General features: G+C 39.6%; 68 protein-coding genes (2 of these 68 running past the window's edge). 62 read left to right on the plus strand and 6 right to left on the minus strand.

The features are described 5' to 3' along the window. Positions 1-501, minus strand: partial view of a ribose-5-phosphate isomerase RpiA gene (gene rpiA / locus IGK53_RS00255; RefSeq protein ID WP_002290438.1) — the 5' portion only. It extends 183 nt beyond the left edge of the window; the window shows 501 of its 684 coding nt (coding positions 1-501); its start codon is at positions 499-501; its stop codon lies off the left edge, out of view. A gap of 318 nt (positions 502-819) precedes the next feature. Here rpiA and rpsL point away from each other — a divergent pair, with 318 nt between their 5' ends. From rpsL to truA, 37 genes are all read left to right on the plus strand, one after another. Further along, entirely contained in the window at positions 820-1,233 is a 414-nt protein-coding gene (gene rpsL, locus IGK53_RS00260; protein ID WP_002294318.1) for a 30S ribosomal protein S12, read from the plus strand. Positions 1,234-1,316: 83 nt separating this feature from the next. Then, on the plus strand, positions 1,317-1,787 hold the full coding sequence (gene rpsG, locus IGK53_RS00265; RefSeq protein ID WP_002290440.1) for a 30S ribosomal protein S7: 471 nt from the start codon (positions 1,317-1,319) through the stop codon (positions 1,785-1,787). 93 nt (positions 1,788-1,880) lie between these two features. Beyond that, complete coding sequence (fusA, locus tag IGK53_RS00270) at positions 1,881-3,968, plus strand: elongation factor G (RefSeq protein ID WP_002290441.1); 2,088 nt, start codon at positions 1,881-1,883, stop codon at positions 3,966-3,968. A 171-nt stretch (positions 3,969-4,139) separates the two neighbouring features. Next, positions 4,140-5,327: an elongation factor Tu gene (gene tuf / locus IGK53_RS00275; RefSeq protein WP_002290442.1), complete on the plus strand. Its 1,188-nt coding sequence runs from the start codon at positions 4,140-4,142 to the stop codon at positions 5,325-5,327. 404 nt (positions 5,328-5,731) lie between these two features. Next, the gene (gene rpsJ / locus IGK53_RS00280) at positions 5,732-6,040 is read left to right on the plus strand and encodes a 30S ribosomal protein S10 (RefSeq protein WP_002290443.1); all 309 of its coding nucleotides are present in this window, start codon (positions 5,732-5,734) and stop codon (positions 6,038-6,040) included. Between the two features lie 30 nt (positions 6,041-6,070). Continuing rightward, positions 6,071-6,700, plus strand: coding sequence for a 50S ribosomal protein L3 (gene rplC, locus IGK53_RS00285; protein ID WP_002290445.1), 630 nt, complete (start codon positions 6,071-6,073; stop codon positions 6,698-6,700). Between the two features lie 27 nt (positions 6,701-6,727). Beyond that, positions 6,728-7,351: a 50S ribosomal protein L4 gene (gene rplD, locus IGK53_RS00290; protein ID WP_002290446.1), complete on the plus strand. Its 624-nt coding sequence runs from the start codon at positions 6,728-6,730 to the stop codon at positions 7,349-7,351. Beyond that, positions 7,351-7,641, plus strand: coding sequence for a 50S ribosomal protein L23 (gene rplW, locus IGK53_RS00295; protein WP_002290449.1), 291 nt, complete (start codon positions 7,351-7,353; stop codon positions 7,639-7,641). Before rplD ends, rplW begins: the two co-directional genes overlap by 1 nt. A gap of 38 nt (positions 7,642-7,679) precedes the next feature. Next, on the plus strand, positions 7,680-8,513 hold the full coding sequence (rplB, locus tag IGK53_RS00300; protein WP_002290451.1) for a 50S ribosomal protein L2: 834 nt from the start codon (positions 7,680-7,682) through the stop codon (positions 8,511-8,513). Positions 8,514-8,555: 42 nt separating this feature from the next. After that, positions 8,556-8,834, plus strand: a complete 279-nt coding sequence (gene rpsS / locus IGK53_RS00305) for a 30S ribosomal protein S19 (RefSeq protein ID WP_002288655.1) — start codon at positions 8,556-8,558, stop codon at positions 8,832-8,834. Positions 8,835-8,856: 22 nt separating this feature from the next. Beyond that, positions 8,857-9,204, plus strand: a complete 348-nt coding sequence (gene rplV, locus IGK53_RS00310; RefSeq protein WP_002290452.1) for a 50S ribosomal protein L22 — start codon at positions 8,857-8,859, stop codon at positions 9,202-9,204. 13 nt (positions 9,205-9,217) lie between these two features. Then, positions 9,218-9,874, plus strand: a complete 657-nt coding sequence (rpsC, locus tag IGK53_RS00315; RefSeq protein WP_002288659.1) for a 30S ribosomal protein S3 — start codon at positions 9,218-9,220, stop codon at positions 9,872-9,874. 2 nt (positions 9,875-9,876) lie between these two features. Further along, the gene (gene rplP, locus IGK53_RS00320; protein WP_002288661.1) at positions 9,877-10,311 is read left to right on the plus strand and encodes a 50S ribosomal protein L16; all 435 of its coding nucleotides are present in this window, start codon (positions 9,877-9,879) and stop codon (positions 10,309-10,311) included. Continuing rightward, positions 10,301-10,489 carry a 50S ribosomal protein L29 gene (gene rpmC, locus IGK53_RS00325; RefSeq protein ID WP_002288664.1) on the plus strand — a complete coding sequence of 63 codons (189 nt, stop codon included), beginning with the start codon at positions 10,301-10,303 and terminating at the stop codon, positions 10,487-10,489. Before rplP ends, rpmC begins: the two co-directional genes overlap by 11 nt. Before the next feature lie 24 nt (positions 10,490-10,513). After that, positions 10,514-10,780 (plus strand): 30S ribosomal protein S17, encoded by a 267-nt coding sequence (gene rpsQ, locus IGK53_RS00330; protein WP_002288668.1) that lies wholly within the window; start codon positions 10,514-10,516, stop codon positions 10,778-10,780. Between the two features lie 57 nt (positions 10,781-10,837). Next, complete coding sequence (gene rplN, locus IGK53_RS00335) at positions 10,838-11,206, plus strand: 50S ribosomal protein L14 (protein WP_002288669.1); 369 nt, start codon at positions 10,838-10,840, stop codon at positions 11,204-11,206. A 36-nt stretch (positions 11,207-11,242) separates the two neighbouring features. After that, complete coding sequence (gene rplX / locus IGK53_RS00340; RefSeq protein WP_002288670.1) at positions 11,243-11,551, plus strand: 50S ribosomal protein L24; 309 nt, start codon at positions 11,243-11,245, stop codon at positions 11,549-11,551. A gap of 27 nt (positions 11,552-11,578) precedes the next feature. Next, complete coding sequence (gene rplE / locus IGK53_RS00345) at positions 11,579-12,118, plus strand: 50S ribosomal protein L5 (protein WP_002288671.1); 540 nt, start codon at positions 11,579-11,581, stop codon at positions 12,116-12,118. 18 nt (positions 12,119-12,136) lie between these two features. Continuing rightward, entirely contained in the window at positions 12,137-12,322 is a 186-nt protein-coding gene (locus IGK53_RS00350) for a type Z 30S ribosomal protein S14 (protein WP_002288673.1), read from the plus strand. A gap of 35 nt (positions 12,323-12,357) precedes the next feature. Next, on the plus strand, positions 12,358-12,756 hold the full coding sequence (gene rpsH, locus IGK53_RS00355; protein ID WP_002288675.1) for a 30S ribosomal protein S8: 399 nt from the start codon (positions 12,358-12,360) through the stop codon (positions 12,754-12,756). A 31-nt stretch (positions 12,757-12,787) separates the two neighbouring features. Beyond that, on the plus strand, positions 12,788-13,324 hold the full coding sequence (gene rplF / locus IGK53_RS00360; protein WP_002309839.1) for a 50S ribosomal protein L6: 537 nt from the start codon (positions 12,788-12,790) through the stop codon (positions 13,322-13,324). A 160-nt stretch (positions 13,325-13,484) separates the two neighbouring features. Beyond that, entirely contained in the window at positions 13,485-13,841 is a 357-nt protein-coding gene (gene rplR, locus IGK53_RS00365; RefSeq protein ID WP_002288679.1) for a 50S ribosomal protein L18, read from the plus strand. Between the two features lie 20 nt (positions 13,842-13,861). Then, entirely contained in the window at positions 13,862-14,362 is a 501-nt protein-coding gene (gene rpsE, locus IGK53_RS00370; protein WP_002288681.1) for a 30S ribosomal protein S5, read from the plus strand. 14 nt (positions 14,363-14,376) lie between these two features. Beyond that, a complete protein-coding gene (gene rpmD / locus IGK53_RS00375) occupies positions 14,377-14,556 on the plus strand; it encodes a 50S ribosomal protein L30 (RefSeq protein ID WP_002290455.1) in 180 nt (59 codons plus the stop codon). 43 nt (positions 14,557-14,599) lie between these two features. Beyond that, positions 14,600-15,040, plus strand: coding sequence for a 50S ribosomal protein L15 (gene rplO, locus IGK53_RS00380; protein WP_002288687.1), 441 nt, complete (start codon positions 14,600-14,602; stop codon positions 15,038-15,040). Then, positions 15,040-16,335, plus strand: coding sequence for a preprotein translocase subunit SecY (secY, locus tag IGK53_RS00385; RefSeq protein WP_002288688.1), 1,296 nt, complete (start codon positions 15,040-15,042; stop codon positions 16,333-16,335). Before rplO ends, secY begins: the two co-directional genes overlap by 1 nt. 61 nt (positions 16,336-16,396) lie before the next feature. Continuing rightward, positions 16,397-17,044, plus strand: coding sequence for an adenylate kinase (locus tag IGK53_RS00390; RefSeq protein ID WP_002288690.1), 648 nt, complete (start codon positions 16,397-16,399; stop codon positions 17,042-17,044). Positions 17,045-17,234: 190 nt separating this feature from the next. Next, complete coding sequence (gene infA, locus IGK53_RS00395) at positions 17,235-17,453, plus strand: translation initiation factor IF-1 (RefSeq protein WP_002288695.1); 219 nt, start codon at positions 17,235-17,237, stop codon at positions 17,451-17,453. 32 nt (positions 17,454-17,485) lie between these two features. Further along, positions 17,486-17,602 carry a 50S ribosomal protein L36 gene (rpmJ, locus tag IGK53_RS00400; protein WP_002288710.1) on the plus strand — a complete coding sequence of 39 codons (117 nt, stop codon included), beginning with the start codon at positions 17,486-17,488 and terminating at the stop codon, positions 17,600-17,602. Positions 17,603-17,619: 17 nt separating this feature from the next. After that, positions 17,620-17,985 (plus strand): 30S ribosomal protein S13, encoded by a 366-nt coding sequence (gene rpsM / locus IGK53_RS00405; protein ID WP_002288713.1) that lies wholly within the window; start codon positions 17,620-17,622, stop codon positions 17,983-17,985. Positions 17,986-18,012: 27 nt separating this feature from the next. Beyond that, a complete protein-coding gene (gene rpsK / locus IGK53_RS00410; RefSeq protein ID WP_002288714.1) occupies positions 18,013-18,402 on the plus strand; it encodes a 30S ribosomal protein S11 in 390 nt (129 codons plus the stop codon). Between the two features lie 79 nt (positions 18,403-18,481). Then, entirely contained in the window at positions 18,482-19,420 is a 939-nt protein-coding gene (locus IGK53_RS00415) for a DNA-directed RNA polymerase subunit alpha (protein WP_002288715.1), read from the plus strand. 27 nt (positions 19,421-19,447) lie between these two features. Further along, entirely contained in the window at positions 19,448-19,828 is a 381-nt protein-coding gene (rplQ, locus tag IGK53_RS00420; RefSeq protein ID WP_002288716.1) for a 50S ribosomal protein L17, read from the plus strand. A 271-nt stretch (positions 19,829-20,099) separates the two neighbouring features. Beyond that, positions 20,100-20,939, plus strand: coding sequence for an energy-coupling factor ABC transporter ATP-binding protein (locus tag IGK53_RS00425; RefSeq protein WP_002290456.1), 840 nt, complete (start codon positions 20,100-20,102; stop codon positions 20,937-20,939). Further along, the gene (locus IGK53_RS00430; protein WP_002329760.1) at positions 20,915-21,784 is read left to right on the plus strand and encodes an energy-coupling factor ABC transporter ATP-binding protein; all 870 of its coding nucleotides are present in this window, start codon (positions 20,915-20,917) and stop codon (positions 21,782-21,784) included. Before IGK53_RS00425 ends, IGK53_RS00430 begins: the two co-directional genes overlap by 25 nt. Further along, entirely contained in the window at positions 21,774-22,571 is a 798-nt protein-coding gene (locus IGK53_RS00435; protein ID WP_002315505.1) for an energy-coupling factor transporter transmembrane component T family protein, read from the plus strand. Before IGK53_RS00430 ends, IGK53_RS00435 begins: the two co-directional genes overlap by 11 nt. 203 nt (positions 22,572-22,774) lie before the next feature. Beyond that, on the plus strand, positions 22,775-23,521 hold the full coding sequence (gene truA / locus IGK53_RS00440) for a tRNA pseudouridine(38-40) synthase TruA (RefSeq protein ID WP_002329759.1): 747 nt from the start codon (positions 22,775-22,777) through the stop codon (positions 23,519-23,521). Positions 23,522-23,853: 332 nt separating this feature from the next. On the opposite strand, the gene IGK53_RS00445 is transcribed toward truA, so the two are convergent. Together IGK53_RS00445 and rpmB are read right to left on the minus strand one after the other, a co-directional pair. After that, positions 23,854-26,523 carry a YfhO family protein gene (locus tag IGK53_RS00445; RefSeq protein ID WP_002329758.1) on the minus strand — a complete coding sequence of 890 codons (2,670 nt, stop codon included), beginning with the start codon at positions 26,521-26,523 and terminating at the stop codon, positions 23,854-23,856. Positions 26,524-26,761: 238 nt separating this feature from the next. Continuing rightward, positions 26,762-26,950 carry a 50S ribosomal protein L28 gene (gene rpmB, locus IGK53_RS00450; RefSeq protein ID WP_002290463.1) on the minus strand — a complete coding sequence of 63 codons (189 nt, stop codon included), beginning with the start codon at positions 26,948-26,950 and terminating at the stop codon, positions 26,762-26,764. A 269-nt stretch (positions 26,951-27,219) separates the two neighbouring features. Between rpmB and IGK53_RS00455 the strand changes: the two genes are divergently transcribed. The 16 genes from IGK53_RS00455 (at position 27,220) to gshAB (ending at position 48,929) form a co-directional block, all read left to right on the plus strand. Next, entirely contained in the window at positions 27,220-27,582 is a 363-nt protein-coding gene (locus IGK53_RS00455; RefSeq protein ID WP_002290464.1) for an Asp23/Gls24 family envelope stress response protein, read from the plus strand. Positions 27,583-27,633: 51 nt separating this feature from the next. Then, positions 27,634-29,316 carry a DAK2 domain-containing protein gene (locus IGK53_RS00460; protein WP_002290465.1) on the plus strand — a complete coding sequence of 561 codons (1,683 nt, stop codon included), beginning with the start codon at positions 27,634-27,636 and terminating at the stop codon, positions 29,314-29,316. A gap of 117 nt (positions 29,317-29,433) precedes the next feature. After that, positions 29,434-31,470, plus strand: a complete 2,037-nt coding sequence (gene recG, locus IGK53_RS00465; protein ID WP_002329757.1) for an ATP-dependent DNA helicase RecG — start codon at positions 29,434-29,436, stop codon at positions 31,468-31,470. A 48-nt stretch (positions 31,471-31,518) separates the two neighbouring features. Further along, on the plus strand, positions 31,519-32,520 hold the full coding sequence (gene plsX / locus IGK53_RS00470; protein WP_002290467.1) for a phosphate acyltransferase PlsX: 1,002 nt from the start codon (positions 31,519-31,521) through the stop codon (positions 32,518-32,520). A gap of 120 nt (positions 32,521-32,640) precedes the next feature. Further along, a complete protein-coding gene (gene acpP / locus IGK53_RS00475) occupies positions 32,641-32,883 on the plus strand; it encodes an acyl carrier protein (RefSeq protein ID WP_002290470.1) in 243 nt (80 codons plus the stop codon). Positions 32,884-33,150: 267 nt separating this feature from the next. Continuing rightward, positions 33,151-34,155 carry an ABC transporter ATP-binding protein gene (locus IGK53_RS00480; RefSeq protein ID WP_002290472.1) on the plus strand — a complete coding sequence of 335 codons (1,005 nt, stop codon included), beginning with the start codon at positions 33,151-33,153 and terminating at the stop codon, positions 34,153-34,155. Next, complete coding sequence (locus IGK53_RS00485) at positions 34,156-35,100, plus strand: ABC transporter ATP-binding protein (RefSeq protein ID WP_002309831.1); 945 nt, start codon at positions 34,156-34,158, stop codon at positions 35,098-35,100. It begins immediately after the preceding gene. Beyond that, positions 35,100-36,062, plus strand: a complete 963-nt coding sequence (gene opp4B / locus IGK53_RS00490) for an oligopeptide ABC transporter permease (RefSeq protein WP_002290474.1) — start codon at positions 35,100-35,102, stop codon at positions 36,060-36,062. Before IGK53_RS00485 ends, opp4B begins: the two co-directional genes overlap by 1 nt. Positions 36,063-36,088: 26 nt before the next feature. Further along, a complete protein-coding gene (locus IGK53_RS00495) occupies positions 36,089-37,003 on the plus strand; it encodes an ABC transporter permease (RefSeq protein WP_002290475.1) in 915 nt (304 codons plus the stop codon). A 26-nt stretch (positions 37,004-37,029) separates the two neighbouring features. Continuing rightward, positions 37,030-38,811, plus strand: coding sequence for an oligopeptide ABC transporter substrate-binding protein (locus tag IGK53_RS00500; protein ID WP_002290476.1), 1,782 nt, complete (start codon positions 37,030-37,032; stop codon positions 38,809-38,811). 646 nt (positions 38,812-39,457) lie between these two features. Further along, on the plus strand, positions 39,458-39,826 hold the full coding sequence (locus IGK53_RS00505; RefSeq protein ID WP_002290478.1) for an ATP-binding cassette domain-containing protein: 369 nt from the start codon (positions 39,458-39,460) through the stop codon (positions 39,824-39,826). Positions 39,827-40,360: 534 nt separating this feature from the next. Then, positions 40,361-41,047 carry a ribonuclease III gene (gene rnc / locus IGK53_RS00510; protein ID WP_002287896.1) on the plus strand — a complete coding sequence of 229 codons (687 nt, stop codon included), beginning with the start codon at positions 40,361-40,363 and terminating at the stop codon, positions 41,045-41,047. A gap of 19 nt (positions 41,048-41,066) precedes the next feature. Further along, positions 41,067-44,648: a chromosome segregation protein SMC gene (gene smc / locus IGK53_RS00515; RefSeq protein WP_002312355.1), complete on the plus strand. Its 3,582-nt coding sequence runs from the start codon at positions 41,067-41,069 to the stop codon at positions 44,646-44,648. 7 nt (positions 44,649-44,655) lie between these two features. Then, positions 44,656-45,465, plus strand: a complete 810-nt coding sequence (locus IGK53_RS00520; protein ID WP_002329755.1) for a Cof-type HAD-IIB family hydrolase — start codon at positions 44,656-44,658, stop codon at positions 45,463-45,465. Between the two features lie 11 nt (positions 45,466-45,476). Further along, positions 45,477-46,475 carry a signal recognition particle-docking protein FtsY gene (ftsY, locus tag IGK53_RS00525; protein ID WP_002329754.1) on the plus strand — a complete coding sequence of 333 codons (999 nt, stop codon included), beginning with the start codon at positions 45,477-45,479 and terminating at the stop codon, positions 46,473-46,475. 186 nt (positions 46,476-46,661) lie between these two features. After that, the gene (gshAB, locus tag IGK53_RS00530) at positions 46,662-48,929 is read left to right on the plus strand and encodes a bifunctional glutamate--cysteine ligase GshA/glutathione synthetase GshB (protein ID WP_002329753.1); all 2,268 of its coding nucleotides are present in this window, start codon (positions 46,662-46,664) and stop codon (positions 48,927-48,929) included. Between the two features lie 87 nt (positions 48,930-49,016). Here the strand turns inward: gshAB and IGK53_RS00535 are convergent, their stop codons facing one another. Continuing rightward, positions 49,017-49,469, minus strand: coding sequence for a YueI family protein (locus IGK53_RS00535; protein ID WP_002316567.1), 453 nt, complete (start codon positions 49,467-49,469; stop codon positions 49,017-49,019). A gap of 149 nt (positions 49,470-49,618) precedes the next feature. Here IGK53_RS00535 and IGK53_RS00540 point away from each other — a divergent pair, with 149 nt between their 5' ends. The 4 genes from IGK53_RS00540 to IGK53_RS00555 are packed head-to-tail and all read left to right on the plus strand — an operon-like array spanning position 49,619 to position 53,246. After that, complete coding sequence (locus tag IGK53_RS00540) at positions 49,619-50,569, plus strand: ABC transporter permease (protein WP_002309823.1); 951 nt, start codon at positions 49,619-49,621, stop codon at positions 50,567-50,569. Beyond that, positions 50,562-51,521 (plus strand): iron chelate uptake ABC transporter family permease subunit, encoded by a 960-nt coding sequence (locus IGK53_RS00545; protein WP_002329752.1) that lies wholly within the window; start codon positions 50,562-50,564, stop codon positions 51,519-51,521. The genes IGK53_RS00540 and IGK53_RS00545 overlap by 8 nt, the downstream gene beginning before the upstream one ends. Next, on the plus strand, positions 51,518-52,273 hold the full coding sequence (locus IGK53_RS00550) for an ABC transporter ATP-binding protein (protein WP_002312363.1): 756 nt from the start codon (positions 51,518-51,520) through the stop codon (positions 52,271-52,273). Before IGK53_RS00545 ends, IGK53_RS00550 begins: the two co-directional genes overlap by 4 nt. Positions 52,274-52,295: 22 nt before the next feature. Continuing rightward, positions 52,296-53,246, plus strand: coding sequence for a siderophore ABC transporter substrate-binding protein (locus tag IGK53_RS00555; RefSeq protein ID WP_002329751.1), 951 nt, complete (start codon positions 52,296-52,298; stop codon positions 53,244-53,246). Between the two features lie 139 nt (positions 53,247-53,385). Here IGK53_RS00555 and IGK53_RS00560 read toward each other — a convergent pair whose 3' ends face one another. Continuing rightward, a complete protein-coding gene (locus IGK53_RS00560) occupies positions 53,386-53,682 on the minus strand; it encodes a hypothetical protein (protein WP_002290488.1) in 297 nt (98 codons plus the stop codon). Positions 53,683-53,911: 229 nt separating this feature from the next. Here IGK53_RS00560 and IGK53_RS00565 point away from each other — a divergent pair, with 229 nt between their 5' ends. From IGK53_RS00565 to IGK53_RS00575, 3 genes are all read left to right on the plus strand, one after another. Further along, positions 53,912-54,493, plus strand: a complete 582-nt coding sequence (locus IGK53_RS00565) for a GNAT family N-acetyltransferase (protein WP_002312367.1) — start codon at positions 53,912-53,914, stop codon at positions 54,491-54,493. 63 nt (positions 54,494-54,556) lie between these two features. Continuing rightward, positions 54,557-54,913, plus strand: a complete 357-nt coding sequence (locus IGK53_RS00570; RefSeq protein WP_002287910.1) for an iron-sulfur cluster biosynthesis family protein — start codon at positions 54,557-54,559, stop codon at positions 54,911-54,913. 9 nt (positions 54,914-54,922) lie between these two features. Beyond that, positions 54,923-55,822 (plus strand): metallophosphoesterase, encoded by a 900-nt coding sequence (locus tag IGK53_RS00575; protein WP_002313946.1) that lies wholly within the window; start codon positions 54,923-54,925, stop codon positions 55,820-55,822. 147 nt (positions 55,823-55,969) lie between these two features. On the opposite strand, the gene IGK53_RS00580 is transcribed toward IGK53_RS00575, so the two are convergent. After that, the gene (locus IGK53_RS00580; RefSeq protein WP_002329750.1) at positions 55,970-56,755 is read right to left on the minus strand and encodes a DeoR/GlpR family DNA-binding transcription regulator; all 786 of its coding nucleotides are present in this window, start codon (positions 56,753-56,755) and stop codon (positions 55,970-55,972) included. Between the two features lie 174 nt (positions 56,756-56,929). On the opposite strand from IGK53_RS00580, the gene IGK53_RS00585 reads away from it, so the two are divergent. Together IGK53_RS00585 and IGK53_RS00590 are read left to right on the plus strand one after the other, a co-directional pair. Beyond that, positions 56,930-57,241 (plus strand): PTS lactose/cellobiose transporter subunit IIA, encoded by a 312-nt coding sequence (locus tag IGK53_RS00585; RefSeq protein ID WP_002309816.1) that lies wholly within the window; start codon positions 56,930-56,932, stop codon positions 57,239-57,241. Between the two features lie 15 nt (positions 57,242-57,256). Beyond that, on the plus strand, positions 57,257-57,270 hold the 5' portion of the coding sequence (locus IGK53_RS00590; protein WP_002329749.1) for a lactose-specific PTS transporter subunit EIIC. Its footprint extends 1,648 nt past the window's final position; 14 of the gene's 1,662 nt are visible here — the first part of the coding sequence; it begins with the start codon at positions 57,257-57,259; its stop codon lies beyond the right edge, outside the window.

A 57,270-nucleotide genomic window follows, 5' to 3' on the forward strand; every position in this document is an offset into this window, starting at 1 on the left:
TGTGGTTAGGACTTCGCCGTTTTCGTCTGTACGCAAAACAGGTTGGAATCCTTTTTCGTCAAAAATACGAAGTAGCTGTTGGGAGCCATAAGGGATGACTTCAACTGGGAGTGGGAACTTCCCAAGTTTATGGACTAATTTAGAAGAATCAACGATCCAAATCGTTTCTTTTGAGTACGTAGCGACTATTTTCTCGAAAAGCAAAGCAGCACCGCCGCCTTTTATCCCTTGAAAATCAGCACTGATTTCATCAGCACCATCTATCGTCAGATCGACTACTGGGACTTCATCGATACTCTTTAGCGGTATTCCTAATTTTTCCGCTTGTTCTTTTGTCGCATTTGAAGTAGTGACTCCTGTGATACGTAATCCTTCTTCACGCATACGGCGACCAATCTCTTCTACCATATAATAGGCGGTTGAACCGGTCCCGAGACCAACGATCATCCCGTCCTTTACGAATTTCGCGGCTTCAATGCCAGCTAATTGTTTTAAATTCATCTTTGCATCCACCTTTTTTTAGTTTGAGCTTCGTGCTTTCCTCACTATTTTAGCGTGATTTACGGCAAAAAGATACCATTCTTTTTTATTGCAATAAAGCTTTTTCAAAAAAAATTGCATCTCTTGTTGACATGTTTTTTCATTCGTGATATTCTAACAAAGGTGCTTTATCTACAGGTTTCTGTGAAGAAACGTGCTGACTGTTTATCAAAGCATATTTGATAAGGATGCAGACATTGCATTTATTTTTTATCGCAAAAAAAGAACCACCTGGATGTGTGGAACTAGACGCAAATCGTGGGAAGGAGGAAACAAGGAATGCCTACAATTAACCAATTAGTACGTAAACCTCGTAAATCAAAGGTGGAAAAATCTAATTCACCTGCTTTGAACAAAGGATATAACAGCTTTAAGAAAACTCAAACTAACGTAAACTCACCTCAAAAACGTGGGGTAGCAACTCGTGTGGGTACAATGACACCTAAAAAACCGAACTCAGCTTTACGTAAATATGCACGTGTTCGTTTGTCAAACTTAATTGAAGTTACTGCTTATATCCCAGGGATTGGTCATAACTTACAAGAACACAGTGTTGTATTATTACGCGGTGGTCGTGTAAAAGACTTACCAGGGGTACGTTACCATATCGTTCGCGGTGCTTTAGATACTGCTGGTGTTAACGACCGTAAACAAAGCCGTTCTAAATACGGAACTAAAAAACCTAAAGCTTAATTTTAATTATTAAACAAATGAAACTTGCTTCTATTATATAGAAGTAATTACTATGAACAATATTTCGGAAGGAGGAGTTACGGATGCCACGTAAAGGTCCTGTTGCAAAACGTGATGTTTTACCAGATCCTATTTATAACTCAAAATTAGTAACTCGCTTGATCAACCGTGTAATGGTTGACGGAAAACGCGGGATTGCAGCTAACATTATCTATAATGCCTTTGATTTGATCAAAGAATCTACAGGTAACGATCCATTAGAAGTGTTTGAACAAGCAATGAAAAACGTTCAACCTGTTCTTGAAGTTAAAGCACGTCGTGTTGGGGGTTCAAACTACCAAGTACCAGTTGAAGTTCGCCCTGAACGCCGCGTTACTCTAGGTCTTCGTTGGGTAGTAAACTACGCTCGCTTGCGCGGTGAACACACAATGGAAGAACGCTTAGCAAAAGAAATCATGGATGCTGCAAACAACACAGGTGCTTCTGTTAAAAAACGTGAAGACACTCATAAAATGGCTGATGCCAACCGTGCGTTTGCTCACTATCGCTGGTAAGATTCTCTCTGTTTGGTCGACTTTTATAAGTCGACCTCAGATAGTGTCCTTATTTTTAGCAACTAGATAGTAAAGAGAGGAGAAACAAGGAGAATGACCAGAGAATTTTCTTTACAAAACACTCGTAATATCGGTATCATGGCCCACATCGATGCTGGTAAAACGACTGCTACTGAACGTATCTTGTACTATACTGGTAAAATCCACAAAATTGGTGAAACTCATGAAGGAGCTTCACAAATGGACTGGATGGAACAAGAACAAGAACGTGGTATTACGATCACTTCTGCTGCTACTACAGCACAATGGAAGGGTCATCGAATCAACATCATCGACACACCAGGACACGTAGACTTCACAGTTGAAGTTGAACGTTCATTGCGTGTACTTGATGGTGCTGTAACTGTTCTTGATGCACAATCAGGTGTTGAACCTCAAACTGAAACAGTTTGGCGTCAAGCAACAACTTACGGTGTACCTCGTATCGTATTTGCAAACAAAATGGACAAGATCGGTGCTGACTTCTTATATTCAGTATCAACTTTACATGACCGTTTGCAAGCAAACGCTCACCCAATCCAATTACCAATTGGTGCGGAAGACGACTTCACAGGAATTATCGACCTTGTAACAATGAAGGCTGAAATGTATACAAACGATCTTGGAACAGAGATCGAAGAAACAGAAATTCCTGAAGAATACCGCGAATTAGCTGAAGAATGGCGCGAAAAATTGGTTGAAGCTGTAGCTGAAACTGATGAAGAACTTACTTTGAAATACTTAGAAGGTGAAGAAATCACTGAAGCTGAGTTAAAAGAAGGTATCCGCCGCGCAACAGTTAACGTAGAATTCTACCCAGTACTATGTGGTTCAGCATTTAAGAACAAAGGGGTTCAATTACTATTGGACGCTGTTCTTGATTACTTGCCATCACCGTTAGATATCCCAGCTATCAAAGGGATTGACCCTAAAACTGATGAAGAAGTAGAACGTCCTGCAGACGATAGCGCTCCTTTCTCAGCTTTAGCATTTAAAGTTATGACTGACCCATTCGTAGGCCGTTTAACTTTCTTCCGTGTGTACTCTGGTGTTTTAAAATCAGGTTCATACGTACAAAACGCAACAAAAGGCAAACGCGAACGTGTTGGTCGTATCTTACAGATGCATGCCAACTCTCGTTCAGAAATCTCTGAAGTTTACGCTGGAGATATCGCTGCTGCTGTTGGTTTGAAAGACACAACTACTGGGGACACACTATGTGATGAAAAGAATCTAGTTATTCTTGAATCAATGGAATTCCCAGAACCAGTTATCCAAGTCGCTATTGAACCTAAATCAAAAGCTGACCAAGATAAAATGGGTGTGGCTTTACAAAAACTATCTGAAGAAGATCCTACTTTCCGTGCTGAAACAAACGTGGAAACAGGCGAAACAATCATCGCTGGTATGGGTGAACTTCACTTAGATATCATCGTTGACCGTATGCGTCGTGAATTCAAAGTTGAAGCTAACGTAGGTGCGCCTCAAGTATCTTACCGTGAAACTTTCCGTGCTGGCACTCAAGCCGAAGGTAAGTTTGTACGTCAGTCTGGTGGTAAAGGTCAATACGGTCACGTATGGATCGAATTTACACCAAACGAAGAAGGTGCTGGTTTCGAATTTGAAAATGCGATCGTCGGTGGGGTTGTTCCTCGTGAATACATTCCAGCTGTTGAAGCTGGTTTGAAAGATGCTATGGAAAATGGTGTCTTAGCTGGCTATCCATTAGTAGATATCAAAGCTAAACTTTACGATGGTTCATACCATGATGTCGATTCAAATGAAACTGCCTTCCGTGTTGCTGCTTCTATGGCATTACGTGCAGCAGCTAAGAAAGCTAATCCAGTAATCCTTGAACCAATCATGGCTGTAGAAGTTGTTATCCCTGAAGATTACTTAGGTGATGTTATGGGCCACGTAACTGCTCGTCGTGGACGTGTTGAAGGTATGGAAGCTCGCGCTGGCGGCCAACAAGTTGTTCGTGCGATGGTTCCACTTGCTGAAATGTTTGGTTATGCTACAACTCTTCGTTCTGCTACTCAAGGTCGTGGTACATTTACAATGACATTTGACCACTACGAAGATGTACCAAAATCAGTACAAGAAGAAATCATTAAGAAAAACGGCGGAAAAGCTGAATAATTTCTTAAAACCGGATAGTCCTGCAAAGAGATTATCCAAAGAGACTATATTTTTAATATAGTTTCGTGTAAAATAATTATCGATGATATGGGCATGTGGTGTACCTTGTGTACATCATATACCTATCAGACAAATAAAAAATATATTGTATTTTTAGGAGGACATTTTAAAATGGCAAAAGAAAAATTTGACCGTTCTAAACCACACGTTAACATTGGTACTATCGGACACGTTGACCATGGTAAAACTACATTAACAGCTGCAATCACAACTGTACTATCTAAGAAAAACGGCGGCCAAGCTATGGCTTACGATCAAATCGATGGTGCTCCAGAAGAACGCGAACGCGGAATTACAATCTCAACAGCTCACGTTGAGTATGAAACAGATACACGCCACTACGCTCACGTTGACTGCCCAGGACACGCGGACTACGTTAAAAACATGATCACTGGTGCTGCTCAAATGGACGGAGCTATCTTGGTAGTTTCTGCTGCTGATGGCCCAATGCCTCAAACTCGTGAACACATCCTATTGTCTCGTCAAGTTGGTGTTCCTTACATCGTTGTATTCTTGAACAAAGTAGACATGGTTGATGACGAAGAATTACTAGAATTAGTTGAAATGGAAGTTCGTGACCTATTAACAGAATACGAATTCCCTGGTGACGATGTTCCTGTAGTTGCTGGATCAGCTTTGAAAGCTTTAGAAGGCGACGCTTCATACGAAGAAAAAATTCTTGAATTGATGGCTGCAGTTGACGAATACATCCCAACTCCAGAACGTGACAACGACAAACCATTCATGATGCCAGTTGAAGACGTGTTCTCAATCACTGGACGTGGGACTGTTGCTACAGGTCGTGTTGAACGTGGACAAGTTCGCGTTGGTGACGAAGTTGAAGTTGTTGGTATTGCTGAAGAAACTTCAAAAACAACAGTTACTGGTGTTGAAATGTTCCGTAAATTGTTAGACTACGCTGAAGCTGGAGACAACATTGGTGCTTTACTACGTGGTGTTGCACGTGAAGACATCCAACGTGGACAAGTTTTAGCTAAACCAGGTACAATCACACCTCATACAAAATTCTCTGCAGAAGTATATGTGTTGACAAAAGAAGAAGGTGGACGTCATACTCCATTCTTCACTAACTACCGTCCACAATTCTACTTCCGTACAACTGACGTAACAGGTGTTGTTGAATTACCAGAAGGAACTGAAATGGTTATGCCTGGCGACAACGTAACAATGGAAGTTGAATTAATCCACCCAATCGCTATCGAAAACGGTACTAAATTCTCAATCCGTGAAGGCGGACGTACAGTTGGTGCCGGTGTCGTTACAGAAATCAAAGCTTAATTGAATTAAGCAAAACTAAGCAACATTTATTCGGACGTAATCGCTCGGAATGAAGATCTCAGGATCTTTGTTTCCGAGCTTTTTTATTTATTGCAGGATCAGGAAAGAAAAGACAGGGTATTATAATAGAAGGAACGCGAAATAAAAGAATCAGTATTTTCTAAATGAAACTTTATGAAAACAAAATGTTTTTTACAAGAAAAAGCCTTGCGTTGTGAGTTTATATATATTATAATGACAAAGGTGCGTTTACTTTAGTGAATTGCACAGACGTAATCAGAATGATTTCGTCGGCTAAGAAACGAGAGGTTGCGACACGCCCGGACGCTTTGCCACGAACGAGCGTGACGGAAATTTTCGTGGAGCTATGTCTACTTTTCAAAATAGGCGAAGGAGGGAACAAGATGGCAAAACAAAAAATTCGTATCCGTTTAAAAGCGTATGAACACCGTATTTTAGATCAATCAGCGGATAAAATCGTGGAAACTGCAAAAAGAACTGGAGCTAGCGTGTCTGGTCCAATTCCATTACCAACTGAACGCAGTCTTTACACAATCATTCGTGCGACTCATAAATACAAAGATTCACGCGAACAATTCGAAATGCGTACACACAAACGTCTTATCGACATTGTGAACCCAACACCAAAAACTGTTGATGCTTTGATGAAGCTAGACTTACCATCTGGTGTAAACATCGAAATCAAATTATAAAACTAAAACAAAAATAATGGAGGTGTACTCATGACCAAAGGAATCTTAGGGAAAAAAGTGGGAATGACACAAATCTTCACTGAATCTGGTGAATTAATTCCAGTTACTGTTGTAGAAGCTACGCCAAACGTAGTACTACAAGTGAAAACAATGGAAACGGATGGCTACGAAGCTATTCAAGTTGGTTACCAAGATATGCGTGAAGTTTTATCAAACAAACCTGCGAAAGGTCATGTTGCAAAAGCAAACACGGCTCCTAAGCGCTTCATTCGTGAATTCAAAAATGTTGAGCTAGGAGAATATGAAGTAGGAAAAGAAATTACAGTAGATGTTTTCCAAGCAGGAGACATTATTGATGTAACAGGTACTACGAAAGGTAAAGGATTCCAAGGGGTTATCAAACGCCACGGACAAAGCCGCGGACCAATGGCTCACGGTTCTCGTTACCATCGTCGTCCTGGGTCAATGGGTCCAGTTGCACCTAACCGTGTATTCAAAAACAAACGTCTTGCTGGCCGTATGGGTGGCAACCGCGTAACTATCCAAAACTTGGAAGTTGTACGTGTAGATGCAGAAAGAAATGTTATCTTGATCAAAGGTAATGTTCCTGGAGCGAAAAAATCTTTAATCACTATCAAATCAGCTGTGAAAGCTAAATAATTGTAGGAAGAAAGGAGGAACTAAGGAATGCCGAATGTAGCATTATTCAAACAAGATGGAAGCCAAAACGGTGAAATCACACTTAACGAAGAAATCTTCGGAATTGAACCTAATGAAAGTGTTGTTTACGATGCAATCGTAATGCAACGTGCGTCATTAAGACAAGGAACACACGCGGTTAAAAACCGTAGCGCTGTTCGTGGCGGTGGACGTAAACCATGGCGTCAAAAAGGAACAGGTCGTGCACGTCAAGGATCTATCCGCTCACCACAATGGCGTGGAGGTGGCGTAGTCTTTGGACCAACACCACGTTCTTACAGCTACAAACTTCCTAAAAAAGTTCGTCGTTTAGCAATGAAATCTGTATTGTCAGAAAAAGTTGCTGAAAACAACTTGGTAGCAATCGAAGGCTTGAACTTCGACGCACCAAAAACAAAAGAATTCAAACAAGTTCTTGCTAACTTATCTATCGACTCTAAAGTATTGGTTGTTCTAGAAAAAGGTAACGACTTTGCTGCTTTATCAGCACGTAACTTACCAAACGTTTCTGTAGTAACTTCTGATAATGTGAGTGTGCTAGACGTTGTATCAAATACAAAAGTGTTAGCAACACAAACTGCTCTTACTCAAATTGAGGAGGTGCTTGCATAATGAACTTACTAGACGTAATCAAACGCCCAGTGATCACTGAAAAATCAATGCTTGCCATGGATGACAAGAAATACACTTTTGAAGTGGACACTCGCGCAAACAAAACTTTAGTAAAACAAGCGGTAGAAGCTGCTTTTGACGTTAAAGTCAAAAACGTGAACATCGTGAACGTACGTGCGAAATTCAAACGTATGGGCAAATATGCAGGATATACAAAAAAACGTCGCAAAGCGATCGTTACATTGACTGAAGATTCAAAAGAAATCCAATTATTCGAAGCTGCTGAATAAGCACTAATAGATAACTCATTAAATTAGGAGGGAAAAACGTGGCGATTAAAAAGTACAAACCTACCTCAAATGGTCGTCGTAACATGACAGGTTCTGATTTTGCTGAAATCACAACATCAACACCTGAAAAATCATTGTTACAACCATTGAAAAACCATGCTGGACGTAACAACAACGGCCGCATCACTGTACGTCATCAAGGTGGCGGACACAAACGCCAATATCGCGTGATCGACTTCAAACGTAACAAAGACAACGTTGTTGCAACTGTTCAAACGATCGAATATGATCCAAACCGTTCAGCTAACATCGCGTTAGTACACTATGAAGATGGAGTGAAAGCTTACATCTTAGCACCTAAAGGACTAGAAGTGGGTATGAAACTTGTTTCAGGTCCAGAAGCAGATATCAAAGTCGGAAATGCTCTTCCATTAGAAAACATTCCAGTTGGTACTGTTATCCACAACATTGAAATGAAACCTGGTAAAGGTGGACAATTGATCCGTTCTGCTGGTACAAGTGCTCAAGTACTTGGTAAAGAAGGCAAATACGTATTGATCCGCTTGAACTCTGGTGAAGTTCGTATGATCTTAGCTGCATGCCGCGCAACAATCGGTTCTGTAGGTAACGAACAACACGAATTAATCAACATCGGTAAAGCTGGACGCTCTCGTTGGATGCGTAAACGCCCAACTGTACGTGGTAGCGTAATGAACCCTAATGATCACCCACACGGTGGTGGTGAAGGTAAAGCTCCTATTGGACGTAAAGCACCAGTTTCTCCTTGGGGTCAACCAGCTCTTGGTTACAAAACTCGTAACAAAAAAGCTAAATCAGACAAACTTATTGTTCGTCGTCGCAAAAATAAATAATTACTTTGACCATGTGTCGCACATTTTGAGAGGAGGTTCACCATGGGTCGTAGTTTAAAGAAAGGACCTTTTGTCGATGAGCATTTAATGAAAAAAGTTGAAGCTCAAGCAGGGGTTGAAAAGAAAAAAGTTATCAAAACTTGGTCACGCCGTTCAACAGTTTTCCCAAGTTTTGTTGGATATACCATCGCAGTTTATGATGGACGTAAACATGTACCAGTTTACATCCAAGAAGACATGGTAGGACACAAATTAGGTGAATTTGCACCTACAAGAACTTATCGTGGACATGCTGCTGACGATAAGAAAACGAAACGCTAATTTGAGGGGAGGATAAATCCAAATGGCAGAACAAATCACATCAGCTAAAGCAACTGCAAAAACAGTTCGCACTTCACCTCGAAAAGCCCGTTTAGTAATTGACCTTATCAGAGGTAAAAGTGTCGCAGATGCAATTTCAATCTTGAAATTCACACCAAACAAATCTGCTGGAATCATTGAAAAAGTATTGATGTCAGCAGTTGCGAATGCAGAAAATAACTTTGACTTAGATGTTGAAAACTTGGTAGTAACCGAAGCTTTTGTTAACGAAGGACCTACAATGAAACGTTTCCGTCCTCGTGCAAAAGGATCAGCTTCTCCAATCAACAAACGTACAAGTCATATCACGGTAGTCGTATCAGAAAAATAAGGAGGGATAATCAGTGGGTCAAAAAGTACATCCAATTGGAATGCGTGTAGGCATCATCCGCGACTGGGATGCTAAGTGGTATGCTGAAAAAGAGTATGCTGAGTTCTTACACGAAGATTTAAGAATCCGTAAATTTATTTCAACTAAACTTGCTGATGCTGCTGTATCAACAGTTGAAATCGAACGTGCAACAGGTCGCGTAAACATTTCAATTCACACAGCTAAACCAGGTATGGTTATTGGTAAAGGCGGTTCTGAAGTCGAAAGCCTAAGAAAAGAATTAAACAAATTAACTGGTAAAAGAATCCACATCAACATCGTGGAAATCAAAAAACCAGATCTAGATGCAAAATTAGTAGGTGAAGGAATCGCACGTCAATTAGAAAACCGTGTTGCTTTCCGTCGCGCTCAAAAACAAGCGATCCAACGCTCAATGCGTGCTGGCGCTCAAGGTATCAAAACTCAAGTATCTGGTCGTCTAAACGGAGCAGATATCGCTCGTTCAGAAGGATACTCAGAGGGAACTGTTCCTCTTCATACTTTACGTGCGGACATTGATTACGCATGGGAAGAAGCAGATACAACATACGGAAAACTAGGAGTTAAAGTGTGGATCTATCGTGGAGAAATTCTTCCAACTAAAAAAAACACTGAGAAAGGAGGGAAATAATCATGTTAGTACCTAAACGTGTAAAACACCGTCGTGAATTCCGCGGAAAAATGCGCGGGGAAGCTAAAGGCGGAAAAGAAGTAGCATTCGGTGAATACGGTTTGCAAGCTGTTGATTCACATTGGATCACAAACCGCCAAATCGAAGCTGCTCGTATCGCAATGACTCGTTACATGAAACGTGGTGGGAAAGTATGGATTAAAATTTTCCCTCACAAATCTTATACTGCCAAAGCAATTGGGGTACGTATGGGTTCTGGTAAAGGGGCACCTGAAGGATGGGTTGCACCAGTAAAACGTGGTAAAATCATGTTTGAAATCGCAGGCGTTCCTGAAGAAGTAGCTCGTGAAGCGTTACGTCTAGCTTCTCACAAATTACCAATGAAAACTAAGATCGTAAAACGTGAGGAAATGGGTGGTGAATCGAATGAAGGTTAAAGAAATCAGAGAATTAACCACTGCCGAAATGCTTGATCAAGAAAAACAATTAAAAGAAGAATTGTTTAATCTTAGATTCCAATTAGCAACAGGTCAATTAGAAAACACTGCACGTATTAAAGAAGTACGTAAATCGATTGCACGCATCAAAACTGTGTTGCGTGAACAAGCTAAGTAATTATGGAAGGAGGCCATTAAGCGTATGACTGAAGGAAGAAATCAACGCAAAGTTTATCAAGGTCGCGTGGTTTCAGACAAAATGGATAAAACAATTACCGTTGCTGTCGAAACAAAGAAAAACCACCCTATCTATGGCAAACGCATGAACTATTCTAAGAAATACAAAGTGCATGATGAAAACAACACAGCAAAAGTTGGCGACATCGTGAGAATTATGGAAACTCGTCCATTATCAGCTACAAAACGTTTCCGTTTGTTGGAAGTAGTCGAAGAAGCAGTTATTATCTAATAACACGAGATTTTCCTATATAGATTGAATGCAAAATCTGAAAGGAGGATACACAACGTGATCCAAGCAGAAAGTCGTTTAAAAGTCGCTGATAACTCAGGCGCACGTGAAATTTTGACGATCAAAGTCCTTGGTGGATCTGGTCGTAAAACTGCTAACATCGGTGATGTGATCGTTGCTACGGTTAAACAAGCAACGCCAGGTGGGGTTGTCAAAAAAGGTGACGTCGTTAAAGCCGTTATCGTTCGAACAAAATCAGGAGCTCGTCGTACAGACGGTTCATATATTAAATTTGATGAAAATGCTGCAGTGATTATTCGTGATGATAAAAGCCCTCGTGGAACACGTATCTTTGGGCCAGTTGCACGTGAACTACGTGAAAACAACTTCATGAAGATCGTTTCACTAGCACCAGAAGTTTTATAATCTTGAGACACTTATCAAAGGAGGTGCGAAACAGTTATGTTTGTTAAAAAAGGCGATAAAGTTAAAGTTATCACTGGAAAAGACAAAAACAAAGAAGGCGTTGTACTAGCAGCGTTCCCGAAAAAAGATAAAGTTATTGTCGAAGGTGTAAATGTCGTTAAAAAACACCAAAAACCTTCTCAAGCTGCTCCTCAAGGTGGAATTGTTGAGATGGAAGCGCCAATTCATGTTTCTAACGTGATGGTGGTTGACTCTACTGGTGTAGCTGGCCGAGTTGGCTACAAAGAAGTAGACGGCAAAAAAGTCCGTGTTTCTAAAAAAACCGGTGAAGTTTTAGATAAATAAAAGTTTAAGGAAGGAGGGTCTTACTGAATGAACCGCCTAAAAGAAAAATATCTTAAAGAAGTAACTCCATCATTGATGGAAAAATTTAACTATAGCTCTGTTATGCAAACACCTAAAGTTGAAAAAATCGTCATCAACATGGGTGTTGGTGATGCGGTATCAAACGCTAAAAACTTAGATAAAGCAGTTGAAGAATTAACTTTGATCACTGGTCAAAAACCAATGATTACAAAAGCTAAAAAATCAATCGCTGGATTCCGTTTACGTGAAGGAATGCCAATTGGTGCAAAAGTTACATTGCGCGGAGAAAGAATGTACGAATTCTTAGATAAATTGGTTTCAGTTTCACTACCACGTGTACGTGACTTCCATGGTGTAAGTAAAAAAGCCTTTGACGGTCGTGGAAACTATACTTTAGGTATTAAAGAACAATTGATCTTCCCAGAAGTAGATTATGATTTAGTAGATAAAGTACGTGGTATGGACATCGTTATTGTAACAACAGCAAACTCTGATGAAGAATCTCGTGAGTTGTTGACACAATTAGGCATGCCATTCCAAAAATAATTAAAGGAGGCGAACTACGTGGCTAAAAAATCAATGATTGCTAAAAACAAACGTCCTGCAAAATTTTCAACACAAGCTTATACTCGTTGCGAACGTTGCGGACGTCCACATTCAGTTTATCGTAAGTTCCATCTTTGCCGTATTTGCTTCCGCGAACTTGCCTATAAAGGTCAAATTCCCGGCGTGAAGAAAGCTAGCTGGTAAAAAGTAAATTCGCATAAGAAGGAGGTAAAAGATCAATGGTCATGACAGATCCAATTGCAGATTTTCTAACTCGTATCCGTAACGCAAACATGGTTAAACATGAGTCTTTAGAAGTACCTGCATCAAAAATTAAACGTGACATCGCTGAAATCTTGAAACGTGAAGGTTTCGTTCGTGATGTTGAATACATCGAAGATGACAAACAAGGCGTGATCCGTGTTTTCCTAAAATTTGGTAAAAACGGCGAACGTGTTATCACAAACTTAAAACGTATCTCTAAACCAGGTTTGCGTGCTTATGTCAAAGCTGACGAAGTACCAAAAGTATTGAACGGTTTAGGTATCGCAATCATTTCGACTTCTGAAGGTGTTGTCACTGATAAAGAAGCTCGTGAAAAAAATATCGGCGGCGAAGTTATCGCTTACGTATGGTAATCAAGTAGAATCTACAAGGAGGTGTCTTTAAGTGAGCCGTATCGGAAATAAAGTCGTTGTGATCCCTGAAGGAGTAACAGTTACTCAAGAAGGAAACAACGTTACAGTTAAAGGACCAAAAGGTGAATTGACTCGTACTTTCTCAGCAGATATCAAAATGAATATCGAAGGAAACGAAGTGACTTTCACTCGTCCAAACGACAGTAAAGAAATGAAAACAATTCATGGAACAACTCGTGCGAACTTCAACAACATGGTTGTAGGTGTCAGCGAAGGATTCCAAAAAGCGTTAGAACTAATCGGGGTTGGGTACCGTGCACAATTACAAGGATCAAAACTTGTATTGAACGTTGGTTACTCACATCCAGTAGAAATCACACCACCAGCTGGAGTAACTGTTGAAGTACCAGCTAACACACAAGTAATTGTTAAAGGTGCGAACAAAGAAGAAGTTGGCGAATTAGCTGCAAATATTCGCGGAACTCGTCCTCCAGAACCTTATAAAGGTAAAGGTATTCGTTATGTTGGCGAATATGTACGCCGTAAAGAAGGTAAAACTGGTAAATAATCGTTTAGAAAAATTGCATAGAAGCCAGCAGCAGGAAAAAGGTATTTGGCTGAAGTTTACCTTCAAAAAAATAAATTTCTACTTGTGCCGCAGCTTCTATTTTTCGAAACGTATTTACTGCTTGAAATAGTAGTACAATAAAAACAAAGAGGTGACAATTGTGATTACAAAACCAGATAAGAACAAAACACGTCAAAAGAGACATCGTCGTGTACGTAACAATATCTCTGGTACTGCTGAGCGCCCACGCTTGAACGTTTTTCGTTCTAACAAAAACATCTACGCTCAAATTATTGATGACGTAGCGGGTGTAACGCTAGCAAGTGCCTCTACCTTGGATAAAGAAATTTCAGGTGGAACAAAAACAGAAGCAGCACAAGCTGTCGGTAAACTAGTTGCTGAACGTGCAGCTGAAAAAGGCATTAAAGTAGTAGTCTTTGACCGTGGTGGATACCTTTACCATGGCCGTGTGCAAGCTTTAGCTGAAGCAGCTCGCGAAAATGGACTAGAATTTTAGAAGAAGGAGGAATACCATTCATGGTTTATATCGATCCAAAACATTTGGAATTAGAAGACCGCGTTGTTGCAATTAACCGTGTAACAAAAGTTGTTAAAGGTGGACGTCGTCTACGTTTTGCTGCTTTAGTTGTTGTCGGTGACAAAAACGGACACGTAGGATTTGGTACAGGTAAAGCTCAAGAAGTTCCTGAAGCAATCCGTAAAGCAATTGAAGATGCGAAGAAAAACTTAGTTGAAGTACCTATGGTTGGTTCAACAATCCCACACGAAGTAATCGGTGCTTTTAGTGGTGGTAGAATCCTAATGAAACCTGCTGTAGAAGGTTCTGGGGTTGCTGCTGGCGGACCAGTTCGTGCCGTATTAGAATTAGCTGGGGTAGCAGATATCACTTCTAAATCTTTAGGCTCAAATACACCAATCAACGTTGTTCGCGCAACAGTTGAAGGTTTGAAACAATTGAAACGTGCAGAAGAAGTTGCAGAACTTCGCGGCAAATCAGTTGAAGAATTAATCGGATAAGGAGGACAACAATAATGGCTGAATTAAAAGTTACTTTAAAACGCAGTATTATCGGACGTCCTCAAAACCAACGCGATACAGTTAAAGCGTTAGGTCTTACAAAGATTAACAGTTCAGTGGTTAAGCCTTCTAATGAAGCAATTAAAGGCATGATCAATACTGTTTCTCACCTAGTGGACGTTGAAGAAGTTTAATTAAAAAAAATCAGAACTAGAACATTAAGGAGGTGCCAAACCTATGAAACTTCATGAATTAAAACCTGCTGAAGGTTCACGCCAAGTACGTAACCGTGTTGGTCGTGGTACTTCATCTGGTAACGGAAAAACTGCCGGACGCGGACAAAAAGGACAAAAAGCCCGTTCAGGCGGTGGTGTGCGTTTAGGATTTGAAGGGGGACAAACACCATTGTTCCGTCGTTTACCAAAACGAGGATTCACAAACGTGAACCGTAAAGACTATGCAGTCATCAATCTTGATGTATTGAACCGCTTTGAAGACGGAGCTGAAGTAACTCCTGTTGCTTTAGTTGAAGCTGGAATCGTGAAAAACGAAAAAGCTGGAATCAAAGTATTAGCTAACGGGGAACTAAACAAGAAATTAACTGTGAAAGCAGCAAAATTCTCTAAAGCAGCTCAAGAAGCAATTGAAGCGGCTGGTGGATCAATCGAGGTGATCTAATGTTTAGACTATTAAAAGATGCTTTTAAAGTAAAAGACATTAGATCGAAAATCCTATTTACTGTATTTGTGTTGTTTGTATTTCGCCTAGGTGCACATATCACTGTACCAGGCGTAAATGCTGCTTCATTGCAAAACCTTTCTTCTTTGCCATTTTTCAACATGTTGAACTTGGTAAGTGGTAGTGCGATGCAAAACTTCTCCATTTTCTCAATGGGGGTTTCACCATACATTACTGCTTCTATCGTCATTCAGCTTCTTCAAATGGACATCGTGCCTCGATTTGTTGAATGGTCGAAACAAGGGGAAGTGGGTCGTAAAAAATTGAATCAAGCCACTCGATATCTGACATTAGTATTGGCATTTATCCAATCTGTCGGTATCACTGCTGGATTCAACCAATACGCTCAATTAGGTTTCGTGAATAATCCTAACGTAGCAACTTACGTAACGATCGGTTTAATTCTAACAGCCGGTACGATGTTTGTTACTTGGCTAGGAGAACAGATCACAGAAAAAGGTATCGGAAATGGCGTATCAATGATCATTTTTGCAGGTATCATTTCTAGATTGCCTGAAAGTATCAGAGAAATTTATGAAGATTACTTTATAAATATCGATCCTTCAGACATATGGAAATCTGCTATTTTTGTGGCCATTTTATTAGTAGCGGTCTTATTGATCGTGACATTCGTAACATTTTTCCAACAAGCTGAACGCAAGATCCCGATCCAATATACGAAACGTGTCGCTGGCGCGCCTACAAGCAGCTATCTGCCGTTGAAAGTAAATGCAGCTGGAGTTATTCCAGTTATCTTTGCTAGTTCGTTTATTGCTACGCCAAATGCTGTTTTACAAGCATTGAGTGGTAGATTCGGTTCTGAAAACTGGTATAAAGTGATGATGGAGATCTTTAACTATAATACAGCACCTGGTGCTACGATTTATACGATTCTGATCGTTGCCTTCACTTTCTTCTACGCCTTTGTACAAGTAAACCCTGAGAAATTAGCGGAAAACTTGCAAAAGCAAGGAAGTTATATACCAAGCGTACGCCCTGGTAAGGGGACTGAAGAGTATGTCTCAAGATTACTGATGCGTTTAAGTACAGTTGGTGCAGTCTTCCTTGGTTTAGTGGCATTACTTCCAATCATTGCTCAAATGGTTTGGGATCTTCCACAATCAATCGGATTAGGCGGTACAAGCTTACTGATCGTTATCGGTGTAGCTTTAGAAACTGCGAAACAGTTAGAAGGCTTAATGCTGAAACGTAAATATGTTGGATTCATTGAGTAAGAAAGCGTGTTGAGGTTCTTCCTCAACACACGTTCTCACACATTTATTAGGAGGGAAAACAATGAACCTCATTTTAATGGGGCTGCCAGGCGCAGGTAAAGGAACACAAGCTGAAAAAATCATTGACGCTTATGGTATTCCGCACATCTCAACAGGAGATATGTTCCGCGCAGCGATGCAAAACGAAACAGCTCTTGGCCTGGAAGCAAAGTCTTATATGGATAAAGGTGCATTAGTTCCTGATGAAGTAACAAATGGAATCGTGAAAGAGCGACTAGCTGAACCAGATACAGAGAAAGGCTTCTTATTAGACGGCTTTCCACGTACACTAGATCAAGCAAAAGCTCTGGACGCAATGCTAAAAGATTTGAATAAAAAAATTGATGCTGTCATCGATATCCATGTTGGTGAAGAAATCTTGGTCGAACGTCTAGCCGGCCGATTTATCTGCAGCAATTGTGGAGCAACTTACCATAAAATTTTCAACCCTACAAAAGTTGAAGACACATGTGATCGTTGCGGTGGGCATGAATTCTATCAAAGAGAAGATGATAAACCTGAGACGGTTAAAAATCGTCTGGCTATCAACATCAAAAATAGTGAACCAATCTTGGCTTATTATAAAGAACAAGGTTTGCTAAACACTATTGATGGTGCTCGTGAAATCGATGCTGTATTTGCAGATGTACAAAAAATCATTGAAAAATAGCACGATTGCCCGTAGCCGACTTGCATTATGCAGTTACTCTTGTCAAGTTCAATAAATTATGATAGAATATGTCAGTCCGACTTCTAGAGAATCCTCTAGATGATCCATTTTGAGAATTTTGAGGTGGGAACTGCAGTTTCCGCCATTTTATCGTGTGAAAATGCGAAACAAGTACAAGGAGGTACTGTGCGTGGCAAAAGAAGATATGATTGAAGTCGAAGGTACAGTCGTCGAAACTTTGCCGAATGCAATGTTTAAAGTTGAACTAGAAAACGGACACCAAGTTCTTGCTACTGTTTCAGGTAAAATTCGTATGCATTACATCCGTATCTTACCTGGTGACAAAGTAACGGTTGAATTGTCTCCATACGATCTTAACCGTGGCCGTATTACTTATCGCTTTAAATAATTGTACTCCGTAAAACTACAGGAGGTATTATCATGAAAGTAAGACCATCAGTAAAACCAATGTGCGAACATTGTAAAGTAATTCGTCGTAAAGGACGCGTTATGGTGATTTGCCCAGCAAATCCAAAACATAAACAACGTCAAGGATAATTGGAGGTGCTATAAATATGGCTCGTATTGCAGGAGTAGATATTCCTCGTGATAAACGTGTGGTAGTTTCACTTACTTATATCTATGGTATTGGTAACACTACTGCTAAAAAGATCTTAGCTGATGCTGGTGTATCTGAAGATGTTCGCGTTCGTGAATTAACGAATGAACAAACAGATGCTATCCGTGCAGAAGTAGATAAATTAAAAGTTGAAGGGGATCTTCGTCGTGAAGTGAACTTGAACATCAAACGTTTGATGGAAATCGGTTCTTACCGTGGAATCCGTCATCGCCGTGGATTGCCTGTTCGTGGACAAAACACGAAAAACAATGCACGTACTCGTAAAGGCCCAGCTCGCGCTATCGCTGGCAAGAAAAAATAATTCTTAAGTGAAGGAGGTTAAAACTTCATGGCAGCAAAAAAAGTGAATCGTAAACGCCGTGTGAAGAAGAATATAGAAGCAGGTATTGCACATATCCATTCTACATTCAATAACACTATCATCATGATCACTGATACTCACGGAAATGCATTAGCGTGGTCATCAGCTGGTTCATTAGGTTTCAAAGGAAGCAAAAAATCAACTCCTTTTGCCGCTCAAATGGCAGCAGAAACTGCTACAAAAGCAGCAATGGAACACGGATTAAAGACTGTTGAAGTAACAGTTAAAGGACCTGGTTCTGGACGTGAAGCAGCAATTCGTTCATTACAAGCTACAGGTTTAGAAGTGACTGCAATTCGTGACGTGACTCCAGTTCCTCATAATGGTGCCCGCCCTCCAAAACGCCGTCGTGTTTAATGAGTGCCGCTCATTTTGAGTTTTATCAGTAACGTCATTGAACAAGACACTTTTCGTTTTGAAAGGGGTAAAGATAAGAATGATTGAGTTCGAAAAACCAAGAATCGCAAAAATTGATGAAGAAAAAGATTATGGCAAGTTCATCGTTGAACCTCTTGAAAGAGGGTATGGGACTACTTTAGGGAATTCCCTACGTCGTATTTTATTATCTTCTTTGCCAGGTGCTGCCATCACTAATATTCAAATCGATGGTGTACTGCATGAATTCTCTACCATCAAAGGTGTTAGAGAAGACGTCACTCAAATCATCTTGAACATTAAAGGCTTAGCGCTGAAAATGTATGGCCAAGAAGAAAAAACCCTTGAAATCGATATTACCGGACCTGCTACAGTAACTGCTGGCGATATTATCGTTGATAGTGATGTAGAAATTCTTAACAAAGATATGTACATCTGTAGTGTCTCTGAAGGAGCTACGTTCCATGCTCGCTTAACAGTGAAACCTGGACGTGGTTATGTTCAAGCAGATGAAAATAAAAAAGAAGATATGCCAATTGGCGTTCTTCCAGTCGATTCAATCTACACACCTGTTCGTCGTGTGAACTATCAAGTTGAGAACACACGTGTTGGACACCGTGAAGATTTTGATAAATTGACGATGGAGATTTGGACAGATGGTTCAATCGAACCGTTAGAAGCAATGAGTTTATCTGCGAAAATCATGACTGAACATTTGGATATTTTTGTGAACTTAACTGATGAAGCAAAAAATGCTGAAATCATGGTCGAAAAAGAAGAAACACAAAAAGAAAAAATGTTGGAAATGACGATCGAAGAGTTAGACTTGTCTGTTCGCTCTTACAATTGTTTGAAACGTGCAGGAATCAATACTGTACAAGAACTTACAAATAAATCTGAGCCTGAAATGATCAAAGTCCGTAACTTAGGACGTAAATCATTAGAAGAAGTTAAAGCAAAATTGCACGACTTAGGTTTAGGTTTACGTAAAGAAGATTAAAACCTTTTACGAAGGAGGGAAACCAACGTGAGTTATCGTAAACTAGGACGCACATCTAGCCAACGTAAAGCGATGTTGCGTGATTTAACAACTGATTTATTAATCAACGAACGTATTGTGACTACTGAAGCTCGTGCGAAAGAAGTTCGCTCAACTGCAGAAAAAATGATCACTTTAGGTAAACGCGGAGATTTGCATGCACGTCGTCAAGCTGCGGCTTTCGTACGTAATGAAGTTGCCAGCGTGCGTGAAGAAAATGAGGACATCGTCATTGAATCAGCTTTACAAAAACTATTCAACGATATTGCACCTCGTTACGCAGAACGTCAAGGCGGATACACACGCATTTTGAAGACAGAACCAAGACGCGGTGATGGTGCACCAATGGTTGTCTTAGAACTTGTCTAAAATCACACTAATAACATCACTTTATAGATGATTCTTTTAGAGTGTTATGATGTTGGAAGATATTTTTCCGAGTCTAGCTCAGCGCTGCTCCTCAAGCGAATATCGCTTGGGGAGTAAGCACTCATCATAAAGTGTTTTTTTATACCTTCAATTAACTGTCATGACAGCTCTGCTTGAAGGCATAAAAAAACATTTTAAGCGAGAAATAATTGAAAATTTTGTCTTTTTTTGATAGTGTTAGTAGGAACTTTAGGATGAAGAAGGAGTAATCATGGAGCCAATTATTGAATTAGAGAAAATAAATTACAAATACCAGCCAGATGATCTTCGCCCCGCATTGAAAGATGTCTCCTTTACAATTGATAAAGGTGAGTGGATCGCTATTATTGGACACAATGGTTCAGGAAAATCGACACTTGCCAAAACAATCAATGGGCTACTTCTGCCAGAATCAGGGGTCGTGAAAGTCGGAAATCAAGTATTGGATGAAGAAAACATTTGGACGATCCGGCAAATGGTTGGAATGGTTTTTCAAAATCCAGACAATCAGTTCGTTGGTTCGACAGTAGAAGATGACGTTGCGTTTGGTCTTGAAAATCAAGGGATTCCCAGAGAAGAAATGCTGATACGTGTGAAAGATGCACTTGAGAAAGTTAGAATGGCTGAGTTTGCTACACGCGAGCCTGCTCGTTTATCAGGAGGACAAAAACAACGTGTTGCTATTGCCGGCGTGGTTGCCTTACGACCTGATATCATTATTTTAGATGAAGCAACAAGTATGCTAGATCCAGAAGGCCGTGAAGAAGTGATTTCTACGATCAAGAAGATCAAAGAAGAAAGTCAATTGACCGTTATATCTATCACTCATGATATTGATGAGGCAGCTAATGCTAATCGGATACTAGTGATGAGACAAGGAGAACTTGTCCGTGAAGGTACACCAAAAGAAATCTTTTCTGCGGGGCCTGAACTGATCGATTTAGGTCTAGATCTACCATTTCCTGAAAAACTGAAACGTGCACTGAAAGAACGTGGGGTAGATGTGCCAAGTGAATATATGACAGAAGAAAGGATGGTGGATTGGTTATGGACATCCGTTTTGAACAAGTAGACTTCACTTATCAGCCGAATACACCATTTGAACAACGAGCCTTATTTGACATCAATATGACGATCAAAGAAAACAGTTATACTGCATTAGTAGGGCATACCGGAAGCGGGAAATCAACTTTACTCCAACATTTGAATGCGCTTGTTAAGCCAACAAGCGGTACCGTCCATATTGGAGAACGCGACATTCAGCCAGATACGGATAATAAAAATCTAAAGCCTATCCGAAAAAAAGTCGGCATCGTCTTTCAGTTTCCAGAAGCACAGCTATTCGAAGAAACGGTGGCAAAAGATATTGCCTTCGGTCCTAAAAACTTTGGTGTCAGTGAAGAAGAAGCGCTGATACTAGCAAAAGAAACATTAGAACAAGTTGGACTGGATGAAAGCTATTTGGAACGTTCACCATTTGAACTTTCAGGAGGGCAAATGCGTAGAGTAGCAATCGCTGGTGTGCTTGCCATGAAGCCTGAAGTACTTGTATTGGATGAACCAACGGCAGGACTTGATCCTCAGGGAAGAAAAGAAATGATGGAGATGTTTTGGCGTCTTCATAAGGAACAACAGATTACTATTGTTTTAGTGACGCATTTAATGGATGATGTAGCCAATTTTGCAGACTATGTCTATGTACTGGAGAAGGGGCGAATCGTTAATAGTGGGCAGCCTCAAGAGGTTTTTCAAAACATCGAATGGCTAAAAGAAAAACAGTTAGGTGTACCTACTGCCACAGAATTTGCAGAAGAATTAATGGCTAAAGGGATGGACTTCACTACCTTACCTTTGACAGCTGAAGAATTAGCAGACGCCATCATCCATTCTGCTGGAGGAAATGCCCATGATGAATAAATTGATATTTGGTCGTTATATGCCAGGAGATTCCTTGATCCATCGATTGGATCCCCGAGCCAAATTATTAGCCAGTTTTTATTTTATTGGTATCATTTTTTTAGCAAATAATTGGGAAACATATCTTGTATTGGCAGTTTTCACATTATTTTCTGTCTTCTTATCAAAAGTAGACTTGAAATTTTTTATCCGAGGTATTCGCCCATTGATTTGGCTGATCCTCTTTACTGTAGCTTTGCAAGTCTTGTTTACTAGTGGCGGAGAAACTTATTGGAGTTGGGGTGTTTTCCATATCACTGAATTTGGTGTGATGAACGGTCTCTTTATTTTCTGCCGATTCGTGTTGATTATTTTTATGTCGACGCTACTCACGCTTACTACACCGCCTTTGGAATTATCTGATGCGATTGAGTACTTGCTTCGTCCATTGAAAGCCGTACGGTTCCCAGTCCACGAAATTTCTTTGATGCTGTCGATTGCGCTTCGTTTTGTGCCTACATTGATGGATGAAACAGAAAAGATCATGAACGCTCAGCGCGCGCGTGGTGTTGACTTTGGTGAAGGCAATCTAGTTCAGAAAATGAAAGCAGTCATTCCTTTGCTGATTCCTTTATTTGTCAGCAGTTTCAACCGAGCGGAAGATCTTGCGACCGCTATGGAAGCAAGGGGCTACAAGGGCGGGGAAGGAAGAACGAAATATCGTGTCTTGCATTGGCATAATAGAGACACGATGGTTATCATTGCTTTTATATTATTAACCGTGCTGCTGATCTTTTTAAGAGGATAAACGTTCAGTGGACCGCTGTCTATCCTTTTCTTGCTAATCTATTTGCAAGAAAGGATGCGAACAGTGTATGACAAGAAGCATTAGGGTCTGTGGCAGACTAATGTCACAGGCCTCTTTCTTTTATTTGAAAAAAAGAACAAACAACATTATCTGGAAAAACCACTATTTCTAGACAACTTTTTAGAAACAAAGGAGAGAAAACCATGGTACGTTACAAAGCAATCATTGCATACGACGGAACAAATTTCAATGGGTTCCAGAAACAGCCAAATGGACGTACTGTTCAAGAAGAAGTAGAAAAAACATTACAAAAAATGGCAAACGGGAAAGAAATCACGGTCTTTGGTTCGGGAAGGACAGATGCCGGAGTACATGCAATCGGGCAAGTGATCCATTTTGATTATCCAGAAGAACGCCCATTAGAACGAATGCGTTTTGCGTTAGATACCCAGTCACCAGAGGATATCGCTGTAAGACAAGTAGAAATCGTTTCAGAAGAATTCCATGCAAGATATTTGGTCAAAGAAAAAACTTATCAATTTCGAGTGGATATAGGCAAGCCACGCAGTCCCTTTCGACGTCATTATGCCAGTTATTATCCTTACCCACTTGATTTGGGAAAAATCCAGCGGGCGCTACCTGATTTATTGGGGACCCACGATTTCACCTCTTTTTGTGCATCAGGAAGCTCGATAGAGGATAAAGTACGTACGATCTATGAGGCTAAGATGGAGGTCAATGAAACAAAAGACGAACTGTTGTTTACTTTTAGGGGAAATGGCTTCTTGTATAAGATGATACGTATCTTAGTAGGAACGCTATTGAAAATTGGTAATGGCCGATTGCCTGAAGATAGTATCCCAGCGATTATTGCGAAAAAAGATCGTAATGCAGCAGGACCTACAGCACACCCTGAAGGACTTTATTTGTATGAAGTGAAATATGAATAAGAGGTTGTAAAAAAGCTGTCCTGCATCAAGCAATAAGAACAGCCAAACCAAAATAGCTCCTCGTATTTTTCGTTTGGTTGGGCTTATTGCCGCAGATGCAAGTTTTTGAACACCGTTTAAGAAAGAGGTCGTGAGCCTGCCGTTTAACTCTGAGTCACAAGGAGCAATTTCAAAAAACAGCTTCTCACGTTTGATGAATATCGCGACTTGTGAACGAAGCATGGATAAGTGAACCTTCTTTTTGCCACACTACTTTTTTGTAACCAAAAAACGATGGAACGTTGTTTTGATTGCCCTTGATGCGGACAGTCTGAACAGGTTCCATCGTTTCTTTATTTTCTTCGTCTTCTTCTGTGTGTATTTCGCGGTTTTTCTTCTATTGTTGGATCAATCGTGCCATAAAAGGGGCGATTGCGGTCAAGGTACCAGACATAAAGAATAAACAATGCAATACATAGTACAAAAAGGATTGCACCTATCATAAATCCTTCAGGCAAGTAGCTGAAAGTAACCGTGTGTTTACCTGCTGGAACTTTTAGCATCAAGAATGCGTTTTTGAAGTTGCTGACTTTGACTGGCTTCCCATCGATCTCGGCTTTCCATCCTTTGTCGTAAGGAATAGTTGTCACCAACATAGAATCTTCTGCGGTATCTACAGTTCCAGAAGCTTTTCTGCCAGAGGCTTCCATTTCGACACCTTTTTCTTTGATCTGATTCATTGCGGCTTGATAGGCTACAACATCTAGACCAACGACTTTCGGCTCCATGAAACTTACTTCTTTCGTCCCATAAAAACTTGCAGTAAATGTCACCGTTGTCTCTTGGGGGTAATAGCCAAGATCATAGTATTGTCCAGAAATATTGATTTGCGTTTTCCTTGATGTACCATTGACAGTGATCGTTGCACTAGAACTTTCTAATTGTGCAAAATTGGTTGGGAATAAGCTTAAGTAAGCTTGTGTATTTGCAGGTACATGGACTTCCCATGTGAGCTCTTTTGGTTGATTATCTGCCGTCTCTGAATAAGTCACACCAGTCGTTGTTTTTGTGATCGTCGTATTTAACTGATTCTTCAAAGTAGGCGTATAGAATGTAAAATACTGTTCATTTAGACCAGATAATGTATTGATCAAATTTGTCTGACTAGTTAAATTATCTGTTACGGGCTGCTCAATATCATTAACGGATAACGGTGCGGTAAATGCCAGTGGCAATGCATTGACATTCTGATACAGTGTATAGTCGCCGCTTTGACCAGCTTGGCGGAAGCCATATTTGCTGAACGTGCTTTCGTTCTTAGAAATGTTGTATTTGATTCCTGTAAAGCCATCCATCAGCAAAGTATTATTATTGTAGCGGATATTCAAATTTGTTCCTCTTGAACGGAACCCTAATGTATCCAGATAAGAGGAAGAATTACGATTTCTTATAGAAGAAAACAAGCTGATGCCGCTGTAACCGTAGTTGATCGAATCATTTGGCGATACCGGATCCAGATTTTCCAAGCGGTAAAACGAGTCAGAATCTTCTTTTGTTTCATTTACAAGAGCTTTCAAGTCAGGATAAGGATCCGTATACAAACTGCGGGAAGCATAATTCCAATCATCAAGGATACCATGGATCATGCTGTTCGTATTGACTAATGCCTCAGCGGACATGATCAATAACAACAATATACTTAGATGGTTGAAGGAAAGTTTTTTATGCTGATAAAATCCCACAGCAAAAGCATAGATCCCTAAGAAAACAACTGTCAATACAAAGGAAGTCATCGTCACATAGGTGTAGCTTCCTTCAGGTTTGATGCCCCATGCCACCGCAAAGAGAGCAGCTACGACCAAAATGATTCCTAACAACAGCCCACGATCGTCTTGTTCTATCCTTTCCCATCCTTTTCCTGCAAGCAGGAGAACTAAGAAAGAGAACAGATAGGCATAACGGAATAAAAACATATTCGGTGCATGCATACCATGCCAAAACAAATTCAATGGAACAAGATAAAAACTTGCGATAAGTATGGCGAAAAGACCACCGTACAAAAACTTATTTTTCAACGGTACTTTCCGACTGGCAAAATAAAACAAGCAAAGGACCAGCGGAAGCAGACCTGCGTAAATGAACGGAATCGAACCGTATTTTGTTGTGTCATAAACACCAATCATGTTTTTCATGATCAGATCCAGATAAGAAGTCGCTTCTGTTTTCAACGTAGTGATTTGACTCAATGCTTCGCCATTTGACCGAAGATCCAGTACTGCTGGCAATACAATGATCATTGAAGCGCCGCCTGCCAGTAAAGAAGTGATCCCATAAGGAACAATCGATTTTTTGTATTCTGACCAGTTTGTCAATAGACGGGCAATAAAATATAAGAAAGAAAAGACACCAATCATGAAGCCCATATAAAAACTGGATAGAAACAAGAGCAAATAGCTGATGAATAAAAGTTTCGGCCGTTTCAGATCCATGACACGATGAATCCCCAAAATCACTAATGGAAGATAAACAAAAGCATCCAGCCACATGATGATCTCCGAATGTGCAGTAATGAATGAGATCAATGCGTAACTGACGCTAAGTGCAACATGCCCCCAGCGAGGAATCTTGAACGTGCGTGCAAGAAACCAAAAAGCTAATCCGGCGCAGCCGACTTTAAGCAAAGTCAGAACATAAAGTGCATCTGGCATCATCTGGTTTGGAAAGAAGAAAACCAGTGGCGTGAAGATCCCGCCGAGATAATAAGAAATCAAAGACAGATAATTCAAGCCCAGAGAAGCATTCCATGTATAGAAAATACTTTGCTTTCCAAGAAGGACATTTCGGAAGCTTGCATGAAAATTAGAAAATTGTGAAAAGGCATCACTTGCCAAAATACTTCTGCTGCTCCCGGGATAGATCCCGATACTTAGATAAACAAGTGCTAAAATCAAAAACGGAATCAGGAAACTAGCTGCTGCGTAGCGTCCGTTTTCTCTAAAAAATGACTTTAAATTTTTTTTCATATTTATTTTCCACCAAATTTCTATGAAGTTGTATTTAGTTTATCATATCCTTGTTTTTCTCTGCTTAAAAAGAGTCTAGTTTTCATAAAAAAATAAAATTTGGGAATAAATAACTTCACAATTTGTTCGTATAACAAAAATAAACACAAAAAAAGGGGAGGAATCAAAAATTCCACCCGCCAAAATTTTTATTAAATAAAAAACCGTTCACTATCTGAACGGTCCAAGTATCATTCAATTAAACGCGTTCAACTTTTCCTGATTTCAAAGCACGAGTTGACACCCAAACTTTTTTAGGTTTTCCGTCGACCATAACGCGAACTTTTTGTAAGTTAGGTTTAACAGTACGTTTTGTTGAGTTCATAGCGTGTGAACGGTTGTTTCCACTTTTTGTCTTGCGACCTGTAAAGTAACAAACTTTTGCCATGGTAATTTCCTCCTTTGCCTTGATTTGGAGCAATAGAATAATTCAGCTCATACCAGACTAACATATCATATAGATTGGAAATTTGCAAGTACATTTTCATGGATACAATTGACATTTGTGAAGAATAATTGTAAATTAAACAGGGTTATACCTGAAATTTTGCAAGGTTTTTGAGTACTTTGGGTAACTGCCTTTTATTTCAAGTTGCGCTATGATAAAATATGATAGAAGAAAAATGGGAGTATTTTACCCGTTAAGGAGGCTCATTCATGGCTGTAAAAATTCAAACGTCAGCTGGAACCATTGAAATTACCAATGATGTAATTGCAACAGTTGTTGGTGGCGCCGCGACAGATGTGTTCGGTGTTGTAGGAATGGCCAGCAAAAATCAAATTAAAGATAATATTACTGAGATTTTGCGTAAAGAAAATTACTCAAGAGGAGTAGTTGTCCGCCAAGAAGATAATGGTATTGCTGTAGATGTTTATACGATTATCAGCTATGGTACGAAAATCTCTGAAGTTTCTCGCAACGTCCAAGAAAAAGTGAAATACAATCTAGAGGCATTATTAGGTGTAGCTGCCAATTCGGTTAATGTCTTTGTACAAGGTGTTCGTGTACTGCCAGACTAGGCAGGAGACTGGCTGATAACTCAGCAGTCGATCTGAAGGAGGATTATCTAGGTGAGTGTAACAGAAATAAGTGCAAGCCAGTTCCAGGAAATGGTGCAGGCTGGTGCGAATCGTCTGCAAGTAAATGCAGAATACGTCAATTCATTAAATGTATTCCCTGTGCCAGATGGTGATACGGGAACAAATATGAATCTATCTATGACTAGTGGAGCGAAGGCAGTAGTAGATTCAACCTCAGAAAAAGTAGGAGAATTAGCAGCAATGCTTTCAAAAGGATTGTTGATGGGTGCGCGCGGAAATTCCGGCGTTATTTTGTCTCAATTGTTCCGAGGATTTTCTAAGCAAATTCCAGATGTTGTCTCATTAAATGCTTCTGATCTTGCTGCAGCATTCACTCATGGTGTTGAAACTGCGTATAAAGCAGTAATGAAACCAGTAGAAGGAACGATTTTGACAGTAGCTAGAGAAGCAGCAAAAGCTGGAGAAAAGAAAGCGAAGAGTACAGACGATGTCGTTGAAGTGATGACAGCTGTTGTAAAAGGAGCAAAACGTGCTTTAGCTAAAACCCCAGACTTGCTTCCAGTCCTAAAAGAAGTCGGTGTTGTAGACAGTGGAGGACAAGGATTGCTGTTTGTTTATGAGGGCTTTTTAAGCGCATTGAATGGAGAATTCCAAGCGGATGAAACATATGAACCTTCTCCAGCAGAAATGGATGATATGGTCAATGCAGAGCACCATCGCAGTGTCCAAGGACAAATGGCGACAGAAGATATCCATTTTGGTTATTGTACAGAAATCATGGTGAAAATCGGTGAAGGACCTACTGTTGATAGCACGTTCGACTACGAAGAATTCCGTAACTATTTAGATGGTATTGGAGATTCTTTACTTGTGGTCAATGATGACGAGATCATCAAAGTTCACGTGCATACAGAAAACCCAGGAGAAGTCTTGAACTATGGACAAAAATTCGGTTCATTAGTCAAAATCAAAGTCGACAACATGCGCTTGCAGCATGAGACGATTTTGGAACATGATGAAGAAGTGAACGAGTTTGCGAAAAAAGAAACACCACGTATCCCGTATGGTATCGTAGCAATCGCTGCTGGTAAAGGCGTCCAAGAGCTGTTTGAAAGTTTAGGCGCTAATTATGTTATCAGTGGTGGGCAAACAATGAACCCAAGTACGGAAGACATCGTTAAAGCGATCCAAGAAGTGAACGCAGATAAAGTGATTGTCTTACCGAACAACAAAAACATCTTCATGGCAGCTGATCAAGCGGCAGAAGTAGCAGATATCCCAGTAGCAGTCGTTCCTTCAAGAACGATTTCTCAAGGATTGACGGCTATGCTTTCATTCAATGATCAAGCTTCTTTAGAAGAAAACAAAGAAACGATGACAGAAATGTTGTCTAGCGTCGTAAGTGGTCAAGTCACTCACGCAATCAGAGATACCTCAATCGACGGTGTAGAGATCAAAGAAGGCGACTTTTTAGGCATGATTGATGGAAAAATCATGATCTCTAACCCAGATATCACAGCAACAGCGTTAAGTACACTAGAACAAATGATCAATGAGGACACAGAGATCGTAACGATCTTAGCAGGTGATGAAGGAACAGTTGAACAAGCAAATGAATTTGCTGAGAAACTAACAGAAAAACATCCTGATTTGGAAATCGAGATCCACCAAGGAGATCAGCCTGTCTATCCTTATCTATTTTCTGCTGAATAATTCCTGTGACAGAATATCTTTCTAACACAGTATTCATTCATAAAAGGCCTTCGGTTAGTGATCAGGTATGATCACTGACCAAGTCCTTTTTTTGTTAAAGGAGGGAGGAAAAAATATATGCGTTCTTTAGATGATCCAATCACTATGCTGGCAGGAGTCGGAGAAAAAAGAGCAGCTAGTCTTGCCAGCTTGGGTATCCGAACGATTGAAGACTTACTGGCTTATTATCCTTTTCGCTACGAAGATATTCAGGAAAGAAATCTAAACGAGATCCAAGATCAAGAAAAGGTTACTTTGAAAGGAATCGTAGTCTCTCCTCCTGTGATGAATCGATTTGGTTATAAAAAAAGCCGATTGCAATTTCGTATGATGCAAGAACATGATGTGTTCAACGTTTCTTTTTTTAATCAACCTTATCTAAAAGAAAAAGTCATTTTATCGGAGGAAATCGCCGTATACGGTAAATGGGATGCAAAGCGTAAAGCCTTGAACGGGATGAAGATTTTAGGTTCTCAAACAATGGATGACTTTTCGCCGATATATCACGTCAATAAATCGATTCGTCAAACGACATTAGTTGATCTAATCAAAAAAGGGTTCCAAGAATACGGCACATTGATCGAAGAAAACCTGCCGAACAACCTTGTGGAGAAATATCGACTACTTGACCGAGCTTCCGCTGTAAGAAGTATGCACTTTCCGAAAAACCACGAAGAAAATCACCAAGCCAAACGACGTGTCGTTTTTGAAGAATTCTTTTTATTTCAAATGCGTCTTCAAGGATTGAAAAAAGCAGAAAAAGCAGAAACAAATGGCTTGGAGATCCTTTATGATGTCCAAAAATTAAAAGAATTTACTCAAAAGCTACCTTTTGAACTGACAAATGCCCAAAAACGAGTAACGAATGAAATCTGTCGGGATCTTCGCAGTCCTCAACATATGCAGCGACTTTTGCAGGGAGATGTAGGTAGCGGAAAAACAGTGGTTGCCGCAATCGCATTATATGCCACCGTTACAGCGGGTTTCCAAGGTGCGTTGATGGTGCCTACCGAAATCTTGGCACAACAGCACATGGAAAGTTTGCAACAGCTGTTTGATCCCAATGAAGTAACGGTCGCATTGCTTACAGGGTCAACGAAAACAAAAGAACGACGTGAACTCCTTGAAAAACTAGAACGAGGAGAAATCAACGTCGTGATCGGTACACATGCATTGATCCAAGATGGAGTTGAATTTCAGAATTTAGGTCTAGTTATTACGGATGAACAGCACCGTTTTGGTGTGAATCAGCGGAAAGTCCTTCGTGAAAAAGGCTGGCGACCTGATGTCTTGTTTATGACAGCCACTCCGATCCCTAGAACGCTAGCTATCACAGCGTACGGTGAAATGGATGTATCGATCATTGATGAACTTCCAGCTGGGCGTATCCCTATTGAAACACGCTGGGTAAGAACACCTCAATTAGACAGTGTACTGGATTGGACAAGGAAAGAACTGGCAAGAGGACATCAAATGTATGTCATCTGTCCACTGATCGAAGAATCAGAAGCATTAGACGTAAAAAACGCAGTGGAAATCTATGAAAAACTTCGTGAACTATTTGCGCCAAAATATGAAGTTGGCTTGTTACATGGTAAAATGAAGAATCAGGAAAAAGAAGTGATCATGGAAGCTTTCAAAGATAACCAGATGCAGATATTAGTTTCTACTACGGTAATAGAAGTAGGGGTAAACGTGCCAAACGCAACCGTCATGCTGATTATGGATGCGGATCGATTTGGTTTGGCACAGCTGCATCAGCTTCGTGGACGTGTTGGACGCGGAAGTGATGCTTCCTACTGTATCTTAGTTGCTAATCCCAAAAATGAACTAGGCGTGGAACGGATGAAAATCATGACAGAGACCACCAATGGTTTTGTACTAAGTGAAAAAGATCTGGAATTACGCGGTCCCGGTGAAGTATTCGGCTTCCGACAATCTGGTTTACCTCAATTTGCGATTGCTGACTTGGTGACGGATGGAAATGTTTTGGAGGTAGCCAGAGAAGAGGCTGCAGCTCTTTGGCAGATAAAGAATTGGCAGATGCTGCCTGAGTATCAGCCTCTAGCACAAAGCCTCCAGATAGAAAATCAGGATAATCGTTATTTCGATTAGCAGACTATGCTATACTTTATAATGATGATGGAAAAAGGAGTGGGAACAATGAAAATTGCCGTAGATGCAATGGGCGGAGATCACGCACCTCAAGCAATTGTAGAAGGCGTGGCTTTAGCTCAGCAAGATTTTCCAGAAGTAGAATTCTTACTTTACGGAAAAGAAGCAGAAATCAAGAAATACTTAACAAATGAAAAAAACATTACGATTATCCATACAGACGAAAAAATCAATAGTGATGATGAGCCAGTAAAAGCGATCCGACGGAAAAAGACTGCTTCAATGGTCCTTGCTGCACAAGCAGTGAAAAACGGCGAAGCGGATGCTATATTTTCAGCAGGGAATACAGGTGCGCTGCTAGCAGCGGGTTTGTTCATCGTAGGACGTATCAAAAATATCGAACGCCCTGGCTTGATGTCTACCTTGCCAGTAGTAGGAAAAGAAGGTGCCGGTTTCGATATGCTGGATCTTGGCGCTAACGCAGAAAATAAACCAGAACATTTGTTGCAATACGGTATTTTAGGTTCTTTCTATGCACGTAAAGTCCGAGGGATCGGACGTCCCCGCGTTGCTCTTTTAAACAACGGAACAGAAGCCACAAAAGGTAGTGAAGTGACGAAAAAAGCCTATGAACTTCTTCAGAATGAAACCAGTTTGAATTTCATTGGAAATGTAGAAGCGCGCGAGTTGCTCAATGGGGTGGCTGACGTAGTAGTCACAGATGGATTTACAGGCAATGCTGTTTTGAAATCCATTGAAGGAACGGCAATGAATATGATGGATCTATTAAAATCCGCTATTCTAAACGAAGGGATCAAAGGGAAAATGGGCGCCATGCTTTTAAAAGACGGCTTGCGTTCTTTAAAATCTGAAATGGATTATTCCAAACATGGCGGAGCTGTTTTGTTTGGCTTGAAAGCACCAGTCATTAAAACCCACGGAGCAACAGGTCCTGATGCTGTCCGCTATACGATCCGCCAAATCCACACGATGCTTGAAACAAATGTAGTAGGGCAGTTAGTCGAACAATTTGAAAAAAGCGAAGAATAATATTCAGATAGCTGAGGCAATCCGGTTCGTTAAAAAAAGGTGGACAATCCTGAAAAATGTCAGTAAAATTAGCCATGGTGTAGGTAATTGACAAGTGTATGATTCTTGGAGGTGAAAAAGTTGACTCGCGAAGAAGTATTTAACAAAGTAGCGAAAATTATTTCAAATCATTTTGAGATAGATACCGATAAAGTGTCGGATGAATTGAACATCAAAGATGATTTAAAAGCTGATTCAATTAGTATTATGGAGTTCGTTTTAGAACTTGAAGATGAATTCGGTACAGAAATTTCAGATGAAGACGCTGAACAAATTGAAACAGTTGGCGGTGCAGTAGATTATATCAGCAGCCATCTCAAATAATTTCAATAAAAGCAAAGAAGGATAAAAAGTTATATGCAACTTTTTATCCTTCTTTTTTTAATCTTTCTGACACGGAAAAGACATTTTTCTGATAATTCTGGCGATAATTAGAAATTATGTTGCAAAGTAAAGCGGTTTTCTATATAATTATTAATAATTCATTACACAAATATAAGAATAACCTTTGTTATAAAACGCTTTATTCTGTGTAATGTTCTTTCTTTACTAAGAAAAACTTCCGTTTAGGAAGCAGAGAGGGGTATTCGATTGTCAGATAATCAATTATTAGAAGTTCAGAACCTACATACAGGCTTCCGACTCAAAGATGACTATTATGATGCAGTAGATGATGTTTCATTTACTTTAGACAAAAACGAGATCTTAGCAATCGTTGGGGAATCTGGGTGCGGGAAAAGTACATTAGCTACTACGATTATGGGATTACTTGATCCTAATAACACAAAAATTACAGGTGAAATTTTATATAACGATCTGAATTTAATCGAACTGAACGAAACGCTTTATAATAAAATCCGCGGAAATGATATCGGAATGATTTTCCAAGATCCGTTGTCTGCATTAAATCCTCTCATGAGAATCGAAGACCAGATCAAAGAAGGACTTTCCTATCACACAAAGATGAATGCAGAACAGCGTCAAGCTCGCGCACTGGAATTACTAGAACAAGTAGGGATTCCTAATCCAGCAAGAGTTGGACGTCAATATCCCCATGAATTATCAGGCGGTATGAGACAACGTGTCATCATCGCGATCGCAATCGCCTGCAAACCTCCAATCGTCATTGCAGATGAACCGACAACAGCCCTAGATGTAACCATCCAAGCACAGATTCTTGATTTACTGAAAGATCTTCAGGAAGAAACAAAAACAGGAATCATCCTGATCACTCATGACTTAGGAGTCGTAGCAGAAATGGCTGATCGAGTGGCAGTGATGTACGGCGGACAGTTTGTTGAAGTAGCGGGTGTAAAAGAACTGTTTGATCATCCGAAACATCCTTATACGCGCTCTTTATTGAACTCTATACCTCAAGAAGGAAATCATGATGCAGAACTCCATGTGATCGAAGGTGTGGTTCCTTCTCTGAAAAACATGCCTCGTAAAGGGTGCCGATTTGCTCCACGTATTCCGTGGATACCAGCAAGTGACCACGAAGAAGAACCTATCCTTCATGAAGTCGCTCCGAACCATTTGGTACGTTGCTCTTGCTACAAGCATTTCCACTTTAGAGACGAAAAAGGAGAGGTGTAGATGACAGAATTAATCACAATCAAAGACCTGAAAGTTCATTATCCTATTCGCAGTGGATTCTTCAATCGAGTAACGGATCATGTATATGCTGTAGATGGTGTGGATTTTATTATCGAAAAAGGAAAGACGTATGGTTTGGTGGGAGAGTCCGGTTCCGGAAAATCCACTACAGGAAAAGCAGTCGTTGGTTTAGAAAAGACGACAGCTGGACAAATCATGTATGAAGGAAAAGATGTAACGAAGCGAAGCAACCGAAAAAAAATGGGTTATAACAAAGACGTACAAATGATTTTCCAAGATTCAATGTCTAGTTTGAATCCTAAAAAACGAGTATTGGATATCATTGCAGAACCTATCCGAAATTTTGAACGGTTAAGCGATCAAGAAGAAAAGAAGAAGGTAAAAGGATTGCTAGATATCGTTGGGATGCCGGAAGATGCACTTTACAAATATCCTCATGAATTTTCAGGGGGACAACGCCAACGTCTAGGAGTAGCCCGCGCTGTTGCTACTAATCCAAAATTAATCGTGGCCGATGAACCGGTATCTGCTCTGGATCTATCTGTTCAAGCACAAGTATTGAATTTCATGAAACGGATCCAGCAAGAATACGGTCTCAGCTATTTATTTATTTCTCATGATTTAGGTGTAGTAAAACATATGTGCGACAACATCGCAATTATGTACAAAGGTCGATTTGTAGAAATCGGTACAAGAGAGGACATTTATAATGACCCGCGCCACATCTATACGAAACGTCTGCTTTCAGCAATTCCGCAAATCGATGTAGAAAATCGGGAAAGCCACAAAGAAAATCGCCGAAAAGTAGAACAAGAGTATATCCAAAACCAAAGAGAATACTATGATGCGACTGGCCGAGTCTACGATTTGCGTACGATCACAACTACACATAAAGTGGCGTTGAAAGATGGAGGTGCGAGCTAATGTGGAAAACGATTCTGCGACGTGTTTTATTGATGATCCCGCAAGTTATTATTTTAAGTGTTCTGATCTTCTTATTAGCCCAAGCGATGCCAGGGGATCCATTTACTGGTTTGATCAACCCAAACCAAGATCCGGCAGTGATCGAACAAATGCGACAATCAGCTGGATTGAATGACCCATGGTATGTCCAGTACTTCCGTTGGATCGGAAATGCTTTGCAAGGCGATTTTGGTCAAAGTTTCTTATACAAACGCTCTGTTGCTGACCTAATCGGTGAACGGATCATCAACACGTTATATCTATCGATCTTGACAGTTGTCCTTACTTATTTGATTGCTGTGCCTCTAGGGATGCTAGCAGGCCGGTATCAAAATTCGATCTTGGATAAGATCGTCGTGATTTATAACTTCTTTAGTTTTGCTGTTCCGTTATTCATCTTCGGCTTGATCATGCTGTTTGTTTTTGGTTATCGTTTAGGCTGGTTCCCAACAAGCGGTTCTCAAACACTAGGTTTGCAAGGGGGATTTATCACTCAGTGGATAGATCGCTTGAAATATATTCTGCTACCATCGATTACCCAAGCATTTCTGGCGACTGCCGTTACGATCCAATATCTGCGAAGCGAAGTAATCGATTCGAAGTCGCTTGATTTTGTCAGAACAGCCCGTTCCAAAGGGGTACCGACGAATAAAGTATTCAGTAGACATATCTTCCGGAATGCAGCGTTGCCGATGGCTTCGCAAATGGGGTATGAAATCACTTCGTTGATTGCTGGTTCTGTAGTTATCGAAAAGATTTTTGGCTATCCAGGAGTCGGGAAACTATTTATTGACTCTATTGGTCAACGAGACTACACCGTGATCACATCCTTAGTATTGATTTTAGGAATCGCGACGCTAGTGGGGACGTTACTGTCAGATATTATTATGAGTATCGTTGACCCGCGTATTCGGATTCAATAAAACCAATCAGAAAGGAGAATGGATCGATGAGTGAAAAAAACAATACAGCAGTTCAAGAAAGTATCCCTCCTATGGGGATACGAATGATTGCTCGAGAATTTAAAAAAGATAAAATCGCTATTTTTTCATTAGGTTTGCTAGTGGTTTTATTATTAGTGATTTTTATCGGTGCGATGCTGACCGATCAAGATAAAGTGATGTATGTTAGTATTTTTGACAAATATGCTGCCCCAGGAGCAGTTTCGACACAAGGACAAAAGTTCATTCTGGGAGCAGATGAAGGCGGACGTGATGTATTAGGTCAATTGATCATAGGTGCTAGAAACTCTGTCACGATCGGATTTGCGATCACGATCCTTACTTCGATCATCGGGGTTGGATTAGGGATCATCTCTGGCTACTACGGAGGGATCATTGACAACATCTTGATGCGAATTGTTGATTTTATCATGATTCTACCGATTATGTTGATCATCATCGTCTTCGTTTCGATTATTTCCAGATACAATGTCTGGTCCTTTATTTTCATCATGAGTGCATTTTATTGGGTAGCTAAAGCCCGATTATTCCGAAGCAAGACATTATCTGAAGCAAGAAGAGATTATGTCAGTGCCTCAAAAACAATGGGAACAAGTGATTTTAAAATCATGTTCCGCGAAATTATGCCGAATCTAAGTTCATTGATCATTACGAACTTGACAATGAACTTTGCGGCAAACATCGGTATCGAGACAACTTTGACTTTCTTAGGTTTCGGTTTGCCGGCAAATGTACCTAGTTTAGGTACACTGATCGGTTATGCAAGTAATGGAGAAGTCTTAGTGAATCGGCAATGGATCTGGTTACCCGCATCAATCCTCATTTTAGTTTTGATGTTGAGTATCAATTATGTTGGACAGGCATTCAAGCGTTCTGCAGATGCACGCCAACGGTTAGGCTAGTTATAGAAGCGAAGGGGGAAATAGGAATGAAGAAAACGATTTTTGGATTTGCAACGCTGATGTCTGCTGTTGTTCTTGCAGCATGCGGGGGCGGAGGTACAGATACTTCTGGAAATAACTCTGGAGGCAACAGCAATAACAAAGAGGAATTAACTTTTCCAATCGCAACAAAAAACAATGATGATGCAATCGAAGACGGTGAATTAGAAGCTGCGGTCGCAACGGACAGTCAGTTCAAAGGATTGTTCCAGTGGGAGTTTTATCAAGATTCTTTTGATGCAGCTTTCATGGCTCCTTCTCATGAAGCGTTATTTGCAAGTAACGATGATTTCCGAATCACCGATGATGGAGCAGCTACGCTTGACCTAGATCAAGATACGAAGAAAGCAACAATCAAAATAAAAGACAATGTCAAATGGTCAGATGGTGAAGACGTAACAGCTGATGACGTGATTTTCCCATATGAGATCATCGGTCATAAAGATTACACTGGTATCCGATACGACGATACGTTCCGTAATATCGTAGGGATGGAAGAGTATCATGATGGAAGTGCCGATACGATCTCTGGTATCAAAAAAGTGGATGACAAAACAGTTGAGATCGAATATAAAGATGTAAACCCAAGCATGCTGCAAGCTGGTGGCGGGATTTGGTCTTATGCAGCACCGAAACATACATTGGAAGGTATAGCAATCAAAGATATGGAATCTAGCGATCAAGTACGTAAAAACCCAGTAACTTTCGGACCGTACTACATGAGCAACATCGTAGCTGGAGAATCTGTGGAATACTTGCCAAATGAGCATTACTGGAATGGTACGCCTAAACTGAAAAAAATCACGATGAAATCTGTACCAACAGCCAGTGCAACTGAAGCATTGAACTCTAAATTATACGATATGATTTTCCAAATGCCAACAGACACATATGATACGTATAAAGAAATTTCCGGCTATACAAATTTAGGTCGTGAACAAACATCTTATACTTATCTAGGATTTAAACTAGGTAAATGGAACGCGGAAACAAAGAGTGTAGAATACAACCCGGATTCAAAAATGGCAGATAAATCATTACGTCAAGCAATGGGCTATGCTTTAGACAATGATGCAGTAGGCGAACGTTTCTATGCAGGATTAAGAAGCAATGCCACTTCATTGATCCCTCCAGTATTCCAATCTTATCATGATGATGAATTGAAAGGATTCACGCAAGATTTAGACAAAGCGAAAAAACTATTGGATGATGCCGGCTACAAAGATGTGGACGACGATGGGTTAAGAGAAGACAAAGATGGAAACAAATTAACCATCAACTTTGCTTCGATGTCTGGTGGAGAAACAGCGCAACCATTGGCAGATTACTATATCCAACAATGGAAAGAAATCGGTTTGGATGTCCAATACACAACAGGTCGTCTGATTGAATTCAACTCTTTCTACGATAAATTAGAAAACGATGATCCTGAAATCGATGTTTACCAAGCTGCTTGGAATACAGGAACTGATCCAAATCCAAGTGGACTATGGGGACCGAATGCAGCATTCAACTACACTCGTTATGAATCAGAAGAAAATACAAAATTGATCAACGATATCAGTTCAAGCCAAGCATTTGATGAAGACTATTTGAAAGAAGCCTATCAAAAATGGCAACAGTATGCGTTTGAAGAAGCATTTGCGATTCCAACGTTGTTCCGTAACGAAGTATTGCCAGTGAACGACCGCGTCAAAGACTGGGATTGGTCTTATGATGTACCAAACCCATGGGCAAATGTTTCTGTTACAGCAGATTCACGTTCATAATCAATAAAAATGACCGAAAAAGGGCGATGTCCTTTTTCGGTTTTTTTAATTATCGTTATTTTTGATAGCAAATAAAAATAAATGTAGTTTTTTAAAACTTTATTTTAAAAACACGTTGATCATAAATGTGTTATTATATATAATTTAAATAGATTTTAAAGAAGGAAAATGTATAAAATCTGCGTTATTTAATTTAAGTTGAATAAAAATTATTGTTATTTTAAATTGATGGGAATTTTTCGTGTAGTTAATAAAAGAGAAGGTTCACACTTATCTCTTTTTAAAATAAAAAAAGGGGGACCGAACGACTGTCGCCTTTGCTTGTTCAAGTATGTTTCAATAGTCACTCGTGAGACACTTTAGGCACTCAAAAAAGGGAGCGGATACAAATGAAGAGAAATGTGAAAAAGATGATAGCAAGTTCATGTACACTTATTGCCTTGAGCAGCTGGATCGCACCAATCAATGCCGTTAGTGCGGCTGATCCAGCCGCTTCTTTCTTCTAAACGATGAAAAAAATCTATCGCTTCTTTTTTCTATTCACAGTCACCAGTTTTTTTATATGCTATTTCTTTTGCTGGAACCGAAATGATCAAATCAGCGATTCCAGAAATCCATTCATCGATCATCATCGAAGCAGCGAGTGGTGAAGAAAATCAGCAGGAAATGTACCAGACGATTACTTGACCTTGGTCTCAAAAGAGGAGCAGAAAATCAAAGAATCCCTCGAAAAATTTCAGGTAGACCATTTGATAGACAAAAAATATTTCTCTTAAGCGGAGGAGAACAGCAGCGAGTTGCTCTTGCTCGTTTATTTTTGAAAGAACCAAAGATCATCTTTGCAGATGAGCCAACAGCCTCTCTTGATCAAAAGAACAAAGGAATCGTCCTTCAAGCATTACAAGAACTGAATGCAAAAGGAGCTACGGTCCTTGTGGTCACCCATGATCCAACATTGGCAGCAGAATTCGATTATGTGTTGGACATGAATGAATGGAAGAAATCAATCCAATAAACCTTATTTATGTGTTCATTCTGTTGGTTTTATCTGATAGTTTACCAGTGATTGGACTGTTTTTTTCAATCGTTTTATTGAAAAGTCATCAGCCAAAGATTCACCCACGATGGATAAAATGGTGTGTGTTCATTTCGCTCCTTTTTCAAGTGTTACTAACGGTGTTTCTTCTATTGAGCATTCATGTTTCAGAGGTTCAGCTAGGACCCGTCCAAGAAGTCATTGAAAACATACGAGAATAAGGGATTGTACAAAAAAAGGAATGTGACAATAGTCGTGTCACATCCTTTTTTTGTATGAACAGTGTTCAATCAGCTATTCCACGGTATTCGTTCAAGAAACGGCAAAATATGAGAAGCTGTCTTTTTGTTTATTTCTCTAATACTCCGAACTAAACGGCTTTTTCACAACCTCTCGTCAATCACTAGGATTATTAAAGCTTTACTTACCTTTTACCCGAACCATTTCAAATTTAACAAAAAACCAGTATAATAAGGAAGTATCGAAAAAATATCCATAAAAGGAATGTGGAAAATGGACAACCAGCTGACAAAAGAACTAAAAGAAAATTATAACATCGTTTTTCACGATCTAAATTTGCTTGAACAAGCTTTTACCCATTCATCCTATGTGAATGAGCATCGCAATCTGCAATTATCGGATAATGAACGACTTGAATTTTTGGGAGATGCCGTTTTAGAATTGATGGTTTCTCAGTATTTATTCCGTTTATATCCTCATTTGCCAGAAGGAAAATTGACAAAAACACGAGCAGCGATCGTTCGCGAAGACAGCTTATCGAAATTTGCCAAAGAATGTCACTTTGATCAATATGTTCTGTTGGGCAAGGGAGAAGAGAATTCAGGAGGACGTACGCGACCAGCATTGCTTTGCGACCTATTCGAAGCTTTTTTAGGCGCGTTATATCTTGACCAAGGATTCGACACGACCCATGCGTTCATCGAAAAAGTGATTTTTCCTAAAGTCAAAGCAGGTGCTTTTTCACATGAGATGGATCATAAAACAAAATTGCAAGAAGTCTTACAAAAATCAGGTGATGTATCGATCGAATACCGATTGATCAATGAAGAAGGTCCAGCTCATGAACGAGTATTTTGGATCGAAGTTTATGTAGACGATCAATTGATTGGCACTGGACAAGGAAAATCGAAAAAATTAGCAGAACAAGCTGCGGCGGAAAATGCATTAGCAGCACTGTAAAAGTAAGTGAGGGAAAGCTTTGTATTTGAAACGAATTGAAATAGCCGGTTTTAAATCATTTGCAGACAAGACAGTCATTGATTTTGAAAACAGCGTCACAGCAGTGGTTGGACCAAATGGCAGCGGAAAAAGCAATATTACAGAAGCTATCCGCTGGGTATTAGGAGAACAATCTGCTAAAAGTTTGCGAGGCGGAAAAATGCCGGATATCATCTTTGCCGGTTCCGATACCCGAAAGCAGCTGAATATTGCAGAAGTCACAGTGATTTTAGACAATAGTGATCATTATCTGCCATTGGAGTACAATGAGATCAGTGTAACCCGCCGTTATCGACGGACTGGGGAAAGCGAGTTTTTCATCAATAAACAAAGCTGCAGATTAAAAGATATCCAAGAATTGTTCTTAGATTCTGGATTAGGAAAAGAATCATTCTCAATCATTTCTCAAGGAAAAGTAGAAGCGATTTTCAGTAGTAAACCGGAAGACCGTCGTGGGATCTTTGAAGAAGCAGCTGGTGTGTTGAAATACAAGCAGCGGAAAAAGAAAGCAGAACAAAAGCTTTTTGAAACAGAAGACAACCTCAGCCGCGTCCAAGACATCATCCATGAATTGGAAGAACAGTTAACTCCTTTGGCCGCCCAGAGTGAGGCAGCAAAGGAGTTTTTACAGCTAAAAGAAACACTGACTCAAACCGATGTTTCTTTGATGGTTGCTGAAATCAAGACAGCAAAAAAAGATTGGGACAACAAACAAGCACAGCTTGCGAAATTCAATCTAGAATTAGGTAAACTATCTGAGTCGATCCAAGAACAAGAATCCATTTTGGCGAAGCAGCGTAAAGAAAATGCGCAAGCCGACCGTCTGATCGAAAAAAATCAGCAAGTATTATTAGATCTTTCGGAAAAACTGAAGCAGACAGAAGGACAAAAAGATGTTTTGCAGGAGCGGACAAAGCATACACAAAAAAGCTCGCAAGAATATCAAACTTCATTAGCAGAAGCACAAAAAAAGGTTAAACATTTTGAAAAGCTTCAAGAAAGCTTGATGAAAGAAGCAGCAGAAAAAGAAACAGAGATCCAAAAAGCTGAAGCAAATCTCATAAAAACACAGCAAGAATTAGAAAAATACCAAAAATCAACGAAAGAATTATTGGCAGAATTAAGAGATCAATATGTTGATTTAATGCAAGAACAAGCAGCTGTAGGAAACGAACTGAAGTATCTGGAACGTCAATATGTACAAGAAACAGCAAAAAGCAAGCAGACGTTAGCCAAGCAATCGGAAGTAGAAGCATCAGTAGACCGATTGATTTTACAAAAAGAAGAATTGATACAAAAGCAGGCGCAGCTAAAATCATCTTTAACTGAAACAAAAGAGAAGTTAGAAATGATCCAACGAAACGGGAAAAAGTTCCAAGAAGCATTAGCAAAAGAACAGCCTAAAATGTATCAATTGATGAATCAAGTCCAGCAGCTGCGTGCTCGTCAGAAAAGCCTTCAAGAGATCCAAGAAAACTATTTTGGTTTTTACCAAGGCGTTCGATTGGTCTTGCAGCATAAACAGCAGCTTTCCGGTATTGTGGGAGCAGTAGCTGAACTGATAGACGTCCCTGCAGATTTCACGTTAGCCATCGAAACAGCTTTAGGTGGAGCAGCTCAACATGTTATCGTTGAAAATGAAAAAGATGCTCGGCAAGCCATCACGTATTTGAAACAGCAAAGAGGAGGAAGAGCAACATTCCTTCCGCTGACGACAATCAAACCAAGACAGTTACCAGCTCATATATTGACACAAGCGGCAGCTATAGAAGGGTTTATAGGGATTGCCAGTGAACAAGTTGCTTATCCTGATCAAATCCAAACAGTGGTTCAAAACCTGTTAGGAACGATCCTTTTAGCAAAAGACTTAACTAGTGCCAATGCGATCGCACAAACGATCCGCTATCAATACCGAGTGGTTTCCTTAGAAGGTGACGTGATGAATGCCGGAGGATCCATGACAGGTGGAGCGAACAAACGAGGAAACCAAGGCAGTTTGTTTGTACAAAACCAAGAATTGAAACAGTTGACTAGTGAATTCGAAGAAGCAGATAAACAACTTCAAGTGCAAGAAAAGAAAGTTCAGGAGCTGCAACAAGAAACAGCTCGTTTAGCCGAAGAACAAGAAGTTTTGCGTACACGAGGCGAACAATTACGTTTTGAAGAACAAGAAGCGACAAATCAGCTGCAAAACATCATAAACGAACTTGAACGTTTTGAAAAAGAAAAGCAAATCTCAACTTTTGAGACACGTGAGCTACAGCAGTTTATCGAAGATTACGAAAAACAAACGAACGAGTTGAAAGACAAACAAACAGATCTTGAAACGCAACGTCAACAAATCGACGAAGAAATCAAATCTTTAAGTCAAGAAAGTGACCAGATGGAAGCCAGAAGAGCACAAGTGCAAAGTCAAAAAGCACAAGAACAAGCAGATCTTGCTGTCTTGAAAGAGCAGTTTAATCATCTGCAGATCCAGCTCCGCGGTGCCCGAGTCCAAAAAGCAGAGGCAATCGAACGCCAAGAAGCGATAGAAAAACAGTTGGCGACATTGACAGCAGACTTTTCTGATCATGAAGTCACAGAAGAAAGTTTGGAAAAACAAATTAACGAATTATCTGCTCAGCGAGAAACATTAAAAGCCGAGTTGGCAAAAGCCAAAGAGCAGCGAGATAGAAGGCAAAGGGAGATCGATGAGCTTGAAGCAGTCTTGGCAGAGCGTAATCGTGAGCAAAAAGCACGACTGTCGGAACAATCCAAATTAGAAGTCCAAAAAGACCGAGCTGAAATGATTTTAGATAATCATTTGACCTATCTGCAGTCAGAATATCAGCTGACATTTGAGAAAGCTTCCCACGACTATCAAGAAACAACCAATATTGAAGACAGCAGAATAAAGGTTGCCTCCTTAAAAGAACAAATTGAAAAACTGGGGCCAGTAAACTTAAATTCAATCGAACAATACGAACAAGTCAGTGAAAGACATACCTTCTTAGCGACACAGCGAGATGATCTGTTAGCAGCGAAAAACCAGTTGTTTGAAACGATGGATGAGATGGATGATGAAGTGCGGACAAGATTCAAAGAAGTATTTGAAGCTATCCGTCAAGAATTCAAAATTGTCTTTCCCAATATGTTTGGCGGCGGTAAAGCTGAATTAGTACTGACAGAACCAACTGATCTGCTGAAAACAGGTATTGAGATTGAAGTACAACCTCCTGGCAAGAAACTGCAAAGTTTAAGTTTGCTTTCCGGAGGAGAACGAGCACTTACAGCCATTGCGCTGCTCTTTTCTATTATCCGTGTCTGTCCTGTTCCGTTTTGTATCTTAGATGAGGTAGAAGCAGCGTTAGATGAAGCAAATGTAAAACGTTTTGGTCGTTACTTAAGCGACTTCCAAGATGACACACAATTTATCGTAGTCACACACCGCAAAGGAACGATGGTCGCAGCAGATGTACTGTACGGAGTGACGATGCAAGAATCCGGTGTATCAAAAATCGTTTCTGTACGGATGGAAGATATCAATGAAGAGGCGAAAATCAACGAAACGAAAGTGTAGGAACGAAATGATCAAATTAGTAGCAATCGATTTGGATGGTACATTATTAAATGAACAAAAGCTGATTTCAGATGAGAATAAACAAGCATTAGCACAAGCAAAACAGCAAGGGGTCAAGATCGTTCTATGTACAGGACGCCCCTTAGCGGCGATGGCGCATTATCTGCAAGAATTAGGGCTGGTAGATGAGGGTGATTACAGCATCACTTTCAACGGCGGTTTAGTACAAAAAAACGATACTGGTGAAATCATGGAAAAGAAAGTGATGGAAGCATCAGATATCCAACGCTTATACAAATTGGCTCAGCAATTGGATCTGCCACTAGATGTTTTGTCTGACAATGTGGTTTTACAGCTGCCTAGTGCCCCAAGAAAGCAATCCTTGTACAATGTGTTGAATAAGCTGCTGCAATTCCAACCAGCGGATATAAGCGATATTACAGATGAATTTGTGCTTAATAAGGCAGTAATCGCTTATGACCAAGAAGAATTAGATCCTAAAATCAAAGAAATACCAGTAGAATTCCATGAAATGTATGAGATCATCAAAACGAGAAGTATGCTTTTGGAATTTATGCCAAAAGGTGTCACAAAAGCTTATGGTATTTCTTTATTGGCAAAAGATCTTGGTTTGAAACAAGAAGAAATCATGGCAATCGGTGATGAAGAAAATGATTTACCGATGATCCAATACGCTGGTCTAGGCGTAGCGATGGAGAATGCTGTGCCTTTCGTCAAAGAAGCAGCAGATTTTGTGACAGTCAGCAATGAAGAAAATGGCGTAGCCAAAGTGATCCAAAAATTTGTATTAGATTAGGGGGGAGTCAAATGGGATTTTTTGATAAAATCAAGCGTGCTTTTACTGGCGAAGAGAAAACGGAAGAAGTTGAAGTACAGGAGAAGTATGACAAGGGTTTAGAAAAGACGCGTAAAACATTTGGTGAACGGATGAATGAGCTGTTTGCCAATTTTCGAACAGTCGATGAAGACTTTTTTGAAGAATTAGAAGAAACACTTATCGGGGCAGATGTAGGTTTTGAAACAGCGATACGAATCACCGAAGCGTTACGTCAAGAAGTGAAACTCAGAAATGCGAAAAAATCGGCAGAAGTTCAAAATGCGATCATCGAGAAACTTGTGGATCTCTATGAAGCGGAAGGAATCAATGAAGTAAATGAACTAAATATCCAAGAAGACGGACTAACAGTTATTTTGTTTGTCGGCGTCAATGGTGTAGGGAAAACAACAAGTATTGGTAAACTTGCTCATCAGTTCAAAAACGAAGGTAAAAAAGTATTGATGGCAGCAGCAGATACCTTCCGTGCTGGAGCAATCGACCAATTAGTTGTCTGGGGCGAACGCGCTGGTGTTGAAGTTGTTCGTGGCAATGCAGGCGGCGATCCAGCAGCTGTCGTATTCGATGCTTTGGAAAGAGCAAGGACAGAGCAGGCAGATGTTTTATTAGTTGATACTGCAGGCCGACTGCAAAATAAAGTGAACTTGATGAACGAATTAGAAAAAATAAAACGAGTAATCCAGCGGGAATTACCAGAAGCACCCCAAGAAACACTACTTGTATTAGATGCAACAACTGGTCAAAACGCGATGGTTCAAGCAAAACAATTCAAAGAAACAACAGATGTGACCGGTCTTGTTTTGACAAAATTAGATGGTACAGCAAAGGGCGGTATCGTACTTGCTATCCGTAATGAACTGCATTTACCAGTGAAATTGGTCGGGTTGGGTGAAGGCATCGATGACTTGGAGCCGTTTGATCCAAACGATTTTGTCGTTGGATTATTCAAAGGATTACTAAAAGAAGAATAACCCATGTCTAAAAAGCAGGAGCTGTAACAAAAGTTGCAGCTCCTTGTTTGAATGATTGTTTTTAACATAGCTGTGTTTTTGATGCCTTCATTTTTATACTTATTTGTAAGCGGTTCTCAAACAATTTCGTTCTTTTTCTTAGACTTTTTGATTATAATTAGATTCATATGAATTGGAGGTCACTTAATGATGAATTTTAAGCAATTATTATTGCATGTCAATGCGCGCCCTTTTATCGACCAAGCTCGATTTGGTATAGAACGGGAAGGACAGCGGGTTGATCTTGCAGGAAATCTAGCAAAAACCGATCATCCAGCAATCTTTGGCGATCGATCCTATCACCCCTATATCCAAACAGATTTTAGCGAAACACAAACAGAAATGATCACCCCTGTTACCGATTCTATTCCCGAATTATTTCAGTATCTGGCTGCTGTTTATGATGTGACTGCTCGTTCTATACCGAAAGAAGAGATGATCTGGCCATTAAGTATGCCACCTGCCTTACCGGAAAAAGACGAAGAAATCATTATTGCAAAATTAAAAAATTTCGAAGATGTTTTGTATCGACGTTACTTAGCAAAAGAATACGGGAAGCGAAAACAAATGGTGAGCGGTATCCATTTCAATTTTGAATTTGGCGATGAGTTGCTAAGAACATTGTTCAGCCATCAGGAAGAATTTCAAGATTTTTCCGAATTCAAAACAGAACTTTATTTGAAAACAGCGAGAAACTTTATGCGCTATCGCTGGATGATCACTTATTTATTCGGTGCTTCACCGATGAGTGAGAAGAACTATTTTATAAATGAATCACACCCACAAGAACCTGTTCGCAGTATTCGCAACAGTGCGCTGGGCTATACGAATCATCCAAATGTGAAAGTTTCCTATGCTTCTATGAAACAGTATTTAGCAGATATCGAGCGAATGATCGAAGAAGGAAAACTTTCGGAGGAGAAAGAATTTTATACACCGCTTCGTTTCCGAGGCGGAAAGAAAGTCGCAGATTTAGCAACAACAGGCGTTCGTTATATTGAATTGCGGAATATCGATCTGAATCCTTATGCAAGGCTGGGAATCAATCCAGAACAAGTTCGTTTCTTACAATTATTCCTGATGTATATGCTATGGACAGAAGAAAAAGAAGACAGTGACCAATGGGTGGCAGAAGGTACGACTCGAAATAACAAAGTAGCACTAGAACAACCATCACATCAGACTGAATTTCATCAAGAAGGTAGAGAAATTCTTGAAGGGATGAAGCAAATGTTGGCTGAATTGGATTGGTTGGATTCTCTTTATTTAGTGGAGGAAGCATTGACTCAAATGGATCATCCCGAACAAACGTTAGCAGCGAAACTCTATCAAGAAGCACAGCTATCGAGTCAGCAAGAAGTTGCTGTGGCATTGGGGCATCAATATTATAAAGAAAGTCATGAACGTCCCTATCAGTTGGCCGGTTTTCGCGAAATGGAACTTTCTACTCAGATATTTATGTTCGATGCCATCCAAAAAGGCGTCCAAGTCAAAGTATTAGATGAGTCGGATCAATTTTTGCGTCTGCAATTCCAAGACCATGTAGAATATGTGAAAAATGCAAACATGACAAGTAAGGACAGCTATATCGTTCCACTTATCATGGAAAACAAAACAGTAACGAAAAAAGTTTTAAAAGAAGCTGGGTTCCGAGTACCAGGAGGCGCAGAATTTTCATCCATGGAAGAAGCCGTAAAAGCTTATCCAAGATTTGCCGATCAGGCATTTGTGATCAAACCTAAGTCCACAAATTACGGATTAGGTATCACGATTTTCAAGGAAGGGGCTGATCTGGAGGATTATCAAGCAGGATTGGCGATTGCTTTTCGTGAAGACAGCTCGGTTTTAGTAGAAGAATTTATGCCGGGAACGGAATATCGTTTCTTTGTAATCGGTGGAGAAGTCCAAGCCATCATGTTGCGAGTCCCTGCTAATGTTATTGGTGACGGTATCCGAACAGTGAAAGAACTTGTTGAAGAAAAAAATAGTGACCCTTTGCGTGGAACGAATCATCGTGCACCGTTGGAATTGATCCAATTAGGCGAATTAGAACAATTGATGTTGAAAGAACAAGGGTTAACGATCGAATCAGTTCCCCAAGCCAATCAAATTGTTTATCTAAGGGAGAACTCAAATATCAGTACGGGCGGTGATTCGATCGATATGACTGATGAATTTTCTGAAGCTTACAAAAAAATCGCCGTTTCTGCGGTAGAAGCACTAGGAGCTAAAATCAGTGGTATTGATTTGATCATACCAGATAAAGAAATCGATCCTACAACCGATAAAAAAGCATACGGGATCATCGAAGCAAATTTCAATCCAGCGATGCATATGCATGTTTATCCTTTTGCAGGAAAAGGCAGAAGATTGACGATGAATGTATTGAAATTGTTATATCCTGAAATATTTTAAACGAAAAAGCTTTTGACAGATTGTCCTATTTGATGTCGATCTGTTCAAAAGCTTTTTTGCATGTAAAAATTTATGTGTTTTTTCGTTTTAAAATAAACGATCCCAGAAGCTTTTTTTCTTTTTTGGTTTTTCTTTTTCAGATGGCGAAGAGTTTTCTTCTGGGTATTTTTTTTCGATATCGATCACAGGTTCATTTACTGCTTCTTTTGCTGTTAAGAGCAATCCGAATTCCTCAGGATTTGCAGTGACGTAATCGTTGACTACAGTAAATCGGCTATTGTTTTTCGTTGCTAGCTGGATATATTGGTTTTGGACAGAAAGGGGTAGAGCCCCATTCAAGAGTATGGAAGCATCTGGATGTTTTTTGAGTTCTTTTAAAAAGTTTTCTTTGTTTTTCGGGTGGATCATTTCAGCAACAGTCATACTAAGATAGCAACGTTCCCTGAATGTCCCTAAATATTTATGCTGTTCTTCAGGGTTCACTAAAGGTGTACCATAAAGTCCCTTATCCAAATGGCTTTTTACATCATCTTGTGCCATAAAAAATACCCTCCTTCTTCTCTTTGTCTTTCTTACGATTATAGCATATTCCCAATAATACCTAAAACATATGAAAAAGCGGTTGCTTTTGTTCAACGATTCACTTAAAATAAGAATGAAAATCATTCTCAATTAGAAAGGTGGATTGGATGCGCTACGGACGACTAGTAGCATTATTAGTTATTTTAAGTAGTATTTCATTGTTCATTGGAGTATCAAATGTACAATTGTCAGAATTGCTCCAGTTAAATGGGCAAAGTTTACAAATTTTGCTAGCGACTCGTTTGCCGCGAACGATTTGTTTGATCCTTGTGGGAGCGACTAGTAGTATTTGTGGGTTGATTATGCAACATTTGACCCAAAATAAATTTGTTTCACCAACGACTGCGGGCACGATGGATAGTGCGCGTTTAGGTATTTTAGTGGCCATGATTTTCCTACCTGGTGCATCCTTGATCGTCCGATCCTTGACTGCATTTTGCTTTGCTTTTGCAGGAACATTGCTTTTTTTATCCCTTACGCGATTGTTCCCCCAGAAAAATCAATTGATGCTTCCGTTGATTGGGGTCATGTTAGGGAATATCATTGGTTCAGTTGCTACTTTTTTTGCTTATCAATTCCAGTTGGTACAAAATATGACTTCGTGGCTTCAAGGGAATTTTGCGACTGTGATACGAGGAAATTATGAGTTACTGTATGCTGTTGTTCCATTGCTGCTCTTGGTTTGGCTATTTGCTTACCAATTTACGATTATTGGTCTGGGCGAATCGTTTGCAGTAAATTTGGGAATAGATTACCAGAAGATGCAGTTTTTAGGCATTGGCTTGGTTTCATTGGCTAGTGCAGTCATGTTGATCATGGTGGGAAGCATTCCTTTTATCGGAGTGATTATTCCGAATCTTGTCTCTAGAATATATGGAGATCAAGTGCACAAAACCATTGGCGTAACTGCTTTAGCAGGTAGTTTGTTCTTAGTATTTTGCGATCTTGTCGCTCGTGTGTTGATTTTTCCTTATGAAATACCAGTCAGTGTGATCGTTGGAATCATCGGTGGGGCTATCTTCCTTTGTCTTCTGATAAGGGGGCGACGATATGCTTAAAAAAAAGCCGTCTATTTTTATTGGTATGCTTGTTTTTGTTCTATTTGTTACAGGAGTGTACTTGATGATCCATACATATGGAAACTGGCATTTTGCGTGGGTATTGAGGAGCAAGAAAATTTTTGCATTTATCCTTGTCTCGCTAGCTGTCAGCAGTGCTACGATCAGCTTTCAGACAATTACGCATAACCAGTTTTTGACTCCTTCCGTATTGGGACTTGAGTCGTTATACGTCCTTGTCCAAACGGTCCTTTTCTTCTTTATCGGAGGAGTGACGATGCTTCAGCAGACAGGTACAGTTTTTTTCTTATTGAACGTTGGGCTGATGGTCGGGTTGAGTCTGTTGTTATTTTTCTTTCTTTTGAAAAAAATGAAAGCAAATCTTTTTTTGTTACTGATGTCAGGGATGATTTTAGGCACGCTTTTTGGTAGTGTCAGTACCTTTTTACAAGTCATCATGGATCCAAATGAATATGATTTGCTTCAAGGGAGATTATTTGCAAGTTTTGGCAATATCCAAAGCCAGTATCTTTTGCCTGCTTCTTTGATCATTATCGGCTGCTGGTTCCTGTTATTTCGATATCGACATGTGCTAGACGTTTTCCATCTTGGGAATGAACAAGCTGTAAATCTTGGGATAGACACAGATCGATTTGAATTTTTTATTTTGTGTTGTGTCAGTCTTTTGACAGGAACAGCAACGGCTCTTGTAGGTCCAGTTACTTTTTTAGGGTTTATTGTCGCAAATGTCAGTTACCGTATATTTTCTACTTATCGTCATGGTCTGCTATTTATCGGAAGCTTTCTAATAGCTATGCTGTTTCTGACAGGCGGACAGCTCGCAGTAGAGCAGATTTTCGGCTGGAATACAACAGTGAGTGTCGTTGTTGAATTTGTCGGAGGAATTTATTTTGTCACAAAATTGATTCGCGAAAGGAAGAGTATCCTATGATCGATTTACAAAAGGTCAATAAACTGTACCATGGAAAATCAGTGGTCAAAGATGTACAGTTAACGATTCCTGAAAAGAAGTTGACTGCTTTTATCGGTCCAAATGGTGCTGGAAAGTCAACAGTGTTGTCGATGATCAGTCGTTTGATACCAAAAGATACAGGTGAAATCTATTTAGACCATAACGAAGTAAAGGCTTGGAAATCCAATGAATTAGCCAAAAAATTGTCGATCCTGCGACAATCGAATGAAATAAATGTCCAAATCACCGTGAAAGAATTAGTAGAATTTGGACGATTTCCTTATACGAAAGGAAAATTGACGACAAAAGATCAGAAAATCGTTCAGGAATCACTGGAACACCTCGGGCTAGAAGAAATAGCAGATCAATCGATTGACACTCTTTCAGGAGGTCAACTCCAACGTGCGTATATTGCAATGGTGCTAGCGCAAGACACGGATTATATTTTACTGGATGAACCTTTGAACAATCTAGATATGAATTTTGCGGTTCAAATCATGCAGATTTTAAAAAATTTAGTACAAAAAATCGGAAAAACGATTGTTATTGTTCTTCATGATATCAACTTTGCTGCAAGTTATGCAGACGAAATTATTGCAATGAAAGATGGGAAGTTATTCACGCAAGGAACGACCCAAGAAATGATAAAAAAAGATGTATTGGATGAATTGTACGAAATGGACATACGGATTTGTGAGATTGAAGGCCGCAGATTCTGTCTTTATTTCTAAAACTAACATTAGGAGAGAAGAGATGAAAAAATTAGTAGGTATCTTGATTCTAGCATCATTTGGTTTAGCAGCATGTGGAAATAGTAACAATACCAGTCAGGCAGACACAAAGAAAAGCAGTACGCAAGCTGAAACGGCATTAACGATAAAAGACAGTAATGGTGATCAAATCGAGGTGCCAAAGAATCCTGAAAAAGTCGTCGTATTCGATAATGGTTCTTTAGATACGATGGATGCTCTTGGTGTTGGAGATAAGGTAGTTGGAGCAGCTACGAGCAGCCTTCCTGAGTATCTTTCCTCCTATAAAAAAGTGGAATCAGCAGGTGGGATCAAAGAACCAGACTTAGAAAAAATCAATCAACTTCAGCCAGATCTGATCATCATTTCTGGTCGGCAAAGAGATTTTCAAAAAGATCTAAGTCAAATCGCTCCGACCATTTTCCTTTCTTTAGATGCGAAAAAGCCATGGGAATCTTTCCAGCAAAATGTCACTACTTTAGGGGAGATCTTTGGCAAGCAAGAAGAAGCCAAAACTCAATTAGAGGAATTATCCAATGCAATCGATCAGACGAAAAAGAAAGCAGAAGCGTCTGACAAAAAAGCACTAGTCACACTTGTGAATGAAGGGCAATTATCAGCCTATGGATCAGGTTCTAGATTTGGTTTCATCCATGATTTATTTGGCTTTGAACAAGCAGATGATCAAATCGAAGCATCCACTCACGGTCAAAGTGTTTCTTATGAATATGTGCTAGAAAAAAATCCGGATATCTTATTTGTGGTAGACCGAACAAAAGCTATCGGTGGAGACGATAGCAAAGATGATATTTCTGCCAATGAACTGGTAGCACAAACGAATGCTGGTAAAAATCAGCAGATCATCTCCCTTGAACCAGATGTCTGGTATTTAAGCGGGGGCGGTTTAGAATCAATGAAACTGATGATTGAAGATGTGGATCAAGCATTTAAGTAGAATCAATAATAATCGAAAAAATTGAACCGACCTCTAAAAGTTAGATTTTCCAGCTAATTTTTAGAGGTCGATTTTTATGTGTTTGGGCAATCTTTTTTCTTTAATACTAAGGTCAGAGCGCTGATTTCATAACCTCTATTCACGCATGTGTCTCAGCAAGCGGTTGATAGTTGATGATCTGCATTTTTCGATAAAAATCGGCGGGAAGCTTACTCCAACGTTTTAATAATTGATAGAAATAACTTTCTTCTGCTTTGATCTTATACTCGCTTAATATCAATCCAAAACTATTCGTTTGTTTTGCAGCTAATTTTTTATAGATATCCAATGCTTTTGTTTTATCTTCATTGACAAAAAGTGTTTTTACTTCAATATAAGAACCCTCGATGTTTTGTGTTTCTTCGATAAAATAGATACTTTTTATATATTCTTTCATAGTGATTCCTCCAAAGAAGTCTTTTTATTTGATAAGTTTACTTTACCGAAGAGTTGTTAATAATCCGTGAACAAAAAGTTATTCTTTTTCCAATAGTTATTAAGGGATGTTTATTTTTTAGAATATATTTTGTTATTTAAGGAATGGATAAGGTTGGACAAATAACAGGTTGCTTTTTGGGGCCTGCTTCGCTATAGTAGAGAAAAAATAACGAAAGAAGCGGATTTAGATGGGAGAAGAAATTAAAACAGACCTTGTACTGGCAGAAAATCAATGGATAGAAACAGAACGACTTATTTTACGACCCGTCACTTTAGCAGATACAGAGGATGTATATGAATATGCAAGTGATGAGGTAACGACACGGTTCCTCTTTCCCGCAAACCAATCATTAGCTGAAACAAGAGCAAATATTGCTACATCCTTTATAAAGGACCCTTTAGGAAAATATGGTATAGAACTAAAAAAATCAGGTAAACTGATCGGAACGACAGATATCCGTGTGAATGACCATAATGGGACTGCCGAAATTGGTTATGCGCTAAATTCTGCCTATTGGGGTAATGGCTATATGCCTGAAGCTACCGCTGCTTTGCTGAAACTAGGTTTCGAACAATTAGATCTTGTAAGGATCTTTGCTACCCATGACGTGAGAAATTCCAATTCGGGACGGGTAATGGAGAAGTTACATATGAAAAAAGAAGGATTGATCTCAGATGCTGAGCGAAGAAATGGTGAAGTGGTTTCTTTAGTGATAAGAGGAATCACAAGGTCCGAATGGTTGGCTCTCCAACAAACAGAAAACAGCTAAAACCAGACAAATTAGTTGCATCTGATGAATAAAGTGATTATTCTATGACGTGAGGTGATACAGATGAAATTAGAAGTGACAAAAGAAGCACAAGAAGTATTGAAAAATAAATTAGAAGCAGATGATCAACTGTTATTAGATATCGAAAACGGCGACGGTCCATTTGCAGAAAGCCAAGTCAGTTGCCAATTAGACACGGCATTTCGATTGATCATTGTCAAAAAAGATACACAAACAGATCTAAGTCTTTATTCTGTAGTGGCTGATACACCAGTTGGACCAATCAAAATCAAAGACAGTGCAATACTTTACATGGATGATCCATCAACACTTGCTTTAGAACCAACTTATAATAGTTTACAATTAAAAGGACCCAGCGGCTTGAGAAAAGGCAACTTGCAAGTTGTTCGAAAAGACTAGAGGGATAAAATGGGAAAATTGGCGATCATCAGCGACTTACATGTGGACATCAATAAATTCGGCGAATCAGAGCTGAGGCAGCTTTGGCAAGTTTTGCAAAAGCACAAGATCACTCGGCTTCATCTAGCCGGAGATACGGCCAATAAAGTAGATCGTTGCCTAGCTGTTGTCGAATTTTTCGTCAATAAAGGATTATCTACGACCTTTCATTTCGGCAATCACGAGTTGGCAGATGTGCCCAATGAACAGATGATGGACCATTTTCCAGACCCACATTTTTTAAATGAACGGTATATTGCTTTAAATGAGCAGACCGTTCTTTTAGGGATGAATGGCTGGTACGACTATCAGTTTTCTGAATTGAAAGATTACGATGCAATCGTACGAATGAAACGTTTGTATTGGTATGATCGGTTTATCCAGCGTGGGAAAACAGATCTCGAGGTCAATGCAGAAATGCTTGCAGCTGCAAAAAATTTGCTAGACCAGTTGGAAGCAAAAAAACTTGAGGTCATTCTATCCACTCATTTCGTTCCTAAACGAGCATTTATCGTGTATCAATCTGCTCCTTATGAGCGTTGGAACAAATTAAATGCGTTTTTAGGATCAGAATCATTCGGAAAATTACTAGACCATTACTCAAATATCAAACAAGTAGTTTTTGGTCATACGCATCGGCGGTTCGAAGATCAGTTGATCCATGGAGCAATTTATAGTTGTCGACCATTCGGTTATTATTATGAATGGCAACTGACTCGTGATTTTGTTTTGAAAGAACAGTTGTTAGACAGCTATGATCCTATGAAATTACGTGTACTCTTGCGTGCCCATCACCCAGCTTTTCATGCCTATCAAACACAACATTTGCAAGAAGAATTTGAACAAGCGATGACGATCATTTCGTATTGAAAGAAACAGTTACACCTGTGTATGATTGATCGATAAACCATTCTAGAAAAACAAAAAAACTTGGTACACGAATGTTGTACCAAGTTTTTTTGTTTTTCTATATCTATGGCATCATGAGAGAAAGCAATAGTGGAAAACTCATTCTATTCAAGATAAATCAAGTCGTACCTTAGAAGATAATATAGGGATCTTCTTTCCAAATATTTCTTGATCTTCCGCAGTAATCATTGAGTCAGTGATTAGGTAGTCAGCGTCTTTTAAAGAATAAAAACTGTAAAAATCTTTTTTATTTATTTTGTGGTGATCAGCAACAATAAATCTCTGTTCAGCAATATTCAACGCACATTTTTGAGTTAATCCTTCGTCTTCATTTGAAGTATAGATAGCAGATGTATCTAATCCATTTACTCCGATAAAGCTTTTCATCACATGGATTCCTGAAATAAAATCATTTGCAATCGTCCCCACAAATGCACCAGTTTTACTCCGATAAGAACCGCCAATCAAAATCAATTCAAATCTTGAATCATGTTTGAATTTGTCGAATACATGTATGGAATTCGTGATAATCTTGGCATGGTTCACGGTTAAAAACTCATAGACCAGTTCGATGGTTGTACCTGCACCCAAAAAAACAGTCTCGTCTTCGAATATATTCTCAGCAATGATCTTTGCAATCTCCAATTTTTCATTGAGATGGATATGTTGTTTTTCTCGATGGCTTAGCTCAGTAAGTATATCGTTCTTATTGTCTTCAATAATTCTTGCACCTCCATGTACACGAATGATCAGTCCTTTATCTTCTAATTCTTGAAAGTCTCTGCGAACAGTCATGTCAGTTATTTTAAGTTCATTGACGATGTCTCTTACTTTTAAGAATTTATATTGGCTCAATAAATCCATCAAATACTTTTGACGTTCTTCTTTTATCATTTTTTTCTTGCCCCTCGTTCAAGTCCTTCTTTTATGTCCGAATTAAACATATTATATTTTGAAAATAAAGTCAATTTTAAACAGTAAATCTGCTATTGACAGGAATGGATTCTTCTTTTATGATATGTTTGGAAGAAACAAAAACAAACAAAAATAAACAAAAAGGAGAAGTCGATGAATAAAGAAGAAGCAGCAATGATTGGATTTGAAGTAGTTGCATTTGCAGGAGAAGCACGATCCAAATTAATGGAAGCGCTTGAAGAAGCGGAAAAGAAAAATTTTGAGCAAGCAGAGCGGCTAGTAGAAGAAGCTCATACCAGTTTGATGCAGGCACATAAATCTCAAACACAAATGTTAGCAGCTGAAGCAAACGGTGAATCAGTCGAAATCGGTTTTATCATGGTCCATGCACAAGATCACTTGATGACGACGATGTTGTTGAAAGATACGATCAGACATTTATTCAATATCTACAAAAAAGCGTAAGGGGGCAGAAGCAGTATGAAACAGCTGAT

This window comes from Enterococcus sp. DIV1224 (assembly GCF_050555455.1).
Lineage (GTDB): Bacteria > Bacillota > Bacilli > Lactobacillales > Enterococcaceae > Enterococcus_B > Enterococcus_B lactis.

Excerpts from the sequence above, each read along its gene's own strand:
- rpsL (WP_002294318.1), top strand. The coding sequence starts at position 820 with ATGCCTACAATTAACCAATTAGTACGTAAACCTCGTAAATCAAAGGTG.
- rpsG (WP_002290440.1), top strand. The coding sequence starts at position 1,317 with ATGCCACGTAAAGGTCCTGTTGCAAAACGTGATGTTTTACCAGATCCT.
- fusA (WP_002290441.1), top strand. The coding sequence starts at position 1,881 with ATGACCAGAGAATTTTCTTTACAAAACACTCGTAATATCGGTATCATG.
- tuf (WP_002290442.1), top strand. The coding sequence starts at position 4,140 with ATGGCAAAAGAAAAATTTGACCGTTCTAAACCACACGTTAACATTGGT.
- rpsJ (WP_002290443.1), top strand. The coding sequence starts at position 5,732 with ATGGCAAAACAAAAAATTCGTATCCGTTTAAAAGCGTATGAACACCGT.
- rplC (WP_002290445.1), top strand. The coding sequence starts at position 6,071 with ATGACCAAAGGAATCTTAGGGAAAAAAGTGGGAATGACACAAATCTTC.
- rplD (WP_002290446.1), top strand. The coding sequence starts at position 6,728 with ATGCCGAATGTAGCATTATTCAAACAAGATGGAAGCCAAAACGGTGAA.
- rplW (WP_002290449.1), top strand. The coding sequence starts at position 7,351 with ATGAACTTACTAGACGTAATCAAACGCCCAGTGATCACTGAAAAATCA.
- rpsS (WP_002288655.1), top strand. The coding sequence starts at position 8,556 with ATGGGTCGTAGTTTAAAGAAAGGACCTTTTGTCGATGAGCATTTAATG.
- rplV (WP_002290452.1), top strand. The coding sequence starts at position 8,857 with ATGGCAGAACAAATCACATCAGCTAAAGCAACTGCAAAAACAGTTCGC.
- rplP (WP_002288661.1), top strand. The coding sequence starts at position 9,877 with ATGTTAGTACCTAAACGTGTAAAACACCGTCGTGAATTCCGCGGAAAA.
- rpmC (WP_002288664.1), top strand. The coding sequence starts at position 10,301 with ATGAAGGTTAAAGAAATCAGAGAATTAACCACTGCCGAAATGCTTGAT.
- rpsQ (WP_002288668.1), top strand. The coding sequence starts at position 10,514 with ATGACTGAAGGAAGAAATCAACGCAAAGTTTATCAAGGTCGCGTGGTT.
- rplX (WP_002288670.1), top strand. The coding sequence starts at position 11,243 with ATGTTTGTTAAAAAAGGCGATAAAGTTAAAGTTATCACTGGAAAAGAC.
- rplE (WP_002288671.1), top strand. The coding sequence starts at position 11,579 with ATGAACCGCCTAAAAGAAAAATATCTTAAAGAAGTAACTCCATCATTG.
- rpsH (WP_002288675.1), top strand. The coding sequence starts at position 12,358 with ATGGTCATGACAGATCCAATTGCAGATTTTCTAACTCGTATCCGTAAC.
- rpsE (WP_002288681.1), top strand. The coding sequence starts at position 13,862 with ATGGTTTATATCGATCCAAAACATTTGGAATTAGAAGACCGCGTTGTT.
- rpmD (WP_002290455.1), top strand. The coding sequence starts at position 14,377 with ATGGCTGAATTAAAAGTTACTTTAAAACGCAGTATTATCGGACGTCCT.
- rplO (WP_002288687.1), top strand. The coding sequence starts at position 14,600 with ATGAAACTTCATGAATTAAAACCTGCTGAAGGTTCACGCCAAGTACGT.
- secY (WP_002288688.1), top strand. The coding sequence starts at position 15,040 with ATGTTTAGACTATTAAAAGATGCTTTTAAAGTAAAAGACATTAGATCG.
- IGK53_RS00390 (WP_002288690.1), top strand. The coding sequence starts at position 16,397 with ATGAACCTCATTTTAATGGGGCTGCCAGGCGCAGGTAAAGGAACACAA.
- rpmJ (WP_002288710.1), top strand. The coding sequence starts at position 17,486 with ATGAAAGTAAGACCATCAGTAAAACCAATGTGCGAACATTGTAAAGTA.
- rpsM (WP_002288713.1), top strand. The coding sequence starts at position 17,620 with ATGGCTCGTATTGCAGGAGTAGATATTCCTCGTGATAAACGTGTGGTA.
- rpsK (WP_002288714.1), top strand. The coding sequence starts at position 18,013 with ATGGCAGCAAAAAAAGTGAATCGTAAACGCCGTGTGAAGAAGAATATA.
- IGK53_RS00415 (WP_002288715.1), top strand. The coding sequence starts at position 18,482 with ATGATTGAGTTCGAAAAACCAAGAATCGCAAAAATTGATGAAGAAAAA.
- IGK53_RS00425 (WP_002290456.1), top strand. The coding sequence starts at position 20,100 with ATGGAGCCAATTATTGAATTAGAGAAAATAAATTACAAATACCAGCCA.
- IGK53_RS00430 (WP_002329760.1), top strand. The coding sequence starts at position 20,915 with ATGGACATCCGTTTTGAACAAGTAGACTTCACTTATCAGCCGAATACA.
- IGK53_RS00435 (WP_002315505.1), top strand. The coding sequence starts at position 21,774 with ATGATGAATAAATTGATATTTGGTCGTTATATGCCAGGAGATTCCTTG.
- truA (WP_002329759.1), top strand. The coding sequence starts at position 22,775 with ATGGTACGTTACAAAGCAATCATTGCATACGACGGAACAAATTTCAAT.
- IGK53_RS00445 (WP_002329758.1), bottom strand. The coding sequence starts at position 26,523 with ATGAAAAAAAATTTAAAGTCATTTTTTAGAGAAAACGGACGCTACGCA.
- rpmB (WP_002290463.1), bottom strand. The coding sequence starts at position 26,950 with ATGGCAAAAGTTTGTTACTTTACAGGTCGCAAGACAAAAAGTGGAAAC.
- IGK53_RS00455 (WP_002290464.1), top strand. The coding sequence starts at position 27,220 with ATGGCTGTAAAAATTCAAACGTCAGCTGGAACCATTGAAATTACCAAT.
- recG (WP_002329757.1), top strand. The coding sequence starts at position 29,434 with ATGCGTTCTTTAGATGATCCAATCACTATGCTGGCAGGAGTCGGAGAA.
- plsX (WP_002290467.1), top strand. The coding sequence starts at position 31,519 with ATGAAAATTGCCGTAGATGCAATGGGCGGAGATCACGCACCTCAAGCA.
- IGK53_RS00485 (WP_002309831.1), top strand. The coding sequence starts at position 34,156 with ATGACAGAATTAATCACAATCAAAGACCTGAAAGTTCATTATCCTATT.
- opp4B (WP_002290474.1), top strand. The coding sequence starts at position 35,100 with ATGTGGAAAACGATTCTGCGACGTGTTTTATTGATGATCCCGCAAGTT.
- IGK53_RS00495 (WP_002290475.1), top strand. The coding sequence starts at position 36,089 with ATGAGTGAAAAAAACAATACAGCAGTTCAAGAAAGTATCCCTCCTATG.
- IGK53_RS00500 (WP_002290476.1), top strand. The coding sequence starts at position 37,030 with ATGAAGAAAACGATTTTTGGATTTGCAACGCTGATGTCTGCTGTTGTT.
- rnc (WP_002287896.1), top strand. The coding sequence starts at position 40,361 with ATGGACAACCAGCTGACAAAAGAACTAAAAGAAAATTATAACATCGTT.
- IGK53_RS00520 (WP_002329755.1), top strand. The coding sequence starts at position 44,656 with ATGATCAAATTAGTAGCAATCGATTTGGATGGTACATTATTAAATGAA.
- ftsY (WP_002329754.1), top strand. The coding sequence starts at position 45,477 with ATGGGATTTTTTGATAAAATCAAGCGTGCTTTTACTGGCGAAGAGAAA.
- gshAB (WP_002329753.1), top strand. The coding sequence starts at position 46,662 with ATGATGAATTTTAAGCAATTATTATTGCATGTCAATGCGCGCCCTTTT.
- IGK53_RS00535 (WP_002316567.1), bottom strand. The coding sequence starts at position 49,469 with ATGGCACAAGATGATGTAAAAAGCCATTTGGATAAGGGACTTTATGGT.
- IGK53_RS00540 (WP_002309823.1), top strand. The coding sequence starts at position 49,619 with ATGCGCTACGGACGACTAGTAGCATTATTAGTTATTTTAAGTAGTATT.
- IGK53_RS00545 (WP_002329752.1), top strand. The coding sequence starts at position 50,562 with ATGCTTAAAAAAAAGCCGTCTATTTTTATTGGTATGCTTGTTTTTGTT.
- IGK53_RS00550 (WP_002312363.1), top strand. The coding sequence starts at position 51,518 with ATGATCGATTTACAAAAGGTCAATAAACTGTACCATGGAAAATCAGTG.
- IGK53_RS00555 (WP_002329751.1), top strand. The coding sequence starts at position 52,296 with ATGAAAAAATTAGTAGGTATCTTGATTCTAGCATCATTTGGTTTAGCA.
- IGK53_RS00560 (WP_002290488.1), bottom strand. The coding sequence starts at position 53,682 with ATGAAAGAATATATAAAAAGTATCTATTTTATCGAAGAAACACAAAAC.
- IGK53_RS00565 (WP_002312367.1), top strand. The coding sequence starts at position 53,912 with ATGGGAGAAGAAATTAAAACAGACCTTGTACTGGCAGAAAATCAATGG.
- IGK53_RS00570 (WP_002287910.1), top strand. The coding sequence starts at position 54,557 with ATGAAATTAGAAGTGACAAAAGAAGCACAAGAAGTATTGAAAAATAAA.
- IGK53_RS00575 (WP_002313946.1), top strand. The coding sequence starts at position 54,923 with ATGGGAAAATTGGCGATCATCAGCGACTTACATGTGGACATCAATAAA.
- IGK53_RS00580 (WP_002329750.1), bottom strand. The coding sequence starts at position 56,755 with ATGATAAAAGAAGAACGTCAAAAGTATTTGATGGATTTATTGAGCCAA.
- IGK53_RS00585 (WP_002309816.1), top strand. The coding sequence starts at position 56,930 with ATGAATAAAGAAGAAGCAGCAATGATTGGATTTGAAGTAGTTGCATTT.